Consider the following 53,380-nt stretch of genomic DNA (forward strand, 5'->3'; position numbering starts at 1 on the left):
GATCTACACCTGGCAGAACAACCAGATGTCGTCCGTAACAGGACCGATGAAGTCGATGTCGTACATCATGCCGATTATCTTCTTCTTTGTACTGAATAAATTCTCAGCAGGTTTAACCTTCTATTATACCGTTTCAACCCTCATCACCTTTGCGCAACAGGCTATCATCAAGCGCTTTGTTGATGAAGATAAAATCAAGGCTCTTCTTGAAGAGAACAGGAAAAAGAATGCTTCCGGCACAGGAGGTAAAAAATCTAAATTCATGGCCAAGCTTGAAGATGCGATGAAGGCAAGTGAAGAGGCCCGCAGACGTGCCGAAGAAGAAAGAAAAAAGCGTAAAAAATAAGAAATAAGTAGAAATACTTAGTTCGGAGCTCCCTAAGCGGCGTTATTCACAAGCGTTTGACACAACGTTCAGAAATTGTGCAACGATTGTGGATAACACGTTCCACGGAGTGTTCCACGCTCTTTCATATTGCTATATATTTGTAGCCCTCACTATACCTGAGAGGCTTTATTTTTTAATACGATGGGAAAAATTATCGCGATTGCGAATCAAAAGGGTGGCGTAGGTAAAACTACATCAGCAATCAATCTCGCTGCAAGCTTTGCTGTTTTAGAAAAAAAGACGCTGCTTGTTGACGCCGATCCCCAGGCTAACTCTACTTCCGGTTTAGGTCTTAATCCAAAAGACGTAACACAGGGAATATATGAGTGCATGGTAGACGGTGTAAACCCGCTGGATGCTGTTGTAAAGAATGAACTGAAGTATCTTGAAGTTCTTCCCTCCCACATTGACCTTGTTGGTGCCGAAGTTGAAATGGTTAGTATTGAACGAAGAGAAGAGAAGATGCGTGATGCACTCGGCAGCATCAAAGACCAATACGATTACATTATCATCGATTGCTCTCCGTCTCTCGGTCTGATCACCATCAACGCCCTTACTGCGGCGGATTCCGTGATCATCCCCGTTCAATGTGAATATTTCGCTTTGGAAGGTCTTGGTAAATTATTGAACACCATTAAGATCATTCAGACAAGATTAAATCCCAGGTTAGAAATAGAAGGGATTCTCTTAACGTTATATGACTCACGTACGAGTCTTGGAAACCAGGTGGTAGAAGAAGTAAGAACGCATTTTCAGAAAATGACCTTCAACACCATCATTCCAAGAAATGTGAAACTAAGTGAGTCTCCCAGCTTTGGTTTGCCTGCCATTGTGCATGACGCTGAAAGCAGAGGAGCCATTAGTTACCTGAATCTTGCACACGAAATTTTGGATAAAAACAACAACGGAGTATCGAAATGAGTAAGAAAAAAGCTTTAGGAAGAGGTCTCAGCGCTCTGCTTAAGGACAATGAGACGGAAGATAAGTTGGAAGTGGATATTCCAGAAAACAATACCATACCGGTAGCAGCTGCTACACCTGCGGGTCCTACCAGTGGTATAAACGAAATACCTGTTGACCAGATTGAGGTTAACCCTTTTCAGCCACGCTCCCATTTCGACCAGGATGCGTTGCTTGAACTTGCTGAGTCGATCAAGGTTCACGGCATCATACAGCCTATTACAGTAAGGCGACTATCAGAGAACCAATACCAGCTGATCTCCGGCGAAAGACGCTTCCAGGCATCGAAACTGGCTGATCTGAAAATGATACCGGCTTATGTTCGCTCTGCTGACGATCAGCAGATGCTGGAGATGGCCCTTATCGAAAACATTCAGCGCGAAAACCTGAATGCAATAGAAATTGCGCTGAGCTACCAACGCCTGATCTCAGAGTGTAACCTGAAGCAGGAAGAACTTGGCGAACGTGTTGGTAAAAACAGGGCAACGGTAACCAACTACCTCCGCCTGCTGAAGCTTCCTCCTGATATCCAGATCTCGGTGCGTGATAACCAGCTTTCTATGGGTCATGCCCGCGCGATCATTAACGTTGACACACCTGAACAACAGCTGTATATCTTCAAGCGCACCCTTGCAGAAGATCTTTCAGTACGCAAGGTTGAAGAGCTGGTAAGAGAACTCAGTGGAAAGAAAAACGGACCAGGCGGTGAATCTGAGAACGGCAGCAGCTCCCCTGCGCCTGTGTCGAAGGAAATCGTCCAGTTGCAATCCAACTTGTCATCTCATTTTGGCACAAAGGTTGTCATTAAGAGTGACGGCAAAAAAGGTGAGATTAAGATACCTTTTCTATCCGTAGAAGATCTCAACCGTATTTTGGATATTTTGAAGATATAATATAACACGTGCAAATCCGGATTTCAGTACTCACCGCTATCCTTCTGCTATGCTCAGCCTATGGTTATGCACAACGCAAAACAGAGTCAGACAGTCTGATCATTGAAAGCGGTGATACCGTAGCGATTAAATCCTACGCAGCACGTTATAATCCGCGTAAAGCGCTTCTTTATGCCTCAGTAGTACCTGGATTGGGCCAGATCTATAACAAGAAATACTGGAAACTACCGCTGGTATACGGAGGCGCTTTCCTGATCGGGAGACAGATCAATCTTTTCAACAACATCTATAGCGAGTACAAGGTATACCTGTATGAGAACCTCCAGGTGTCATCCAGTGATGGCACGGTTCATCTGGGCAGCGGAAGAACGACGGCCCAGCTCAGAAGAATTGTCGACCGCTCGCGCCGTGAGCGCGACTTCTGGATTATTATGGTAGGTGCTCTTTATATCCTACAAATTGTAGATTCACACGTAGATGCCCACCTGAAGGAATTTGACCTTAACCCTAATTTGCGCGTAAGCCTGCAGCCAACCATGGAACAAAATGCAATTTTAGGAAGACAAACTGGCCTTGCGTTGACAATGAAATTTTAATTCTCACAGCCAGGTTGTAGATTGCCTGGTAATTTAGTTTAACTACCTCCTATTCCATGAACATTGCACTTGTTGGGTACGGCAAAATGGGTAAAACCATTGAACGCATCGCCCTTGACCGTGGTCATAGCATTGCAGCCCGAATTGACGTTAACAATCAATCTGATTTAGAAAACATAAAGGCAGACGCCGCCATTGAATTCTCGCATCCCGACGCCGCTTTCAATAATGTAAAACGTTGTATAGAACTCGGTATTCCCGTAGTATGTGGTACCACAGGATGGCTTGAGCGTAAACCAGAAATTGAATCACTTACAAAGGAAAAGAATGGTGCTTTCTTCTATGCTTCTAACTATAGCCTGGGCGTGAACATCTTCTTCAAAATCAACGAGCATCTCGCCTCCATGCTTAAGAGCTTTAAACAATATGAAGTTGCGTTGGATGAAATCCACCATACGGAGAAGAAGGATGCTCCCAGTGGCACGGCCATCACGCTTGCGGAAGGCATTTTAAAGCACCTGGATCACAAGAAGAACTGGGTAAATAAAGATACCAGTAACATGCAGGAAATACCGATAAAATCGTTTAGAATAGACCAGGTACCTGGTACGCACGTTGTGAAGTATACATCAGCCATAGATGACATTGAGATCAAACATACAGCCCATACACGAGAAGGATTTGCTTTAGGTGCTGTAATGGTAGCAGAGTGGATCAAGGATAAAAAAGGTGTCTTAAATATGGATGACTTCCTGAAATTCTAAGCGCGACTTTGCGACTCATAAACAAACGATGCCCCGTATAGTGGCCTGCAAGCAAGGAACGCGCAAACAATGAGTCTGGGAAAAAATACCTTTATTTGCAGGTTTTAATAAGCGAAACAACAGATTAAAGAACAGATAAAACAATGAATTGGCAGTTTTGGAAGAAAAACAACACGAATAATGATGATCAGCACGAAAAACCAAAATCAAAGGTTCGCGAATGGTGGGACGCCATCCTGTTCGCCGTCATTGCTGCTACTTTAATCCGCTGGCTTATTATGGAAGCGTATACGATCCCTACGCCTTCCATGGAAAACTCCCTTCTTGTAGGTGACTTTCTGTTTGTAAGCAAATTTCATTACGGCACAAGAACAACAACAACACCGCTTCAGGTACCCCTAACCCACCAGAAGATCTGGTTTACGAATATTCCTTCTTACAGCACGGCCATTAAACTACCACAATACAGGCTTCCTGGTTTAACACACGTTAAGAACGGAGATGTAGTGGTATTTAACGTTCCGCCAAGAGAATTAAATGATGCTGATTACCCTGTAGATCTGAAGACCAACTACATCAAACGTTGTGTAGGGATTGCCGGAGATGTGATCGAGATCAAAAACGAGCAAGTGTATATTAACGGTAAAGAACTTCCTAATCCTGCTGACAGGCAATATGGTTACCTCTTTATGTCTAACGGACAGATTAGTGAAAGGAATTTCAAAAAGCTGGGCCTTGGCCCTGAAGATTACGGTATGGAATACCAGACCAGCGATGGTAAAGTGGCTTATCGTGTCCACTTAACGAAAGAGGCCTTTGAGAAAATAAATGCCGAGAAACCCAATTACATTATCTCCATTACCAAAGAAGAACGGAACGAAAAGGAAACGTTCCCTTACTCAGGATACAACCAGTTATTTGGGTTAAAGACAAATCCAAAGATGTCGTGGTCACAGGATAACTTTGGTCCCCTGTGGATTCCTAAAAAAGGTGCTACCATAGCGATTAATGATTCTACCTTAACACTCTATGGTAATACCATTGTGAAATACGACCATAATGATGAAGTACGTGTTGAGGAAGGTAAATTATATATTGACGGAAAGCAGGTTAATGAATATACCTTTAAACAGAACTACTACTTCATGATGGGTGACAACAGGCATAACTCCCTTGATTCACGCTACTGGGGATTTGTACCTGAAGATCACATTGTAGGAAAGGCGTTCTTCATCTGGCTTTCCATTGATCGCAATGCAGATTTCATCAACAAGATTCGCTGGAACAGATTCTTTAAACTGATTGAATAGGTTGGGGATACTGGATGCTGGATACTAGATTCTGAATACTGGTCTCTGGTGTCCAGCATCTAATATCACCAATTGATTTCTTCCAATCCTTTGCTTTTCAGGTATGCATTAGCTTTGCTGAAATGTTTGCAACCGAAGAAACCACGGTCGGCAGAAAATGGTGAAGGATGTGCTGACATCAAGACAAGGTGTTTATTCCTGTCTATAATCTCTCCCTTCTTTTGTGCATAGGCACCCCATAATAAGAACACTACATTTTGTTTTTCCTCCGAGATCTTTTTTACAACGGAATCGGTAAATGTCTCCCACCCTTTATTCTGGTGTGATCCTGGGGTACCTGCTCGTACCGTGAGCGTCGCATTGAGAAGCAATACACCCTGGCGTGCCCATCTTTCTAGGTCTCCAGATGGCGGTATCGGCTTGCCCAGATCGTCCTTGATCTCTTTAAAGATGTTCATCAATGAAGGAGGCATTCTTATACCATCCCTTACCGAAAAACAAAGTCCATTAGCCTGATGTGGTCCGTGGTAAGGATCCTGCCCGAGTATCACCACTTTTACATTATCAAAAGTACAGCAGTCAAACGCTTTGAAGATCTCTTTACCCGGCGGATATATTGTTTGGGTAGTATATTCCGTTTTTACAAAATCAATAAGTTTGGTGAAATAGGGTTGATCAAATTCTCCTGAAAGCTTTGCCTTCCATGAGGCCTCTATTTTAACATCCATTCTTAATGAGTTTTAGATGGCAGCGAAACAAAGACTAAAAGACAAAGATTCAAAGCGGGGATTAGGAATAATTTTTATTTATAATTACCTTGACTACCAATGAATTGAAAGGTTTTTATCAGAAAGAGGCAGGAATTCTAAAATTTTAATATTTTTGGATGTATGGTAACGGAAATTACGCAGGGAATAAAAGTCAGTGTAGAAACTGAATATCAGCCGGCTTACTCCAGTCCGACACAATACCATTACGTATTTACTTATCGCATTACGATTGAAAACCAGAGTGAATACACAATCCAATTAATGCGCAGGCATTGGAATATATATGATGCGGGTTTTTTAATGCGTGAAGTTGAAGGTGAAGGTGTTGTAGGACAGCAACCTGTTATTGAACCAGGTCAAACACATCAGTATGTATCAGGCTGCAACTTAAAATCAGGAATTGGTAAGATGGTAGGCACTTACCTGATGGAACGTATTGTTGATGGAACCCAAATGCAGGTAAACATACCCGAGTTTACCATGATTGCACCTATTCGCCAAAACTAGTTGCCCATTAACGCTCATCAAATCAAATCCTACTTATCGTACTGGCTGGATGCTGTAGACGAGCACGCTCTTCATTCTCCATTCTTTTTTGATTTTTATACCGGCGTTGTTAAGGGCTATCCAGTACCGCTAACAGTAGCGGAATCACTCCGAAAAAAACTTCTGGCCGACACACGATCTGTTTCATTTACCGATATAGGTGCCAAACGCGGAAACAACATACATACTACCCTTGGGGCTATAGCCAAAACAAGCTTAACGCCTGTGCGCTATGCGACCCTCTATAAGCGGATACTTGAAAAATTTCAATGTAAGACCATAATAGAACTGGGCACTAGCCTTGGCATCAACACCCTGTATTTGTCGTCTGCTCCTGGTGCCACCGTATTTACCTTTGAAGGCATTGACGCCATTGCAGAAACTGCAGCCCTGACATTTGAATTTGCTGAAGTATCCAACGTCAAGTTGATTAAAGGAAATATCCATACAACACTTCCTGCTTTTCTCCAATCGCACCGCAAAGTTGACTTCGTTTTAATGGATGCCAACCATACTTATGAGGCAACGATGCTTTACTTTAAAATGCTTCTTCCCAAGCTCCATGAAAAGAGCGTGGTTGTCATTGACGACATCTACTATTCGAAAGAAATGACGGAAGCGTGGAAGGCATTGAAGCACCACGACCTGGTTTATGCTTCCGCAGATTTGTTTAAATGCGGCATCCTGTTTTTTGATCCGTCACTGAACAAACAACACGTTATCTTACAGTTTTAGCTATTGTAATCCAAAAACATAGCCCTATTTTTGCATGATGGAAAAGACTATGACTGACAGCACAGAAACTACACCTACATACGAACCTGCCCCCCGCAAGAACAATAAAACCACCATAATCATAGCTTTGATGGCCATCATTATCATTATACAGGCCATAAAGATCTACCTCGACTCCCAGGAAAAGCATGAGGTACTTACACAGCTTACCTCAACAGAACAGGAGCTTGCTTCAACCATGCAGCGGCTTACTGAAATCCGGGCCGAGCTGGATCAGAAAATAGCGGAAGTTCAGAAGCTGGGAGGTGATTTTTCTGACCTGCAAGCAGCAAAAAATGAGATTGAAAATGAACTCAGGAGGTCTAAACGCGCTACCGGAAAAGAAATAAAAGCATTAAAAGACCGTGTTGAAGGCTATGAGCTGCTGCTTAAAAATAAGGACGAAGAGATTGAGAAGCTTAAAACTGTAAACAAGGAGCTTCTCACTGAAAATACCACCCTAAAAACACAGAAGAATGTTCTTGGTGACTCCATTAACCGCTTGAGCCAAACCAAGCAGGAATTAGCCAGCAAAGTGGCCATTGCATCACAGCTTAAAGCTGAAAATGTGAAGATTGTTGCTGTTAATGACAAGGGAAAAGAAAGGGAATCACCTTTCAAGAATCGCCAGCTGAGCCAGCTTAAAGTTGACTTTAACATTGCTGAAAACAGTGTTGCCCCTATCGAAGGCAAGAAAATCATGATCCGGATTATTGACGAAAACGGCCAGGTTCTTTTTGACGTAGCACGCGGTTCGGGCACCTTCATCTATAATGGAAAAGAAGAGTTCTATACTGCTTCCCAGGAGATTTTGTTTGACAACACAAGACAAAGGTTAACCTTCCTTTATGACAAGGGATCGGAATATCCTGAAGGAAAGTACGAGCTGGAAATCTATACAGACGGCTATATGATGGGAAAAGGCCAGTTTACTGTAAAGTAGGCTTCCTGTTAAAAAGGGCTTTTTTAAGAAAATTGATCAGTTTTAATGGAAAACAGGAGGTCGCGGAGGCTTCCTGTTTCTATTTACGCTTGAGTGTATTTTCAAAATTCATCTGCATTTCATACTTTTGCAGGCTCAAATTAAAACACAATGAAAAATTACGAGACGGTATTCATTTTAAATCCCGTTTTGTCTGAGGACCAGGCAAAGGATACTGTTGAAAAATTCGTGAAAGTGTTGAAGAATAGGAATGCTCAAATCCTTAACCAGGAATTCTGGGGATTGAAGAAGCTTGCTTATCCTATCAACAAAAAGTCAACTGGCTTTTACAATCTTGTCGAATTTACAGCAGATTCTTCAGTGATCAACACTCTTGAAACAGAGTACAGACGAGACGAATCAGTAATGCGTTTTTTAACAACTGTATTGGACAAGCATGCAGTTACTTACAATGAACGCAGACGCAAAGGCGAATTTAGAAACAAAGACAAGAAAACATCTGTTAGAAAAACTGCGGAGGAGTTAGCCGAATGACATTAATGAACGAACCTATCAAGCGTGCTGAGGTTAAACCTAAGTACTGCCGTTTTAAGAAGAATGGTATCAAGTATATCGATTACAAGGATCCTGACTTCTTATTAAAATTCATCAATGAGCAAGGTAAGATATTGCCACGCAGACTTACAGGAACAAGCTTGAAGTTTCAAAAGAAAGTAGCTCAAGCTGTTAAGCGTGCCAGACACTTGTCATTGCTTCCTTACGTTGGTGACTCATTAAAGTAATCTTTAACCCTTTAAAGAAAAACGAACATGGAAGTAATTTTAAAACAGGACGTACAAGGCCTTGGCTATAAAAACGATATTGTGAAAGTAAGACCTGGATATGGTAACAACTACCTTATTCCTAACGGGTTTGCTTTAATCGCGAATGAGTCAAACAAAAGACTGGTGAATGAAAACATCCGCCAGGCTGCTCACAAAGCTGCTAAAATCAAGCAAGATGCTGAAGCGTTAGCTGCTAAAGTTGGCGAATTGACTGTAGAGATCAAGACCAAAGCGGGTGAAAGCGGAAAAATATTCGGTGCTGTTACAGCAGTACAGATATCTGATGCCTTAAAAGCAAAAGGTTTTGATATCGATCGTAAGAAAGTAGTTCTAAAGGAAAGTCCAAAACAAATTGGTACTTACACTGCAACGCTTGATCTTCACAAAGAAGTGAAACACGAGATCAGCGTGAAAGTAGTAGCTGAATAATATTCTTATCAGTGATATTACAAAAAGCCACAGCAATGTGGCTTTTTCTATTTTATCCAGTAGCCTCTCTCCTAGCCTTTATTGTTGAAAGCCAGCTCACTCTCCCATTCGTTGTGTAACAGGATCATCGATTATTTAACCTGAATAAAGATTATTCAGTGCGCTCATATTACCTCGCATTCATTCACAAAATAAAACCTCTCATTCATAAAAATAAGGAGGTTTGAAACCGCTCATCGTAATTATCTACAATTTCAGGCATTGGTATTTATCTATATTTACACGTGAAGAATTAATCGAGATATCAATATTCATTCTCCAATTCTTAACACCAGCGAAGTATTTTTAATGGCTTTCTAATTATTGGAGATGACCTGTTAGAAATCTAAGAATAGAATTTATTTAGTCCCAGCATCAGACATATGGTTGACCCTCTCCATATTCTGGTGCTTTTTATTTGTATCCATTTCTTACCTCTTTTTAAAAACCATTTACGCATGCTTTAGATAAACGCCAGGGTCGTTTAATGTAAATAATGCGATTACAACGACAGCAAGGACGTTTCACAGTCTGCACACATGAATAATCCAGGTAATCCTGCCGCTGTTGGCATAAGGTTTTATTGATGTTAGTAGGATGATTCAGTAACTATTAAAAAGCAGATCTATGAGCTATCTCCAAATCAAAGAAAAAGATGTAAAGACCTTTAAAGCTTTCATTTCAGGACGTGAAATTGAGGTAGGTGTATCTGTATCTCCGGCTTCAAATATCTTCAGAACCGGTGATGAAGTTGAAATTCTTTACGGCGACGACTTCTATAAAGCAAGGATCAATCAAAAGAAGGTAATTAATCCTCCGGGTAAAAATCAGCCTCTTGTTACGTTAAGTGTATTGAAGAGGTAATTAATAATTGAACCTCTCCAACACACCTTGATATTTATTATTACAATTCTCTTAACCAGATATTTCTAAAGCTAATAGCCTTGCTGGGATCGCCATGATCCTGTAATGAGATAGGCGCCTTGCCATGTGGTGCCTTGTATGCAGGCATGCCAATATACGCTGTATGTCCTCTGATCTCATAATTGTTTTGTACCAATATACCATTGTGAAATACTGTGACCCGTGCAGGTGAATGTAATGTGCCATTTTCATTAAAGCGCGGTGCCGTGTATGTGATGTCATATACATTCCACTCACCAGGCTTACGCATGGCATTCACCAATGGTGGATTCTGTTTGTAGATACTTCCAGCCTGACCATTTACATATGTAGGATTGTTGTAGTTATCCAGGATCTGTACTTCGTACCAATAGTCTGGAATCTTGAGGTCATCACTCAAATCCTGGAGGAATAGTCCGCTGTTTCCCCTTCCCTGGCTTTGTCCCTGGATGTCTTCCGGTATTCTCCATTCAATGTGTAACTGATAGTCGCCAAACTTCTGACGTGTTGTAATATCACCGGTACCTTTAACTACAGTAAACAGGCCGTCTTCAACTTTCCATTTTGCTTCGCTTCCATCGCGGCTCTTCCATTTCGAAAGATCTTTACCGTCGAAAAGAACAATGGCATCAGAAGGCGGAGGAACCATCACATAAGGCCCTGGTTCAACTTTCTTTGGTACAGGCTCCCAGTACTCTGTCATCTGAGGTTTCATGCGTGAAGCAAAGGGTGAAGGCTCACTGCCTTTCAAGCGCTTCAATGTGCCACTGTATTCCTTTCCCTCGTTTGTAAGAGAGAGTGTCATGTTATCACCGTTTAAGGTGCCTTTATAGGATGTTACTTTTCCGTCGTTGTTGACAGAGAACGTAAATGTGCTGCCACTGATCTTGCCATCTGTAAACAGCTTGTCGTTGTACGGTGTTGTTACAACGCCTGAGAACTTCTTACCATCGGCCTTCAATTCGAGGTAAATGTCCATGTTGTTGTTCAGCTTGCCACTCCATCTTCCGTCGATATCAGCAGCAGAAGCAGTAAATGCCGCCATTAAAAAAAGTAATGCTAATAGTTTATTCATCATAATATTGGATAGTAGTCGGCGGACAAAGTAGTGAATACCCCTTGTGTTGTCAAGCTTCTTTTAGAACTTACGGTTAAGCAGGACTCAACGGTTATTTTCTTATGTAAGGAGATGTGGTGCGTTACTTTTTATCAAATAATTGCGGCAACACCTCGGTTAGCGTAATCTTATACTCGTCAAATGAACTCAGGTCGTTATGTGTGCCTTGCGGAAATAAGATCATTCGCTTGGGCCCTTTAAATCGCTGATACAATTTTTCGGTATGGGAATACGGGATAAGGGTATCTTTACTGCCATGCAGAAAGATGACGGGTGACTTTATTTTATCGAGCTTGGCGATGGTATTGAAGCGGAACTTCAGATAGAGCGAAGGAAAGAAAAAGGGAAGCTTCTCATTGGCCAACGCTGCAATAGAAGTATAGGGTGATTCAAGAACAACACCTTTAACCTCTACCCTGGTGGCAAGCTCTACGGCTACACCTGTACCTATTGAACGACCATAGATTATGATGTGCTCAGACTTATATCCTTTTTCAATCAGGTACTCATAGGCTGCTTCTGCATCATGATAAAATCCCTTTTCAGAAATAGTGCCTGTGCTTTTACCATATCCCCTGTAGTCAATGATAAGAACGCTAAAGCCAAGGCCCGTAAAGTCTTCAGCTACATATTGCCATCCACTGAGGTCGCCAGCGTTACCATGGAAGTACAGGATTACATCCTCTCCTGTTCCCCTGAAAAAGAGCGCATTTATCTTTTCATGATCAGAGGTTGTTAACATTAAGTCTTCGCTGTTGTAAGCACTTGCAAAACGATAATTAGAAGAGAGCTTTCCGGGAAGAAAAATCAGTTTAGCCTGAAAGAGATAAAGCAAGAGAACAACAACCAGGTAAAGACCAATAATAATGAGTGCTGTTACTTTCAGAAATGCCATGGTCGGGATAGTTGGTCTGTTTGCTAAAGTACGCGTTGAATGGTGGAAATAAAAGAAGCTTATGTTACTTATGTCATTCTGAATTTCATTTTCATAGTACTTCTTAATCTTCTTTGCTGGCCGCACGCGTGTCCCTTTGCTGGCGCACGCGTGTCGCGTGTGCCTTTTACATATTTGTGTTAATCACATATATTACATTATAAACACTATAGTGTATCAATAAGTAGGAAGTATAAGTTTTACAACAAGAATGGATTGTATTTCGTGAGCTTTGCAGTAGTTTATTGGATTGATGTTTTTGTACGCGAAGAGTATTATGAAGTCATTATCCAAAGCCTGGATTATTGCCGAAAGAATAAAGGTTTAGAAATTTATTGTTGGTGTATTATGCCAAGTCATATCCATTTAGTGATACGAGCTAAAGAAAGTAATCCTGAGGTAGTTTTAGGAAGGTTTAAGGAGTTTACATCAAAGCAACTATGTATTAAGATCGAAGAAAATATTCAGGAGAGCAGAAGAGAATGGTTGTTATGATGTTTGAAAGAGCGGGAATAAAAAGTAGTAATGTTAAGAATAGACAGGTTTGGCAGCATCATAACAAACCAATAGAGTTATGGAGTCCGGAGGTGATAGACCAGAAGGTAGATTACATTCACAATAATCGGGTAGTGTCAGGATTCGTAAAAGAGCCCGAGCATTGGAAATATAGCAGTGCCATAGACTATAGTGGTGGTAGAGGGTTGCTGGAAATAGATTTTATTTAATACGACACGCGTTTAATAAGGCACACGAAGGTCAAGTGTGGCATATTAAGTATGCAAAGCCACAAGTGTAAGGGTAAGGCACACGCGGCACGCGTGCGCCAGCGTGAGGGCGTTGAATGGTGGAAATAAAAGAAGCTTATGTTACTTAGATCATATTGATTTCTTAGTCTTTCTATTGAAGATTGCCGGGAAGGGGATTCCTCGAATCTATTTTATCGCATAGTATAGAGGTTGTATTCTCGGAATGACGAGTTTAGAACAGAAGTAGTATGAGGTTTGTTTAATAAGGTATATGTAATAGTTCGTTACCTCGGAGTTGGAGGCTATTATACTGTATCATTTCGCTCTTTTTACCCCAATCTTAGGATGACGACTGGTACTTAAAACTACGTGAATAATATAGTGTCTTCCTCTATTGTGTAATGTACGCAAATTGGGAAGCTCTTAATTTGGGTCATTCGTACTTCTTTATATCTAACTTGATATTGAGCCGGACCTTTTTCAATAAAATCAAAACTCCTCTCAAGCTCAGTTAAAAAGATATCTCCTAATCCAACTCTTTGTTGATTATACCAACTATAAATTTCTTCTATGTCCTTTTCCGCTAATGGTTTAACAATTAAACAATAACTCATGTCTTTTGCGTGACTCTGTTTTTTACTTCGTTCCAGGTTGATCCTTCCTGGGGAGATGCTTTATGCGCTGCCAATCGCTCGTCTAATAGTTGTTTATGTTCATCTGTTAAAAAATAATTCTCCTGGCCGGTATCGGCTTTTACCATAGCGTAAATCATGTTAAAATTCTTTCATCAGCTTTGTCAATATACCGATGTAGCTCCTCTCTGATCTGTGCTGCTCCCATGGTTAATTATTTTTGACTCTTTAAAGATAACAATTTTATAGTTTTCTTCTGTTTCATTTCGTTAGTGTCAAGGCTTGTAAAGGAATGGCTTAAAGGAAATGTAGCGGTATTACCGCGGGAGGTACGAATGTTGAAATAGACTTATTAGAATACATGACTGCCAAGTATATTCAGTTTAATGGCTCTTTCTTTCTTCCCATATTTTGGGATTTCTACTGGTATGGAGGATAGCAAAGACCTCTACGAGATTTGGTTGACAGAGAAGTGAACCATGAAGGGAAATCTCTTAATAAGCATACACCGAATATCCGCATAACGAATAACGTGACTCAACGGGTTACTTTTTAAAGAATTGATTTGTGTTATTACCTGTTTCTGAAAACGAGTACCCAAGCCTTGCAGTTGCTTATTATACCAATCGGTAGCGTCCTGAATATCCGGTAATGCATCAGGTGCAATTTTAATTTTGTATTTAGGCATTAATCAATCAAGGCTTGAGCTTTTTAGAAGCTTTATCCCAATCGAGCATGCTGTCTGGATTTTGCTTTGATTTTTGCACGCGATCCAAAACTAGTTTTTGATGCTCCTGGGGTATATCCATATTCTCGCTCCAGATGGCTTCATTCAGTTTTAATTTTTCGTCAGGAGATAGTTGCTTTACCACATCAATCAATTGTTGAAGACTAAGATTTATATTTAAATGCAGGCTTTTCATAGTAGTACTTATTAGCAACGCTTTTTCTATTCCAGTCAAGTTCAAGACAAATATCGAATGACGCGATTCAAATAATAATTAAAAAGCTTCATTTAAACAAAAATAAGCATCTGAATAGTAAAAAACTCAACTTTTCATGCCCTTCGAAAGCCGTTTTATGATGTATTAAATCTAATGCCGTCTATAACTGGGATATAAACCTCGACTGGCACATGTCTAAGACTTGAACAAGAAATAATTGAGGCTTTGATTTCTAAATAAGGCTCACGCAGCACGCGTGAGCCAGCGTGGGCCTGACCACTTACCGGTGCTTGCGTGAGGGATGGCAGTGAAAAGCCCACAGCGAAGGGTTGGCTTGTGACTGGGGCGAGGACTTGTAACGGACAGCCCGACCGGAGCTGTATTGGCCTTGTGTGATGGCGGCGAAGGGCACGCCCAAAGTAGAATCGTTGTCTTTACGGCTCGTGTTTTAAGCTGTTTTCCACTCGTTTTGCACTCGTGCTGCACTCTTTACGTTCTTAAAATTTTGCTGGGGGTGGGATGGTTTTGACAGTATTTGTCAAACGTGGGGTCTACTTTTCCTGAAAAAACAGTAACCCTATGGCACAAGTCAGAGAAAATGATCTTACAGAAGGTTTGAGCGGAAGGTTTGGCTCAAAATTCATCTTTAAACAATTGCGCGGAAAAACGATTGTTGCGCGAAGGTCGAAGCCTACTACCAAAGAGAGTGCTTTGCAACGAGACAATCGCGAGCGGTTTAGAAAGGCTACGGCGTATGCAAAAGCGATGATGCTTATTGCGGAGAGGAAGGCATATTACTGGGAGATGGCTAGGGAGTTGAAGCTTCCGAACGGGTATACGGCTGCGATTGCTGATTATATGCGCAGACCGGTTATTGAGGAAGCCGAGGTTGCTGTAAGTGATTCTACCTTGGAATTGAATGTTAAGGCTACAAAGAAGGACTTTAGCTTGAGGGTGATGAAAGTAGTTGGGTTAGGCCGTGATGGTGTGGCTGTAGAGGAAGCGGAAACTGTTAAGGACTTTGAATGGTGGCATTATGGGTTTACATCGAGGAAGGAGTTGATTAGTAAGATTAAGGTGGTTGTACAGGATGAGGTGGGCAATGTTGCGACCAGGGAGATGGTGATGTGAGTGTTTAGAGGGGATTCTTTGCTCCGCTATCAATGACGGGTTTATTATGCAATTCGGTGGATCTGAAAAACAAAGCCACTCCTTATGTGAAGAAGTGGCTTGAGTAAAGACGTATTTAATATTATATCAGAACTTATGTCTGACGAAGGCTTCCATGGCTTCGTATTCGGCAAGGCCTAACTGGTTATAGGCTGCTGCTGTTGCATGGTTTCTGTCTTCGGCGCGCATCCAGAACTCACGTTTATCACTTCCGGGGAACATGGCGCTGTCTTTCTGTGACTGGTGTTTGAAGATTGCTCTGCGCTTTCTCATGAGCTCATCAGGGCTAAGCGGTACGGCCATTTCTATCTGGTCGATATCCCACTCCTGCCATGCACCACGGTATAGCCACAGCCAGCAATCTTTCATGTAGTCCTTGTTCTTCAAGCGGTTTACTGCCTCGAAGATTGCAGCCAAACAAACACGGTGTGTACCATGCGGATCTGACAAATCGCCGGCAGCGTAGATCTGGTGTGGTTTAATTCTCTCGATAAGATCCATAACGATCTTAATATCATCTTCTCCCAGTGGCTTTTTCTTTACGGCGCCGGTCTCGTAGAAAGGCATATCGAGGAAGTGCATTTGCTCATCGGGAAGGCCAACGTAACGGCCACCTGCTTTTGCTTCTCCCCTTCTGATCAGCCCTTTTATTGACAACACTTCGGGACTATCTATCTGACCAGGTCCTTTCTGTTTGATTGAGCTTACGATCTTCTGATAGAATTCTTCTCCATCTGCTTTTGACAGACCGAATTGTTCATTGAAATCGCGAACGAAATCTGCAAAGCGAACAGCATCATCATCGAACACAGCAATGTTACCAGAAGTCTGGTAGGCAACATGCACTTCGTGACCCTGATCTACAAGACGGATGAAGGTACCTCCCATGGAGATTACATCGTCGTCAGGGTGTGGTGAGAAGATGATAACCCGCTTAGGGAACGGATTAGCACGTTCGGGTCTGTTTGTATCATCTGCATTTGGTTTACCTCCCGGCCATCCGGTGATGGTATGTTGCAGATCGTTGAATACTTTAATATTTACCTTGTAAGCAGAACCATATTCTGTGATGATGTCACCCATACCATGTTCCATGTAATCGTGGTTGGTGAGCTTAAGCACAGGCTTCTTAACTTTCTGGCAAAGCCAAACTACTGCCTTGCGAATAAGACGATCGTTCCAATCGATAGTATCTAATATCCATGGCGTTTTCTTGCGTACTAATTCTGAAGACGATGCTTCATCAAGTACTACGAGGCAATCGGCATGCTTTTGAAGGAAGGATGAAGGGATATGATCAGTAATTGGTCCTTCAACTGCCTTCTTGATTACAGAAGCTTTACCTTCACCCCAGGCCATCATAAACACTTTGCGTGCTTTCATGATAGAGCCAACACCCATGGTAATGGCTTTTCTCGGAACGTTTTCTTCACCAAAGAAATCGCTGGCAGCATCGATGCGTGTAACCTGATCGAGTGTTACCAAACGTGTAAGTGATTTTTCACTTGAACCAGGTTCGTTGAAACCGATGTGACCTGTTCTACCTATACCGAGGATCTGGATGTCTATCCCTCCCAGTTGGTCAATTTTATTTTCATACTCGCGGCAGAAGTCAGCTACCTTATCCTTTGAAAGGGTACCATCGGGTATGTGAATGTTCTGCTTAGGAATATCGATATGATTAAAGAGGTGCTCGTTCATGAAGCGTACATAGCTCTGCAACGAATCAGGCTGCATGGGATAGTACTCATCAAGGTTAAAAGTATATACATTGCGGAAGCTTAGACCTTCTGACTTGTGCATGTTGACCAGCTCGGCGTATACGCGCGTTGGTGTTGAGCCGGTTGCAAGTCCTAAAACGCAATGCTTGTTAGATGCTTGGCGGCTTTTAATCAAATCGGCTACCTGGCGTGCTACAAACTTTGAAGCTTCTTCGGAAGTCTTAAAAACGTTTACTGGAATTTTTTCAAAGGCAGAAAGGTCGTTATTCATATACTTTGTATGTGTTAGTCATGTAAAGTATCAGAAAAAGTGCGAAATTTTCAAGTGTTTGCGGTAACATAATTATGAAAACATTCCGAACTATTGTTAGTACCCCTGCTTCAAAATGGCAGTTTGGCCTTAAAAACCCTGTTTTTACGGCCGGCTCCTGTTTTGCCGATGCCATCGGCAGCCGGCTATACAGTAATAAGTTTGAGGCTATGGTGAACCCGTTTGGTATTATTTATAACCCCTTGTCTATTCACAGAGCCATTCTCTATGGCTTGTCTAACACATTGCCCGGAGAGGACACCTTTCTGGAAAATGACGGTATTCACCTCAGTTATGATTTTCATTCAGAAGTAGCTGCGTATGATAAGAAGGAGCTTATGTCCACGATTACGTCGATGGTATCGTCGGCTCACGGGTTCTTGAAGAATACTTCGCGACTGCTGATCACATACGGTACAGCGTGGGTGTATGAAAGAACAGATACCCATGAAATTGTAGCAAATTGTCATAAAGTACCGGCCGCATTTTTTAAGAAGCGATTGTTATCCGAACAGGAAATTGTGGCGTCTTTTAAAATGTTATTTGATACATTAAAAGCTGTGATTCCTGATGCAAAACTTATTATAACAGTGAGCCCGGTGAGGCATGTAAAAGATACGCTTCCGCTGAATAGTGTGAGCAAAGCTGTTTTACGAACTGCTTGTTACGCCATTACCACCCAATTTACTGACGTTGAGTATTTTCCTGCGTTTGAAATTATGATGGATGACCTTCGTGACTACAGGTTCTATAAATCGGATATGCTACACCCTACGCAGGAAGCTGAGGACTACATCTGGGATCAATTTATTGAAAGTTATATCGATGAAGATACAAGGAAGTTTATAAAAGAATGGAAATCGATCTCAGCTGCTATGAGCCACCGGCCTTTTCATCCTACATCTGCTTCCCATCAAAAGTTTCTTAACGATACGTTGAAAAGGCTGGAGTTATTGAAGGACAAAGCCGATGTAAGCGAAGAGATCAGAATTATAAAAGAGCAAATAACAACACCGTGACCACCCGTACGTCTCTGGTACGATTTCTTAAGCGTATACAAACATGATTGAAACACATAAAGCAAACCGGCTAATTCATTCAACATCTCCTTACCTGCTTCAGCATGCGTACAATCCCGTGGATTGGTTTGAATGGGGAGAAGAAGCTTTGACGAAGGCAAGGAATGAGAATAAGCCTATACTGGTAAGTATTGGTTATTCATCTTGCCACTGGTGTCATGTAATGGAGCGTGAAGTGTTTGAAAAGGAGAACATCGCCCAGGTGATGAATGAACACCTTGTATGTATTAAAGTAGACCGCGAAGAAAGACCCGATATTGATACTATATACATGGAGGCCGTACAAGCCATGGGGATAAATGGTGGCTGGCCGCTCAATGTTTTTCTTACCCCTGATCAGAAGCCGTTTTATGGCGGGACGTATTTTCCTCCTGATCAGTGGGTACAGGTAATTGGTGGCGTACACAAAGCCTTTACAGAAAGACGTGGTGAAGTAGATGACTCGGCTAATGAATTAGCGAAACTTCTTGCTGATCAGGATACATCACATTATAAGAAAGCATATGAATTTACGGAGCTTGCGACAGACCTCGATAAGATGTTTGCCAAGCTAGCTTCTGCTTTTGATAAAAACTGGGGAGGGCTTGACAAGGCACCTAAGTTCGTGATGCCTTCAGTATGGCTTTGGTTGCTGCGGTATTACCATATTACCAAAAATGAGGAAGCTCTGAATCAGTTAACGATAACATTGCGTCGGATAGCCTGGGGTGGTATCTATGATCAGATTGGTGGAGGCTTTGCGCGGTATTCAGTCGATAGTTATTGGTTTATTCCTCACTTCGAAAAAATGCTTTATGACAATGCGCAGCTGATGAGCTTGTATTCAGAAGCGTATGCATTAACAAAAGAGGAATTGTTCAAAACTGTTGTAGTTGAAACTTTTGAATGGCTACAAGCGGAGATGACCCATCCGCAAGGGGGATTCTATTCTGCGCTTGACGCCGACAGTGAAGGTGAAGAAGGGAAGTTTTACATCTGGAAGAAAGATGAGATCACCGAGATACTCAAAGAAGACGCAGCGTTGTTCTTTGACTTTTACAACGTGAAAGATGAAGGAAACTGGGAGCACGGAAACAATGTATTTATACAAACGCAATCAGAAGAAGCGTTTATAAAAAAACATAATCTCACTGAGGTTACATGGCGTGAGAAGTTACGCGGGTTTAAGGATCAGCTTCTGGCTGTTCGGGATAAGCGAATCCGTCCCGGGTTGGATGATAAGATCATTACTTCATGGAATGCTATGATGGTATGCGGACTTCTTGATGCCTACAAGTACATTGGTGATGAACGTTTTCTTAACGCGGCGCTCAAAAACATGAAGTTTATAGAAAGCGAGTTAACAGAGGGCAGTGTTGTTTATCGCTCATACAAAGGAAAACGCTCTGCCACTACGGCGTTTCTCGATGACTACGCTTACCTGATACAGGCATGCACGAAGCTCTACCAGGCAACGTTTGATGAATACTGGCTGCGAAGGGCTGAACTATTCGCAACATTTACTGTAGACAAATTCCTGGATGAGGACGATGGCTTCTTCTACTACACCAATAAAGATAATGAAGCCCTGATTGCAAGAAGAAAAGAGTTATTTGACAATGTTATACCGGCTTCTAATTCTGTGATGGCGCAGAACCTATATCACCTCGGTTCGCTGCTCGACAAAGAACACTGGCAACAACAAGCCGAAGCTATGACTACGCCTTTATGCCATATCATCATATCAGAACCGAATTATATGTCGAACTGGGGCATAGCTTATATGGAAATGAAAAAGGGATTGGCTGAAGTTGTATTGGTGGGAGAGAATAACATGACCTTGAAAAAAGAAATATTCCAAACTTATCAGCCTTTTGTGCTAACACTGGGAACTAAAACACAAAGTGCGCTCCCTTTGGTAGCAGGAAAGACTGCTGTTGACAATAAATCAACTATTTATGTTTGTTTCAAGAAAACATGTCAACGCCCTGTTTTTAGCAGTAAAGAAGCGCTTGAGCAAATTAACGACCTTACGTAACAAGGCGCTGTAGTATGGATTCACAATAATTTCACTTTTCGGTTGATATATTCTTATTTTTACCGGGTTATATTTTAATATCGGGAGTGGAAATCTTCGATCAGGACCAGTCCAGGAGTACGTTGTTTGCAGAGCTTCTGCTACCTGTACCTATTCCTAAGTATTTTACGTATCGCATACCTCATGCTTTGAACGAACATCTTCAAATTGGACAACGTGCTATTGTCCAGTTTGGCGATCGCAAAATTCTTACCGGGTTGATCGTCAACATCCATGAGCAATCACCGAAAGAGTACGAAGCAAAATATATCCTTGAAATACTGGATACGTATCCGTCCATTACTCCCATACAATTCAAACTTTTTATCTGGATTGCCGAATACTATGCCTGCACTTTGGGGGAGGTAATGAATGCAGCACTGCCTGTGGGCCTGCGACTATCCAGCGAGTCGATGGTGCAGCTCAACCCTTCTTTTAATCTTGAGGAGAGCACACTTTCCTTTTCTGAGAAAGAAATCATTTTGCTTAAACGGCTTGAGCAGGATACACTCTCCTACTCCGACATCGCCAAGCTTCTGGATGTAAGAAGTATTTACAGCATTCTTAAATCACTTTCGTCAAAAGAAGCCATTCTGCTTTTTGAAGAGGTGAAAGAAAAATACAAACCAAAAACAGAAAGAAGAATACGCCTTACCAAAGACTATGTTTCTCATGAAGCGCTGGAAGAAGTATTTAAAACGCTTGAGAGTAAGCCGAAGCAGGAAGATGTTTTATTAAAATACCTGCAACATGTACCTGTTCTTAAGGATAAGGCTACCAATGCTAAAGGAATTTCTAAAAAGCAACTTCTTGATGAAGCTGCCTCGGAGTCGTCACTTAATACCCTCATTAAACATAATATACTCGAGGAATTTGAAGTCATAGTACCACGCTTTGGTTTTGATGAAGACGCAGAGACATTACCTATTCTTTTAAGCGAAGATCAGGAACGAGCACAAGCTGAAATTTTCAAAAGCTTTGATGAACATGCTGTAACCCTGCTACACGGCATTACAGGAAGCGGCAAGACGGAAATCTACATTAACCTCATCCGCAAAGCCCTCGACAGTGGTGGACAGGTTTTGTATTTACTTCCGGAGATTGCGTTGACGACCCAAATTGTTCAACGGCTGAAAAAGATCTTTGGATCTTCCATGGGCATTTATCACTCTAAATTTTCGGATAACGAAAGGGTCGAAGTCTGGAATGGTGTATTAACAGGAAAAGTAAAGTTTATCGTAGGCGTTAGGTCATCTGTGTTCCTTCCCTTCGACAACCTCAGCCTGATTATTGTTGACGAGGAACATGATCCCTCCTATAAACAGCACGAACCTGCTCCCCGTTATAATGCACGTGATACGGCTATAATGATGGCCCAGCTCCATCATGCCAAAGTTCTGCTGGGTTCTGCAACCCCTTCCGTTGAAAGTTATTACCAGGCTTTGCAAAACAGGTATGGGTTGGTAAGTCTAACAAAACGTTTTGGTGAAGCGAAGTTACCGGAGATCATTCTCGCAGACATGCGATCCGAACGAAGGAACAAAACCATCAAAGGAGAATTCTCATCGCTGCTGCTCCGCCATATTCATGAAGCGCTTGATAAAAAAGAGCAGGTGATCATCTTCCAGAACAGAAGAGGTTATTCACCTATGATCAACTGTGAAGACTGTGGCTGGGTACCCAAATGTGTTAACTGTGCAGTAAGCCTCACCTATCACCAATTCAAAAATGCTTTAGTCTGCCACTACTGCGGATACAAGGAATCATTACCCCGTCAATGCCCGACTTGTACATCCTCACGAATAAAGACGGTGGGATATGGTACAGAAAAACTAGAAGAAGAACTGAATCTTTATTTCCCCGAAACGATCATTCAACGGATGGATCTTGAAACCACACGATCTAAAACGGGTTACGAGACTATTATTGACCAATTCGAAAAAGGGGAAACCAATATTCTCGTTGGTACGCAGATGGTAACAAAGGGCCTTGACTTCGATCATGTAAGTCTGGTTGGTGTGTTTAATGCAGACCGTATGATGCACTTCCCCGATTTTCGTTCGCATGAAAGGGCATATCAATTAATCACACAAGTTAGCGGTCGTGCGGGGCGTAGAGAGAAAGCGGGAAAAGTAGTAGTACAGACATCAAGTCCTGACCACCCGATACTATTGTTTATACTGAACAACCGGTATGACGAGTTTTACAAAAAAGAAATACAGGACCGCCACCAGCATGCCTACCCTCCTTTTACGCGGTTGATTGATATCACCATCAAGCACACCGATAAGAAGACCTGCAGGGATGCAGCCCACGAGTTAGCCGAGTTGCTTCAGGCTCAACTGACAGGCGTAAAGCTACTTGGGCCAGGCGAACCGATGATCTCGAAAATAAGAAATCAGTTCCTGATGAGTATTTTACTTAAGATACCTCGCGGGCGAGGAGAACTCACGCAGCTTAAGCACACCATCTTTGAGTGTATAGAACAGGTGTTAAAAGACAAAGCGTTTAAGAGTATTCGGTTTGTAATTGATGTGGATCCGGTGTAAGTCACCTCTTTCTAATCCTTTAGCCATAAATTCAGTCTTAGAAGGCGGCTTTAATGTTATATGATCGCGCGCAATAACAGTTGCATTACCAATATCACTTACTCTAACTCCTCTGCTGCTTTAAAATAGACATCCAGTTTATCTATATAAGGATCGAGGCCTTTAGCCTGGTTCAGCATACGAAGGGCATCTTTCTTGTTTTCTGTCTTTATATAATAAATGCCTTTGTTACGGTAAGCCCATCCATTATAAGGATCAAGGGTAATGCTTTCATTAATGTCGGTAAGTGCTTTATCAAGTTCACCTCTCATTAAATAAACATATCCCCTGTTATTCATAAAGTATGGATCATTCTTTCGTATCGCTAATGCTTTGTTTACCCAACTAAGCGCCAGGTCGTAATTGGCTTGCTCTGCTTCAATCAGGGCTAGCGTATTATACCCGTTTGGCTCGCCGGGATTTTCTTTAAGAACTGCATTAAGTAGCAGTCTGGCAGAGTCGTAATTCTTTTCATAAAAATACAACGTGCCGAGGTTAATGATCAGCTCGGCATTGCCCGGCTGGATTTCCAGCGCCTCCTTAAAAGCCACTTTCGCGTTATTGTAATCCCGAAGCTTTGTATAGGTTAGTCCCCGCAGGAAATGAAGTATAAGCGTATCCGGCTTTCTTTTTGCAACCCAATCCAGATCTTTCAAAACATTGAAAAGTTCGTTGGTTTCGTAAAAAGTATTGGCTCTGTTTATATAGGCTCTGATGTAGTCTGGATGACATTCTAACGCTTTCCCGTAGTAGTCTAATGCGACGGTATAGTTTTTCTGATTATAGTATACAGTACCCAGGTTATTCAAAGCGTCAGCAAAACAGGAGTCAAGCTCGAGGGCTCCCTCATAGTAATCAATAGCCTGTTCATAGTTATGCTTTGCAACCATGTCGTTGCCCTGCGCGAGAAACCGTTCTAATCTTGTTTCCTTACTTTCGGAACAGCCTAATGTTACCAACAACAAAATGAAAACAAAGCCTTGCAGCAGTGAGCTATTCGAGCTGATACGTTTTTCGAAATCTGTCATCTCTCCTCATTTTGAAATACGGGCGAAGCTAAAAAAAGAAGTTGGAAAGAAAGTTAATGAGCGCTTCTATCTGCACTTTCTAACTTCTACAATCTAATTAAATTAGTACAGAGAAACACTTAGAATGTTATTGTCATTATGGCAGTGATTTTTATCTTAAGCTTTCTATTAAGTTAGAATCACGTCGTCAACTATCATTAAACCGGCGCTTATCTTATGAAAAAGGCTTTTATACTATTCATTATTTACTTTACATCAATCAACATAACGTACTCATGGGCAGTGTTCCACGGATCGTACTTAAAGAATTTATTTAAAGCATGTAAGAGAGACTCTACAATTGTCGAAATCAATAATTTCTTAGATAAATGGCACTTAGCGGCAGGCAAGGCCGATGCGAATGTCTTTTTTAATGCTATGGCAGACAACTCTGTTTACATCGGTACAGATGCTTCAGAAAGATGGACAAAAACGGAATTTGTAGGTTTTGCTAAACCTTATTTCGACAAGGGTAAAGCTTGGGATTTTAAACCTTACGAGAGAGATATTCATGTAACAAATGACGGCAATTATGCATAGTTTTCAGAACTTTTAACAACCTGGATGGGAACATGCCGAGGATCTGGAATCTTAAGAAAGGGACCACAAGGTTGGAAAATCGAGCAATACCATCTTTCCGTAACAGTGCCCAATGATATCATGCAGCGTTTCATTCAATTAAATGAAGATTTTAACAAGTCCAAGAGGTGGATTACTTTATATAACAATGTAGGATTTACACCCGCTTCGATTGGAAATCAGTATAGATACTGACCATCTTTGAATTATAAATTCAGTACTTCTTCTATGGGCCGCGTGCAAAAGTTAAGCTATAGGGAGGTAACTAATACAAGGATGAAGGGAGGAAGACTCAGACAAGTCGTTGTGTTTGTACTGTCTATCGTTATAGGCATCTTACTCTCCGTTTCAGTAAACGCCCAACATGTCTACCATAAACAAAAAGCACGGTTTTATAAATCAAAATTCAAAAAACAAATCAACCATTATACCCGCGCCTGCTCTATTCTTGAGCAAAAGCGGACAAATAAATCAAATAATACCGTTCGCTCCTCCTCTACCAATAACCAAGGTAAACATCTTGTTGATGAAACCATTATTCCCAAAGCAAAACCGACAACAGTAGCGAAGGTAAAGGACAGGCCATCCGAAAAGACTCTTAACAAGCTCCATGACCAGGAAGACAAGGTTTTAAAAGAGAATAAGCTTCCTGCTCCTACTTCAAAAGAGCACGAAATTATACGTGAGATGGTAGCACAAAAGCTTAAGGAAAAGAAAGATAATGAGCCAATTGAACTCGCTCCTTTATATTTTAACTTTGATCAGGATGAGTTCTCTGTAGTAGATATGAATCCCTTTCTTATTGCAGTGGAGTATGCATTACAGGGTCGAACCATTCTTATTGAAGGGCATACCGACAGCAATGGAGGAAGTGATTATAATGTGAAACTTTCCATTAAAAGAGTACAGAAGATACGGGATCTCATGCATGACATGGGAGTGCCTGATGAACGTATTTCAGTAGTTGGTTATGGAGAAGAAATAGCACAACATGCCAACAATACCAGCCAGGGGCGGCAATTGAACCGCAGGGTAGATTTCAAAGCATTCTAAGATTCTTATGTATTAGTTTTCCAAGGCCTTCTAACCCCACGGAAGGTCTTTTTTTATTTTAGTAGTACGAGTTTGATTCTTAAACAAACTGCTTAACTCGCCTTCCATTACTATATGATAATTAAGTGTGTATTAACTTCTTTTAACGATCAACAAGAAATACAACGACAAGCTTCAGCACATATAAGCTTCAACATTTTATCATCAGGTAAAGCAACTTCGTTTGAGTAATCATCATTGCCTGATTAGCTTTACCTGATGGATTACAACCCAAAAATATTTCTTGATCATATTGCGCAAACCTCTCCGTTCCCTTTCCTTATTTCTATCGATAAGGCGGAGGGCATTTACCTTTACGCACCTGATGGCAAACGGTATACCGATCTCATTTCAGGTATTGGTGTAAGTTCAATTGGCCACCGGCATCCCAAAGTTGTAGATGCTATCAAGAGGCAACTCGACAAACACCTTCATGTAATGGTGTACGGTGAATATATTCAATCCACCCCAAACCTTTTGGCAAAGCGGTTGGCGGAACTGCTCCCCGAAAATCTTAACTGCTCCTATTTCGTAAACTCTGGTACCGAAGCCAATGAAGGAGCACTCAAGCTTGCAAAACGCTATACCGGACGTACTGAGATTATATCTTTTCGCAAGTCGTATCATGGAAGTACCCATGGTTCGTTAAGTGTTTCCGGTAATGAAGTGAAGAAGGCGGCGTTCCGACCTTTGTTACCCGATGTGCGGTTTATTGAATTTGGTAACACCACTGACATTAATCAGATAACCGAACGAACTGCTTGCGTCATAATGGAAACTATACAAGGGGATGCTGGTGTACGGATTCCTACACGAGAATATATGCAGGCAATCAGAAAAAGATGTTACGATACGGGCACGATTCTTATTCTTGACGAGATACAATGCGGCATGGGCCGAACGGGAAAACTTTTTGCTTTTGAGCATTATGGAATTGTACCTGATGTACTAACAGTTGCAAAAGCATTTGGAGGTGGATTACCGATTGGGGCATTCATAGCAGACAAGAAGATGATGGATACATTTACACATGATCCGATGCTGGGACATATAACCACCTTTGGAGGTAATCCGGTGTGTTGTGCTTCGGCTCTTGCAACCCTTGAAGTAATTGAAGAAGAACAATTGCTTGAGGGTGTTGAAAAGAAAGGCCTTCTCTTCGAACAGTATCTTAAGCATCCTTCAATAAAAGAAGTAAGAAGGATAGGATTAATGTTTGCCATTGACTTTGACTCTGCAGATCGCGTATCTGCAATTGTAAACGAAGCCAAGCAAAGAGGAGTAATTTGCTATTGGTTCCTCTCCCACCCTTACAGTTTCCGGATAGCTCCGCCGCTAACCATTACAGAACAACAAATAAAAGAATCATGTGATGTGATTCTGCAAGCTATACGAAAAACCGAACCATGATTCAAAAATCATTTGATAAGCTGGATTACATTTATAAGCTGGCTGTAGTCACAGCTCTTTTTATTACTCTTATTGTACTTTGCAGGGATATTATCATTCCCCTTGCTTTCGCAGGATTGCTCGCTGTAGTCATGCTTCCGCTCGTAAAGCGAATTGAAAAAAAGACAGGAACAACCTGGGCGGTTATTATTGTACTTGTCGGCGGGATAATCGTTTTCAGTTTTCTAGGATGGCTGCTGGTTAATCAAATTATTGGTCTTGTAAATGACCTCCCTAACCTTGAATCAAAAACAGACCAGTTTTTAGAAACAACACAACAAACCGTACAAGAAAGGTTAGGGATAGATACAAAAGAACAAAACAACATGGTTCAGGATTTCCTGAAAAGTGTAAGTACCTACCTTGGTACCGTTTTGCTTACAACATCAAACACACTATCAACGCTTATTCAAATTCCTATCTATATTTTTCTTTTCCTAATTTATAGAGAGAAATTTAAGCTCTTCTTTTTAAGCATAATACCAAACGATGATGACGAGCTCACCTGGAAGAAAGACATTGAGAATGTAATACAAGGTTATATTTCAGGTTTGATGCTTGTAACATTAATAATAGCGGCACTTAACACTATCGGGCTTTTAATATTGGGAATTGATCACGCAATCTTCTTTGGAATACTATCAGGTGTATTAACCATTATCCCCTATGTAGGAATTTTCATTGGAGCCTTATTTCCGGTGCTTATGGCGCTGATCACAAAAGACAGCGCTTTGTATGCTCTTGGAGTTATTATCGTTTTTACTGTTGTTCAATTTCTTGAAGGTAATTTCATCACCCCGAGAATTACGGGTTCTAAAGTTAGCATCAATGCATTGGCCGCAATCATCGCTTTGCTGATTGGAGGAAAAATACTTGGAATCGCCGGGATGATTCTAGCTGTACCCTCTATCGGCATACTTAAAATAATACTTTCCTATTCAGCACATCTTAAGCCTTTCGTCATATTACTAGGGGACGATAACGGCAAGGAGAATGGAAAAGATGCAACCGATAAATCTCCTCATGTAAAGGACCTGAAGAAAGAGATTAAAGAAAAAGATCCTGGAGCTGATGTATCAAAGGTATAGCTTGATGCTAGATTCTGGATACCAGAAGTTAGATGCCAGAATCTAGAGTCAGTATCTAGAATCCAGCATTTGAGCATCCAGCTAAATCTTCTCTACAATAATGTTGTGATTGGTATAAATGCAAATGTCTGCAGCAATGGATAAACTTTCTCTTACAATTTCTTCTGCTGTAAGATGAGGTGCATGCTTCTTTAATGCCAACGCTGCTGACTGCGCATACATGGATCCTGACCCAATAGCTGCAACCTGATGATCAGGTTCTAAGACATCGCCTGTACCCGAAATCACCAAAAGCTCATCATTATTTACAGTAATGAGCATGGCTTCGAGTTTCCGCAGAAACCTGTCTGTACGCCAATCTTTAGCAAGCTCAATGGCAGCACGTTTCATATTGCCCCCGTAGCTATTAAGCTTTTCTTCAAAACGTTCTATCAGGGTAAAAGCATCAGCAGTTGACCCCGCAAAACCAGCAAGTATCTTTCCGTCATGAAGCTTTCTTATTTTTCTCACATTACTCTTAGCAACGTAGTTTCCCATCGTTGCCTGTCCATCTCCACCGATGGCTACTTGCCCATTATGCAAAACGGCTATAATGGTTGTAGCATGTATTTTTTCCATGATAAGTCCTCTACTGTTTAATAAAAATAAAGCCGGACAAGTCCGGCATTTATACATGTTCTTAGATTAATATTCTAACCGGATCTTCAAGAAGACCTTTTAATGTCTTGAGGAATGCAGATCCTACAGCACCATCGACTGCTCTGTGGTCGCATGATAAAGTTACTTTCATAACATTACCTGGAACAATCTGGCCATTCTTAACGATTGGCGCTTCTTTAATTCCTCCAACAGCAAGAATACAGGCATCAGGCGGATTAATTATCGCTGTGAATTCCTCAATACCAAACATACCTAAATTGGAAATGGTGAAGGTACTTCCCTCCCAATCAGACGGCTGTAGTTTTTTATCGTGAGCCTTTTGTGCTAAATCTTTCACTTCTGTAGCAATGTGTGATAATGATTTATTATCAGCAAAGCGAACTACAGGAACAAGCAATCCATCTTTCACTGCAACTGCAACACCAACATGGATATGATGGTTCTTTCTCATTTTATCACCTAGCCATGAAACGTTAACATCAGGGTGCTGACGTAGCGCTGTAGCAACAGCTTTAATAACCATGTCATTGAAAGAAATCTTAACAGGACTGATTTCATTGATGCTCTTTCTTGCTTCAACCGCCTTATCCATGTTTATTTCCATGGTAAGATAGAAGTGCGGTGCAGAGAATTTGCTTTCGGCAAGACGCTTAGCAATTGTTTTACGCATCTGCGACACAGGAACTTCTTCAAAGCTTTCCTGCCCTACCACTTTAGGTAATGCTACCGGAGCAGCTCCCTTGCTCGGCTTATCAGCAGGCGCTTGTTGTTGAGGCGCCCCTTTAAAGCTTTCTACATCTTTTTTAGTTATACGACCGTAGTCTCCACTTCCCTGAATTTTGCTTAAGTCCAGGCCTTTATCTTTGGCCAGTTTTTTTGCAAGCGGTGACGCTTTAATGCGGCCATTTGTTGAATGTTCTGCGTGTGCTGACTCCTGGTTTTGCGTAGGTTGAGCAACCGCTTCGGCTTTTGGAGCTGACGCAGTAGTTCCTCCACCCGATGCTTTGGCTTCGTGTGCTTTTAAAAGTGTTTGATAGTCTGCTCCTTTCTCACCTATCACCGCGAGTACTCCATTAACAGCTACTGCTTTTCCGGCTTCTGCTCCTATATATAATAGAGTTCCAGTGTTGTAAGACTCATATTCCATGGTAGCCTTATCCGTTTCGACCTCTGCTAGTAGTTCACCTGACTTCACTGAGTCACCAACCTTTTTATGCCATGCAGCAATTACCCCTTCCGTCATCGTATCGCTCATTTTAGGCATGAGCACAACCTCGGCCTTAATACCAGAAGTATCAATTGCAGGAGTAGCTGCCGCTGCAGGTTGAGGAGCAGGAGCTGACTTCGGGGTCTCAGCTTTCCCACCAGATGAAGCTGCAGAACCTGCACCTTCTAGCAATGCCTTATAATCTTCACCCTTATTTCCAACAACGGCGAGAATATCATTAACCTTTACAGCTTGTCCCTCCTGAGCGCCAAGGAAAAGTACAGTACCCGTATTAAATGACTCATAATCCATCGTGGCTTTATCTGTTTCGATCTCAGCCATTAACTCTCCCGCTTTTACCGTATCTCCAACTTTCTTGTGCCATTTTGCGATAACTCCCTCTGTCATGGTATCGCTCATTTTAGGCATTCGTACGATTTCTGCCATTGTTTTTGTAGACGTTTAGATTACTATTCTTTGAAAACCCATTTCTATATCAAAACAGGCCATTTTTTTAAGCTTCCAAAAATAGGGGTTAAAAGACGATTTTCAAGCAATTTTTTAGGTATCGATCGCAGGTTAATATTTTTACGCTTTTAAAGCGGTTTTCTGGTCTTCCTATAGGATTTGAAAGAGACCTCTCCAGGTAATCTGCCTGATCAGGATAAATCAGTAGTATTTCACGTATCCTAAAGAACAAACAATAATAAATTTTAGAATCGAAGAACGTAGAGAAATATCTGCCACTTTACCTCATTGGATAGCAAGATTAACGACGTAATAGTTCCCTCAACTTCGTTTCTTCCAGATCCAACAATGACAGGTATTTCCTGATCAATTCTTCATCGTAGCCATCTTCCCTGTTAAGTTCATAAAGTGCCTTTCGTTGTTGGTCTAGTAAAGCAAGATATATGTGTTGATAACGCTCAATAAAATTTCTGCTTGTATTATTAAATACTTCTACGTCCTGTTGAAATACATTTAAGTCAGTTCGCAATTTAGCTGTAAGATTCTTCACATGCTGATTTGATTCCTGGTCATCACTGAATTCCTTTTCCAAAAACCGGATTGAGCGTTCAGTCATAGCCTTTTTTATAATTAACTCCTGCTCCAGCTCCTGTAGAACAGCATCGTTATCTTTAATTTTCATCTTTTTGATCAGCCATGGTAAGGTAAGCCCTTGGAATACGAGTGTCACGAGAATCACAATAAAGGTGATTATCAAAATCAGGTTTCTGTAAGGAAAAGGTTGTCCGGGTTGAATAACAACAGGAATTGAAAGTGCAGCAGCTAGAGAAACTACACCCCGCATTCCTGACCAGCCAAATACTATCGGTATTCTCCATCCGGGATTTCGATCTGCAACTGTAATAAACCGCGCGGCAAAACGTGTAAAAATTGAAGCTCCTAAGGTACAGCATAACCTAGTAACAATTAAAACAAGTGAAATAGCAAGTCCATACCATATCGCTGCACCAAGACTAACTTCCTCTACTTCACTTGTTATGTATGGAAGTTGAAGGCCTATTAGCATAAACACGATACCATTAAGCAGAAACCCCAGCGTCGACCAAACATTAGCCCCCTGAACCCTTCCCTGGTAAGTGAGTAGTTTATGTCGTTGATTGGATAGGAATAGTCCGCCTGATACTACCGCCAACACACCTGAGAAATGAAACTGTTCTGCGAAGTAGTACATGCAATAAGGGGCAAGCAGATTTAAGATAATTTCTATGGCTGGGGTAGTAGGCAACCAACGATATATTGCATAAAAGATGAACCCTACTAATACACCAATCAATGTTCCCATCACGACCACGATGAGAAAGCTGCTCACTGCTTGGGATAATTGAAATTGTCCCGTAACTATTGCTGCGAGCGCAAAGCGAAATACAATAAGTGAAGAGGCATCGTTTAAAAGGCTTTCACCTTCTGCTATACTTACTAATATTTTGGGCGCTTTTACCTGGCGCATAATGGTTGTCGCAGAAATAGCATCAGGTGGTGATACAATACCGCCTAAAAGGAATCCGAGCCCTAGAGTAAAACCAGGAATTAACGCATACGATGCAAAGGCTACGATGCATGATGTAATAATTACAATTGGAAAAGCAAAGCTTGTAATAACACGCCTCCATTTCCAGAAGTCCTTCCAAGTTGTTTGCCAGGCTGCCTCATACAACAAGGGCGGAAGAAAAATAAAGAATATGAGATCAGGGTCTATGGTAATATGTGGGAAGATATTTGCAAAACTTACAGCTAAACCTCCTACTACAAGTACGATCGGATATGCCAGCTTCAATTTATTCGCCAGCATTACAAGCGCTATAATAATGAGTACGAGTGAGATGTATTCGACAAAAAGTCCTTGCATATAATATGGTTACACGATAAAATTAAAAAATCTATCTATTCTGGCAATGCATCTTCATCCCTGTGAAAAGGGGTACTTCTCGTTACTTTAACGAGAAGTACCGGAGGCACTAAGATTACTTGCAAAGCTTTCATACTATGAAGTTGAAAGTGATTAAAAAAAGGATTTGATTCCTTTTGTCACTTAAGGTGGTGTTGTTATTTGATAACGTACTTTTTTGGTTCCTCGAATAATTAGTACAAATTGCAAAACCGCCTTGTCAAATCATACATCTTGAATCAATGAATAACAATAGTCTAACTACGAAACCCCATTACAAAATTCTCGATGGTCTTCGTGGTGTTGCGGCCCTCATGGTTGTTCTCTTTCATATTTTTGAAGCTCATGCCACAAGTCATTTAGATCAACTCATTAATCACGGGTATCTTGCTGTTGACTTCTTCTTTCTCCTCTCAGGCTTCGTTATCGGTTACGCTTATGACGATCGTTGGAATAACATAACAACCTTGGAATTTTTCAAAAGACGTCTGATCAGACTTCAACCTATGGTGGTAATGGGAATGCTTGTTGGCGCGATCTGCTTCTACTTTCAGGGTTCTGTATTGTGGCCCGGGATCAGTGAAGTACCGCTTTGGAGTATGCTTCTTATCATGTTTATTGGCTTTACATTACTTCCCGTACCGCCCTCAATGGATATCAGGGGTTGGGCCGAAATGCATCCACTTAATGGCCCGGCCTGGTCTCTCTTTTTCGAATACTTTGCAAATATTCTTTATGCCATAGGGGTTCGAAAATTCTCAAAACCAGCGCTTTCAGTTCTTGTATTCATTTCTGCGGTAGCACTTATTCATTTAGCCGTAACAAGTCCTGCAGGTGATGTTATCGGTGGATGGTCTATTGATCCTACGCAGCTTTATATCGGTCTCACTCGCCTTATGTATCCATTCTTTGCTGGGCTGTTACTTTCAAGAACAGTGAAACTTACTTTTATTAATAATGCCTTTTTGTGGTGTAGTCTCCTTGTCATCATTGTTCTATCGTTTCCACGTATTGGAGGGAGTGAACACCTTTGGATGAATGGCCTTTACGATTCCTTGAGCATAATCTTGATCTTCCCGCTCCTAATTTATCTTGGAGCAAGTGGCGACGTTAAAGGTAAATATGCTGATAAACTTTGTAAGTTTCTGGGTGATGTCTCATATCCCATCTATATCACACATTATCCAATTGTGTATATATATACAGGATGGGTTTACGATGGCAGATTAAAAATTAAAGAAACTTACCCCATTGCTATACTTGCTTTTATCTCATGCATAGCTCTTGCCTATGCTGCACTAAAACTCTATGATGAACCCACTAGAAAATGGTTAGGTAAGAAAGTATTGCTAAAACCAACAGCATCCGCTTAGGTTTATACGATACTCCTCTGGCAACATACTAGAAATTCAAAGTGCCAATTAAAAACTCGAGCTTAGTAACTGACGGGCTTATCCCATAGCTGTAGCGAACGCCGATATCAAGCTGCGGCAAAAATCTTAAAACGTTTATGTCAACACTGGCTTCAATGCCAATGGAGTTGTAGCGTAAGCTCTGGTTAAATGACTTGTTATCTCCAAAACCATAGTCCATAAATAAATTTGTTCTGAGACGTTGAATGTTAACCACAGGCCCTAAAGCAACATCAGGATACCAAACAGGCATTGTATAGTTAACAGAGAAAGCATAAAAATCCTGAAACCTTGACGCTGAATATCCTCTGGGGAAAGGAATTCTATTTCTGAAAATATAGTTATCTCTTTCATTTACTATCCTTGTTTTCTGGTAAGCCCAATATCCCCAAAGCGAATGATGCTTAAAAAGACCTGGAAGATAAAGAATACCAGTAAACGAAAACTGCTGACCATCATAATCACCACCATAGGGAGTATTGTAGTACCAGAAATTAAATGCCTGTCCCCATTTGCTATTAATATCCCTAGGGGACTGCTTTAATAGCCGGCTTGCACTTACATTAAAGGTGTTGTATAGTAAGTTGCCCTGATCTACATAATCTCTAAAAAAGTAGGATCTTCCTTCTCCGGTAGGAATAATTCTGGAGTCGATTGTATCGATATTATTTTTAAAATCACTCACATTTGTAAGTCCAACGGAATTACCAAACGACAGTTGAGTAGAATATCTGGAAGAGGTAAGCACCAATGGAATACGCACACCTGCCTGCAAGTTCTTTTCACGCCATTCGAATTTAACGTCTCTTGTAGTCACAGAAACCGGAGTTTGTAATGTATCATAGAAGCTTGCTGATCCTTCATTTACTGAACGATTTGCAATAGATGCAGATACGTCAATGATAGGAAAGATTCCTTGGTATGTCACTGCTGCGCGCCAGGCAGAAACTCGTTCATAGATATCAAAGTTATATCCTACATCAACACGTGTTGTACTCAACAGATCCTGAGATGTAATACCAATATTTGCTTCCGTTAATGCGTTATTTACATAAAAGCCCCACGTGTAGGGATTTATCAAGCCTCTTAGTTTAGAATACTTTGTGACAGGATGCGTAATGCGAGGGACACTATCGAGGAGCGTTTCTCTCCCCTCCTGCTCTACCAGTAATTGTTCATAGATCTGTGGTGTACTTTCAGCTGAGAATCTTTTCCAGTTTGTTGTGTCATATGGAATGCTAACAACATCAAGACCGTTGCGCGTCTGGTCGTTGTAATAAATAGTTCTTCCATCCGGCGTGATGCTTGCATTAAATGCACCGTACTTACTTTCCGTTACCTGGTAACGTGCTTTTGTATGCAGGTCCATAGCATAAATATTATCAACACCATTTACAGGTGAATTGAAAAAAAGATGATTCTTATACAATACAGGATACCCAAAATTCTCTTGTCCGTATGGTAATATTATCTGCTCGCTGCCATCTGCCTCGTTCATAATAACAAGTGCCTTTCCCTCACTAGAAGTCTTCAGAATAACTATTTTATTACTATCATCTGACCATCTCGGCATGGAGTAGAAATGATTCTCTTCGTTGGGGAATGTTTTTAAAATTTTTCCTTCCGGAAAGGAGAGAATAACGAGTTGTGTTTTATAATCCGTATCCGTTCTCACGGCAACAATTTTTGTTTCGTCCGGAGAAATAGCCGCGCTGCCATACCGTTCTTTTTTTCCGCCTATTATGTAGCGCTTACGGGTTTTTAATGAATAAGCTTTTATCAATGAATAGTTCTTTACAAGCCAGCGCGGATCGTATCCGTATTCATTCCAAACAATGGTAGATCCATGCGCCGACAGCATTCCTGAATCGTTAATGAAACCTGGCGTAAAAATCTTTGTCTTATTCTTATCAATAGTTACAAACTGAGCAATATCTCCTATGCCACTTCTCATGGCTATCACTCTTCCATCAGCAAGCACTTGGGGATACTGATAATCTGTATAAGCTGGTCCTTTACGTTCTGTAACATTCGTAAACGCGGTAAGCGTTTTTTTATCAAGCTGTTCTTTCCATTCTTGTTTCAAATCTTTAACCATCTCCCGATATAGTCCTGTTACATACAAATTACTTTCCTTTTTGATGGCATTGGAAAAGGCAAACGGGATAAAGGGAACATTCCATGCGTGAGAAGTTACCTTTCCCCATATTTCCGGATCATTGGTTCTCTTTCTCAGGTAGCCTACCATGTGATATCCTAAAACATAATGATCAGGAATAAAATGTTTATACGATCGCAGGTATTGTTTATGATAGTTGAATTCTCGCCCTTCTAAAATATTGGTCTTGAATGCCAACGCAAAATTCGGAATCTTACCGCGCCCACTATGCGTAAACGCTGTTTCTGTTGCAACTGCATCTCCTTCCCAAAACCATGATGGAGCTGCAGCTTGTGATAATCCGGCTAGTGTTGTAGCGCCAAACAAGTAATACGCTAACCTGTTAAAACCTCTGTTTGCATGCGCATATTGCACCACATGCCTGTACTCATGCGCCGCAAGCGTGTTCAACCAATCGTTAGTACCAATAAAATTATAATCCTGGCTGGGCATGGTATAAAACTCTGACCTTCTGGGAAGAATAGAAACGAACCCATTGCTTGTCGATGATTGATTTTGAAGAATCACTGAGAGTTTTCCAGGTAATGACCCTAACGATCGGGCTTCAGCTTCATGAATATGCTCAAGGGTATTAGCCATGCGCTGCCCTTGCTCATCAAACCCTTTTGGAAAAAGAATGCGGAAGTTCTTTGTATTGATCTGGGACCACTTTATGGAAGGGGGATTGGTCTCGAGTACGTCTTGTGCTTTAACATAATAGGCTAACAGGCTGACAAAAACAAGGAGCTGAACTTTCATGGCTTTCGTTCTCCATGAAATATTCAACTCCCTTTTATAAAAAGCAAGCTTTTCAGTAAACTATTCCACTTTTATGGTATTACTTTGAATAGCACTTACCTGGAAGAAGCCCAAAGCTCCATTGGAGAGGTTTGTTCTGGGTGAAGATGGCACCGGACCGAACATTCCACCATCTCCGTTTAAGATGTTACTTAAGTCACTATAGAATACATACCCGCGGCGGCTTAAACTGTATAATTCAACCTTTGCTTCATCCCCTATTCCGTATATCGTTGGCCCCGCAACACCATCGATATTTTCAGCCAATATTTCATCATCACTGATATAGATGTCATTGTTATCATACAATGTAAGAACACCGTTCCTATAGAACTTAATCAGATAAAAATTCACTTCATCCTTCGGCTCCTTGATGTACATCAATACTTCATATATCTTTCCTTCTACTTCCGGGTCGTCGACCTCATCCTCATCAATTTCGTAGCTTAATGAATCTATTTTAGAAACCTGGGCAAGCATGTCCTCCGCTTCAAAAATTTCACCTTCAATGTCTACTCGTAATTTGTAAGTTCTTCCTATTTCTCCTGTAAACGCTTCTTCAGGAATGTATATCCCAACCGAATCACGGTGGTTACGCGGATTATGAATAAAGTTAACCGTTTTGCCGAGGTCATCACTCACTGTTACCACTGCATTTGAAATTCTTGGCGATGGGCCTGTGCTATAGAACGAGTTTGTCTTCGACAATTTCACACTTTGCCTGTTGGGCTGATCAGTAACAAGCCCTTCTATGACTACTTTCTCTACAGTTTGTTTAGGGTCAAGCTTAAAGGGTTCATCACACGAAGCAAGTGCAATCGCCAGGGACAATATGAATATATTTAAAAATCTGGTTTTCATAAATGTTGTATTATCAATTAAAAGCAATTGAATTTGATATTATAAGTAACCGACGGAAGAATTGGGAAAAGATAGATCAGGCGCGCTTCTTTTTCAGTACCATCTCCTACCACATTTCCATCATCATCTTCTTTTGTCCTGGTGTACACGGTGAACGGATTTTGCCTGTTGTATGCGTTGTAAACGGAGAACACCCATTGTCCCTTCCATTTCCTCGACAAGTTCTTTCTTGGATTAAGCGTTACGGAAAGATCAAGTCTATGGAAGTCTGGCAGCCTATAACGGTTTCTATCTGTGATATGATCGGGATTGTATGTACCAAACTCATATTTTCCCTCTGGCAATGTTATTGGGCGACCAGTACTATAGGTAAAGGCAGCTCCAAAAGTCCATTTCTCATTTAGGTCATAAGATGCCTGTATATTCACAACATTCCGCCTGTCATGGTTGGCAGGAAACTCCTTGCCTTGATTAACTCCAGGTATTTCACGCATCGTTTTAGACCATGTATAGGTAGCCATACCGATAAGCTTTCCCTGCTTTTTATTCAGCATTAGTTCAGCTCCGTAGGACCATGAGTCTCCCTGCCTGAATTCCGTAGACAAATCGTCATTAAAAAACAACTGTGCGTTATCAGCAAAGTCAGTCACATTTTTGAAATCCTTGTAATAACCTTCAATAGAGAATTCATACATGTTATTATTAAAGTTTCTGAAGTACCCACCAGCAATTTGGTCTGCAAGCTGTGGTTTCAGATAGTAACTGCTGGGATTCCATGTATTAAATGGCACAGGCACTGTTCCGGATGCAAGCAAATGTGTGTTCTGAACCATTCGGTTATATGATACTTTTATTGATTGCTTTTCATCAAGCGCATAACGTATACCTAAGCGTGGCTCGAGGTTAACATAAGTCTTTATTGTTTGCCATGCATCATAATGCAATGTATCGGTTCTATCCTGCTGTACATTATCCTTCGGATCTCTGTATAAATAGACATCTGCTGTACCTACGTTCTGAAAAACAGAGAGGCGAAGACCATAATCAAGCATAAATTTGTCACTTACCTTCTGTTGGTTGCTCACGTAAATTCCGTGGTCAAGTGCATACATTTTTTCCAATTTCAGCTCCGAGAAAAAGGAGCTGCCTGATGTAGGTTGAATATGCCCTGGCGAGAAGCTTCTTCCTGTTAAATGATAACCGAATGAAAGCTCGTTCTTTGTATTTAAAGCATACGAAAGATCATTTTTAAGGCTTAGCTCCTGTAGGTTAGAAGTCCACTCAAAGCCCGAAATAGCATCATCAAGACCAAGCTTGTAATCAAAGTTAGAAGCGATAAGGGAGGTGTTCATGAACAATCTGTCATTGAACAAATGATTCCAACGGAATGTACCGGTCATATTTCCCCAGTTAAAACCAAAATCGCCGCCGAACTTGAATACATCCCTACCGTTGTAAAATGAAAGGAAGAATCTGTTGTTGTTATTATACTTCAGGTTGACTTTTGCATTTATATCATAGAAATAGACAATGTTGTCTTCACCTGCCGCTCTTAAGAACAAGTCTGCGTAAGACCTGCGGCCCGATACAATAAAAGAGCTCTTATCCTTTACAATGGGTCCTTCTATAGCCACACGACTTGCAAGGGTGCCTATACCACCATTTACTTCATAACACTTGTTATTACCATCTTTTGTGCGAACATCAACAATAGAAGAAAGTCTTCCACCATAACGCGCGGGTATACCACCACGGTAGATTTCTGAATCCTTGATAACATCGGCATTAAAAACAGAGAACAGACCAAACAAGTGTGATGGGTCGTATACCGGTGCTTCATCAATAAGAATGAGGTTCTGGTCGCCACTTCCACCACGAACGAAAAAAGCAGATGTTCCTTCTCCTGCTGTAATCACACCGGGCATCATCTGTATGTTCTTAATAATATCTACCTCCCCAAACAGTGCCGGAAGTTTTTTCACCTGTGTCATGTTCACGGTGTTTTTACTCATTTGAACAGACGCCACGTTTTCATCAAGCGGCTTCGCCTCAATAACAACCTCATCCATCTGCTCTGCTTCTGTTGAAAGCTCTATATTTCTGGATGTGTTGCCATTTAATTCGAGCTTAACGTTCTCGATCTTATAGCCGACAAAACTGTATTGGATATCGTAAGTTCCTTTAGGAACTGTTATGGCATAGAAACCATAATCGTTAGTTACAGTACCTGCCTTTAGGGAAGGAATAAAAACTGTAACACCGATAAGCTCCTCTCCATTACCAGCATCACGCACGTAGCCATTTAATGTGACCTTCTCCTGCGATTGGGCTGTAAAGAATTGAAATAAAAAAGTTAGAACAAGCAAGTATCTTAACATGGGTGGTTATATTTTTTTCTGTTAGACAATCCGAAAAGTATTTACCCCTATTGCATCCTTTCACTTTTTGAAAAAAAGGTAAATACCTTTTCAAATTGCGACATTATCAACACGAATAAACCGATAAATAGTTACCTTAGAAGTCGGATTTACTATAGAATAATTACAGGGAATGCTCAGAAAACTAAAAGAATTGTATCAACAATATAAACCATATGTACGCGTTGATCTGATCATGTATGCCGTGCTGATTTTGTTGATCTTCATCTACTTTATCATCAGCACAATCGTTTGATCTACATCACCAACTCAAATACTACAATAGAATTTCCTTTACATTATCCTTCATTCTTTCCGCCAGGGTATCAGTTGGCAGGTCGTTGAGGTCAGTACCAAAAGGATCTTCAATCTCTTCTGCTATCAGCTCAACACTCATTAATACAAAAGTAATAAGCACAACAATGGGTATAGTATAGTAACCAGAAGTACTAATGAAACCAAAGGGCAGTATAATAATGTATATAACGATAAATTTCTTTACATACATCATATATGAATAAGGTATGGGCGTATTTTTAATGCGCTCACAAGCCCCCATCAGGTCGATAAAATCTTTAAGCTCCTTATCAAGGTTAATTAGCTGGTAACCGGTAAAAACACCATCCTTATATAACTGATTTACTCTCTCATAAAGCAGTGCCGAGATTTTGTTAGGCTTATGTTTATATTTCTTTAAGTCTTCATTAAATTTCTCGTCCAAATGCTCTAACTGATTCAGCTGAACACCTTGCCTTAAGTGTTCCTTCATCGCGAACACAAAGTTTGGAATCATTGCTGCAAACCAGGCCCGGTCTTCATGATTTTCCTTCAGCAAATAAGAATTGAGTTTTAAGGCAAAATTTCTGGTGCTGTTAACCAAGCCTCCCCAGAGTCTCCTTCCCTCCCACCATCTGTCGTATGCGGTATTGGTCCTAAAAACAAGAAACAAACCCAGTACAATACCCAATATTGAAGAGACAGACACAGATGGCTGAAACTTATTCAGATGCAGTTCAAACACATCTATATACAAGTAGCAGCATAACGTCGTGTACAAAAGCATGACAATTGAAACCGGAGTCAGGGTTTTCATCACTTGCCTGCTGTAGGTATGCAGAATTAATGAGAGCCATTGCTTCGGGTCATACTTTACCATACTAAAAAAGTTAAGGCCGCAAATTAAACGTAAGAAAGACTGATTTGCAAAAAGACATGCCTTTGAAGCAGCAAGTACATGCCTTTGAAGCGCAAGTTATTTTCGACTTTTGTATAATACATAAAATATTGAAAGAAGCAAATCGTTTAAAATGCCTGAAAGAAAGACTAATTCAGAAGAAGAGTATTATTTTTATGCAAACTTTTTTCATGAAAACATTTTCTGTTGTTCACATTTTACTTCTCGTTATATTCCTATTGGTTTATCAATGTGCAAAAGCACAGGATTTTGTTGTTACTGCAAAGGGTGATACCATTGCAGGTAAGGTAAGACCGCTTACTTACGGACCTGACAAAAAAGTGCAAATTACCACCCAGGATAAGAAGAAAAACACTTATTCTATCTTTCAGATACGGGGTTTTAAATTTAATAATGAGGTATACCATCCTGTTAAATTGCCTGCCGGATATACTTTTATGAAACTTATAACACCGGGATATCTTTCTTTATATGCTTTTCAGCAGGAAAACCAGGTTAATTATGACGGATTATGCCTTGTAAAAAGAGACGGCACTACCCTTGAAGTTCCAAACCTAACGTTTAAGAAATTAATGACGCGTTTCCTGCACGATTGCGAAACAGTGTCTAAAAAAATAGACGATGGTGTTTATGGTAAGAAACAGCTTGATCAGATCATTGCTGAATATAACCAATGCATTGATCAGCGCACCAGTGAGAGCACTGCATCGGTTACCCGCCAGCAAACACAGGTTAAACAGGTAAACGCATGGGATAACCTTGAAGAAAAACTAAAAGAAAAAACAGATTTAAAGGATAAGGAAACCGCTCTTGAAATGATTGCTGAGATAAAAAATAAGATCAGACGGAGTGAAAAGGTTCCTAACTTTTTAATTGAAGGTCTAAAAAGTTCTCTGGCAAATGCAGGCTTGAATGAAGAACTTGAAAAGGCATTGGGTGAATTGAATAAGTAACGATAGGCACAATCATTAAAGAAATTTTAAGATAAGCTCTTCTTTAGATATAAAGGAAGAGCTTTTTTTTTATATTCTTTAAACAAAAGCAGGTGTTACACGTAATGGGACTTATACTTATTACAGTACTTTATTCTTAATGATTAGTAAAATACTTGTTGTCGGTGGTACAGGCATGCTTGGCAAACCTGTAGTACAGGAACTTGCACAGGCAGGATTTCAAATTACGACCCTTGTACGCAACAAAAAACAAGCACTAAAAATATTGCCGCCGAATGTAACGCTTTCAGAAGGTGATTTGCAAAATTTACAATCTCTTGAAAAAGCCTTTACTAATCATGATGCTGTTTACATTAACCTTAACATTAAGAGAAATGAAAGGCCAGGTGATTTTCATACCGAAGCCGAAGGTTTGAAGAACATACTAACTGCAGCAAAAAAGACACATGTAAAAAGAATAGCCTTTATTAGTTCTCTCGTTATAAACTACCAGGGAAGAAATAATTTCAACTGGTGGGTATTTGATATTAAAAAACAAGCTGTAGATCTTATCAGAAGCTCCGGAATTCCTTATACTATATTTTATCCTTCTACTTTTATGGAAAGCGTGCATCATAACTACAGGCAGGGAAACAACATGATGCTTGCTGGCAACTCTCTCCATAAAATGTACATAATTGCAGCGAACGATTATGGTAAACAGGTTGCACGTTCTTTTAGCATTCTGAAAGACGAGAATAAGGAGTATACGATTCAAGGACCGGAAGGCTATACGGCAGATGAAGCTGTTGAGGAATATGTAAAGCATTATCAAGGAGCCAAATTAAAAATCAGAAAAGCACCAATAACGCTTTTAAAATTCTTGGGAATATTTAGTACTTCGATGAACTATGGTGCGCATATCCTCGAAGCACTGAATAACTATCCTGAACAATTCAGCGCACAGGAAACCTGGGAAGAATTAGGAAAGCCTTCAACGCTTCTGAAAGATTTTGTCAAAAAACTTCCCTAAACCTTAGAATTGAATTTCCTGCCAGAGCAAATCTGGCTTCAGATAAATATATCCCTTCTCAACTTTTAAGGGCGATTCAAAATTATTTGTATAAATAGCACCGGTACCCAATCCCTGAGGAATGCGGATATCATAGTTAGCTGTGAATTGACAAATGGCATTAAGCCCGATATTGGATTCTAAGGCTGACGTTATCCACCATCCGATGTTCAAACTTTCAGCTATCGAAATCCATTCTGCGGTGCCGGAAAGTCCGCCGTGCAAAGTAGGTTTAAGGATAATATATTGAGGCTTCAGCTTCTGCAACAACTTTGTTTTTTCTGCTGTTGTAGTTTTACCAATTAACTCCTCATCAAATGCAATCGGGATCGGTGATGTCATGCAAAGCTCCTCCATCTCCGCCATTCCTGGTTTAATGGGTTGCTCTATGGAATGAATGTCAAATTTTGATAAGCGATCTAACTTGTCATGAACATCTTCTGTCTTAAACGCCCCATTTGCATCCAGTCGAATAGTTATCACATCCTTAGCATATTTTTTTCTGACTGAACTGATGATGTCACATTCTTTATCGAAATCGAGTCCACCCACCTTAAGTTTGATACATGTAAAACCTTTCTCTATTTTTTCGCTGACCTGGTCCATCATAAAATTCATGTCACCCATCCATATCAACCCATTTATAGGTAGTCCTTTTCCCGCTATAAAATCATTATTGTAGATTATTCTTTTGCCGCCATTATTCAGATCAAGAAGCGCAGTTTCAAAAGCAAAAAGAATGGAAGGATTCGCCGGGGGTACTATCTTCGACAACGTGGGGAGGTCGACGCTTTCAAGCCGCGGAAGTTTGCTAATAACAGACTTTATTACCTCTTCTAAATCGGGTTTATGATCGATACTTAGGCCTGGTAGTGGACCACATTCTCCAATTCCTTTCACAGAAGGATTTTTATCATCCCATATATTTATAAACCAGGATGTTTTGTCGTCCATTGCACCACGTGACGTACGGGCTTTAAAATTGAACTGGAATGTTTTTTTAAAATATTTGGCTTGTAGCGGCATTTGAAAAACAGAAAGGCACTAATGTAATCACAATCCATTATTACCTAAATCAATAATTACATGAATAATCTCTGGAAGTATTTAGCTTTGTGCCGCTATGGATATTTTGAACTTAAGAGATTTTGAATATGATCTTCCTCAGGAAAGAATAGCCCTCTACCCTCTTGCACAAAGAGACGAGGCAAAACTTCTTATAAGCAAAGGAAAAAATATTGCACACACGGTATTTAAAACTTTGCCTGAACACCTTCCTGCCAACGCATTTCTTTTTTTCAACAATACCAAAGTTATTCCTGCAAGGCTTCAGTTCGAAAAAGATACAGGAGCGCAAATAGAAATTTTCCTCTTGAACCCTGTTGAGCCATCAACGTTGTTGATGGAAACAATGAAGGCACAGCGCACTTGTACGTGGAACTGTACGATCGGAAACTTAAAGCGATGGAACGAAGGGCTCGTTCTTGTAAAGGAAATTTCTGACATAAAGCTTGAGGCTACGCTTATCAATCGGGTTGAAGGCACGGTAAGGTTTGTGTGGAATGGCAATCAAAGCTTTGCCGAGGTTATTGAATCGATAGGAAAAACACCGCTACCTCCTTATTTAAGACGGCCTGCGGAAGAAGCAGATCGAGATCGTTACCAAACCATCTACTCCCATTACGAAGGCGCAGTGGCGGCGCCAACAGCGGGCCTTCATTTTACAACAAGGGTATTTGACGACCTCAAAAAAAGGAACATCCCTCACGATTTCCTCACGCTGCATGTAAGTGCAGGTACATTTCAACCCATCAAAACGGAGAATGTCCATGAGCATGTGATGCATAAGGAGCAAATCATCGTGCATAGACACAACGTTGAAAGTCTTTTAACAAAAGACATATTTGTTATACCTGTAGGAACAACTTCAATGCGAACCTTGGAAAGCTTGTATTGGTATGGCGTAAAACTTCTTTTGGATAAAGATACAGCATTCAACATTTCACAACAGTATCCTTACTCGATTAAAAACCCTCCATCACAAAGGGAAGCACTTCAGGCAATCCTTTCCCTGATGGAGGAAAAACAAACCGATTACCTTGTTGGCGAAACTTCTATCTTTATAAAACCAGGATATTCTTTTAAGATCTGCAGCGGACTCATTACAAATTTTCATCAGCCCGGCTCCACCCTTATTTTGCTGATAGCTACTTTACTTGGAGAGCACTGGAAACAGGTTTACCAGGAAGCTCTTGACAAAGGCTACCGGTTTCTCAGCTATGGAGACAGTTCATTGCTCATCCCTTAATTATCTTCTTTGCTAATAGGGCGATAAAAGGTAATTGCACCCTAATACCACCAAAAGAGCCGTATATTGCACAACCCTTTGGATTTACATGAATTCTTGCCTTAAGTGTTATTTTTGAGGCAACCTACCTGTTTTTGACAAATAGTGTCAAAAGCGATTTAAGTCCAATAAAAAGCATGCACCCAGCTCAATTTATCTGGGAATTAGAGAATTCAATTAATTACCACTTGGTACAATGACAGGCAGAGAGCGTTCGGAATCTACGATGCGAGCACCTTGCCAGCACCGTGCGTGCGGTATGTCTGCGAGAAACTACCCCTATTTCTCGCAGACACGGTGCTCGCATGGCGCTGGCATGGTGCTGGCAGGATTCATTCCCAAGCTATTTATAAGCCATGTATGGGAGGTGCAGACGGGGTACGATCTCTTGAAAGTTCCGCAGATGGTTCTACTTATTCAGATTGTTTGGCTTAAAGGTTAATAGCCTATGGAGGAATTCACAACAGTCAGATAATCAAGGTCCTTTAGGGTACAAAACTGGGCATAAAAAAACCACCCCAATACAAGTTGAGGTGGTTTTAACAACTACGGCTTATTATCTTGATGAAATGGTAATCGCGTTCAGATCGACAATTCTAACTTCTACCCTTCTGCCTTCTTCTTTAGAAGAGCTTTGATCTTTACTTGCTCCATACCCTTTCGCTACTATTCTTCTGCGTACCACGCCACGGTGGTTGATGTAATCCAGTACAGCAATTGCCCTTTTATTAGAGAGTTCTCTGTTGAGATCTTCTGAACCTTCTGCTGAAGCAAAACCAGATATTTCTACTCCAAGATCTGGGTATTTTTTCAATACTTCAAGAATATTATCAAGTTCTGTATTGTACTGTGTCTTTAAATCACTCTTACCTGCATCAAAATAAATCTTTGCAGCCTTGGCTAACAAAGACTTATCAACTTCTGTAGCTTTTTTGGCAGGTTGATTTCTTTGCTTCTTCGCCTCTTCAGCCACGATCATGGTAGGCAACGAAAAGATTGTTTTTCCTCCAACATTCTTCTGTTCAAACTTGCTCTCGTCGCTCTCATCGTAGTAATATGTGCGGGCAGCAACTTCAATTTTAGAATTCTTTGGATCATCAAAATTAACAGCTTCAACTGGGTCTTTATGCTCTATGAGCCCAACCAGGTACTCAATACCATCTTTATCTTTGGCTGCCATCAGGTCAAGCATCATATCGTAAACATCAACATTACCGGTTTGCACCAACTTAGCTTCATGTGTTTTTCTTAAATCTGCTTTAACATCCTGATCTGTATCATAGAATGCATTCTTCACCTGTACTTCCTGACCTACTACCACATCAAATTGCTTGATCGTCTTCAGACTGATCATCTGGTAAAGCTCATAGAAGTAATCCTGGTTAGGAACATTAATGTTCAGGGTATATGGTAAAAAGCCTTCTGATTCTATAACCATGTCGTAGTTCTTCGCAGGAGGAAGAATTACAAGATAATTTCCGGTCTCAGGATCAGGATTGTAAACGAAGTCAAGTTTTTTATTGGTTTGATTATCTATCAGATAAATTTTGGTAGGCATTGGCTTGCCTGTTTCAGCATTCAATATCTTTCCTTTTATCATTGTTAAAGGAATATTCGCAGCTTCTGCAGGCATGTTCAGGAAGTAAATATCTTGCCCTCCAGCACCACCTTTTCTGTCTGATGAAAAATAACCTCTGGTTCCATCAGCGATAAGCGTAAAGTAATTATCGTTAGCGGTTGTATTTACAGGATAGCCCATGTTTTCAGGGGCAGTCCATTTGTTGTGAACGAACTTCGTAACGAAGATGTCACGGCCGCCCATTGAGTTATGTCCGTCGGATGTAAAGAAAAGTGTCTTTTGATCAGGATGGATAAATGGAGCATCTTCATTTGCTTTTGAATTCACAGCAGGCCCCAGGTTAACAGGGCTAGACCATGTACCATTGTTCTGAAGTGTTGTTTTATAAATATCCAACCCGCCAAATCCACCTGCTTTGTCACTTGCAAAGTAGATTGTTTTACCATCGGGCGTTATGCTGGCGGTAGATTCAAGATATTTTGGTGTATTAATAACAGGAGCTATTATACCAGGTTTAGACCAACTTTCACCTGAGCGTGTAATTTGAAACAAGCTACCAGGGTCTGTTACTGCTCCCATATATATAAGCATCTTTTGTCCATCAGGCGAAATACCCGCAGTACCCACGTTGTATTCAGACGCCACAGGCACCAACTTAGGTTCACTCCATGTGCCAGAGTTATTATAGGAGATATATATTTCTTCAATAAATTTATCGCCCGAACGTGTTTTACCTGTATTCGGTCTCAAGGCAGTAAAGGCCATAATACTTTCGTCGGCTGATACTACAGGATTGTACTCAGTATATTGTGTGTTGATAATAGAACCGAAATTACTTACAGGTATGTTTCTTGGCACGGACATCAGAGCGATTGCCGTATTGCATGTGTTTAGTGCCTGATCGGCCTTGGCAACGGCAGCCTTGTCAGCTTTTACCAATCCTTTATATGTATTAAACGCATTCAGTGCCTTTTGCAGGCTTTCGTCCTTTAAGTAAAGATATCCCAAATCAAAATAAACAGATGGCGGAAAATCTTTACCATTAGCCAGGGCATATTCAAAAAGAGGAATTGCTTTAATTTCCTGATTTGTTTCTCCTGTTTTCTGGTAACAAACGCCTGCTTTGTAATGCACTGAAGGATTTTTCTCCCCAGCATTAATCGCCTCTATAAACAGCGGAAGAGCCTGGTCGTATGCCTTGATCCCAAAAAAGCGCTCAGCTTCGGCTAATGATTTTTTATTTGCCTGACTTAAAGCCATTTGTGCTAAGGCTAACAGTACGAAACTGAAAAAAACAGCCTTTCTATTCATAAATAACTCGGGTTTAAGATATCAAACGTACAAAGTTTTTAAGGCCCTTAAAGCTTTATTTCCGCCGGAATCTTACAAGGCATAGCAAAATCCCTTAAAAATCCAGAATTTAAATAGCCGTTAATACTCAAAAAATTCCCGTTTTAAAGCGGTTCACTAATAGAAAGCAAGTGTTGAAGGCAACCAGCCATAGGATTTTACGTACAGAATAACGAAATTTAAGTTTATTAGCCGACTTATATGAAGGAAAGACTGTTAAGGTTCATGAATATAGAACCTGACGAAGCAGGACGTGTGTCCCTACTGTTTCTGATGGGTTTCTTCATGGGGGTGTTTATTGCGACCCTTAGTGTGGCTTCGCAATCCCTTTACCTTCTGCATTTCAGCGAAACTGACGATCTTCCTTACGCCCTTTTAAAGGGTGGTCTTTATGGCCTGGGGGCAACTTCGCTCTATAACTTCTTTCAGAATCGCATTCCCTTTCCCGTTCTGGCCACCATTAGCCTGGCTCTTGTTACCGGATTGACTGCTTTTATTGAATTCGGAGAAACCGCTTTTTCTGATCCCAATAAAATGTATGAATTCGGTTTCACGATGATCATTCCATTCTCGTTTCTTGTATACCTGGTATTCTGGGGATCCTTTGGACGTCTATTTAACCATCGTCAATCAAAACGCCTGGTGGGCACGGTTGATATCGGTGCCATGATTGCTACGTTCATTGCATTCTTCACTATACCTGTTCTGCTCACGAACTTTCCTGACTTTGTTCAAACAGAAACACTTTTTACGGTTGCCCTGGCAAGCATCAGCATTTTTCTGTTTCTCTTTGTATACCTCAGTTTACGCCATGTGAATAAGGTACTTACCTTCTCGCAAGAACGTAAAATGTATAAGAAGCTTGAGCTATATGACTTCGTAAAGAACCGCTATATTATGTATATGTCATTGTTCATCATTTTCTCAATGATAGCAGTGAACTTTGTAGACTATTCTTTCCTTAACGTGACCACCCTTTACATGGACACGGAGAGACTTGCCAACTTCATCAGTTTGTTTGAGGGTACGGTTGTAATCTTTAGCTTTCTTGTAGACGTATTTGCAACTGATCGAATTAATCATGAATATGGAATGAGGGTATCGTTGTTGATCAACCCACTTCTTATCGGAGCATTTACTGTTATAGCCCTGGTAGTCGGATTAATTTTTGGATATTCCCCTACTGACTCTTCTTTTGTGGTGTATTTCATGGTTATTGCCATGAGTAAGTTGTTTATCCGTTCATTGAAAGAAGCGATTGACAACCCTACTTTTAAATTGTACCTGCTGCCTATTCAGGCACAAATAAGGATTGATGTACAAACGAAAATTGAAGGCATTGTAACTGCCTTTGCCAACGTAGTAGCTGCAGCCCTTATCATTCTTATTACACAGCTACACCTTTACGATCTAATTTATGTGACAGCATTTACCATTCCTGCTTTTATTATCTGGTATATCGCTACCAATCGTATGCACCGGAAGTACAAGCAAACATTACAAAACACCTTACTTCAAAATAAAGAAACTACACAAACTCAGATTACCAAAAAAGAATATACAATTAACAGCCTGCTGGAAAAAGAAGTAAGCAGTACAGCTGAGGAAAAGGTAATCTATGGCCTGAAGCTTATGGAAAAGCTGGAGCCTGCTCTTTTTGAAAACGCAATCATAGGACTGGCCGACAGCCAAAACAAAAAGGTCAAAATGTTTGCCGAAGAAAAAATACAGGCTCTTGGTATTGAAAAAGATCCTTCAAAAACCGATATCCGGTCGTTGGCATTGCAGGCAAGAACTGAAATAGAAGACAGTGACCTGCTTTCCATTTCCTCTGACAAACTGATGAAGCTGAGTAAGTCGATCAGGCAAAGTGACCGGATTCTCGCTGCAAAGTTGCTTAGGAAATTAACAAGCCCGAAAACCATTTTCATTCTGCTTGAGTTACTTCGCGATGTAGATCCTAAGGTGCGCTTCGAATCATTACTCACTGCGCGCAAGGTAAAACGTCCTGAGACATGGCCTGTGCTCATTGAGATGCTTGTGTCTCCGGCCTATGGTCATCATGCTGCGGCAGCGCTTAAAGAAAACGGAGAATCAGTGTTGCCTACTTTAGAAGCTGCCTTTCATAAATCAGGGCAAAGTGATCTTGTCATGTTGCGCATTGTACAAATCATGGGAAGAATCGGCGGCCCTCAGGCACTCGAACTGCTATGGAGAAAAGCAGACTACCCTGATAAGCGTATAGTCAAGCAAATACTCTATTCCTTACGATACGTAAATTACCGGGCTAAAGACAGGGAAGCGCGTGATGTGATGAACCTTCTCGAAACCGAGATGAGCAAAACAATATGGAATCTTGCTGCCCTGCATGAACTTCCCGAGACCAAAGAATTCTTCTTCCTGAGGGAGGCTTTAAAAGAAGAGGTAGCAGAAAACTACGATCACATCTCTATCCTGCTTTCTATTCTTTACGACCCACAATCGGTTCAACTGGTTCGCGAGAACCTTGAGTCTGGCGATCCAGATAATATTGCCTTTGCGCTTGAGCTGCTTGATCTCTTCGTTGGCCAGGAATTAAAACCAAAACTCATTCCGTTATTAGACGAAAGTCCAACACAGGAAAAGTTGAAGTTACTTCAATTGTATTACCCGCGTGAAAGCTATACACCGATACAGGTGATCAATTATATCCTCAACAGGGATTATAACCTTAACAACCGATGGACTAAGGCTTGCGCCATTCATGCCACTGCTTATATCCAGGACTTTCGTGTAAGTCGTGGTTTGGCAGCGCAGGTATTCAACAGCGATAAGCTACTGCAAGAAACTGCAGCATGGGTTGTGTATAATAAAGAAAGAAAGTCTTACCAGGCAATTAGGGAAAGATTACCCAACCGGGATAAGAAGTTTCTTGATACTTCTATTGAAAGCAATGAGCTTCTCGACGGGCTTGATGATGGGTTCTTTCTGGGAATTGAAATGGTTATGTTCATTAAACAATTGGATGTATTTAAGAACATTTATGGCTCTATTCTCAGCGATCTTGTTGATAAGATAGTGCCTATTGATTTAAAGCCATCAGAACAGTTAAAGTTCAACTCCAACGAGAGTAATGCTTCTATATTCATTATCGCACACGGAGAAGCGAGACTAAAGAGTGAAAACACCGTAATTAACATACTGCCTAAAGGTAGCGTATACGGCGACTTATTTCAGGATGGCCCCGCAGTTGCTGCGTCTGCCCTTGAAGCCTTGGAACATACCGTAATCTTCAAAATAGATCTTGTCGATTTCTATTTTGTGATGGCTAATCACCACGAACTTGTTCAGGGACTGATTAAAAACATAACAGAGCGTAAAAAAGCATATTCACCAATTAACTCATAAAACCCCTATGAAGTTTGACGTTGATGTATTGATTCTATTTGCAGGAAATGACAACAATGCAAATAAAAATGAACTGGGTTGGGTATCTCAATTCAAAAAATTCCTTGAGCTCATGTTGAATCAGGTTCTTGGAGAAAAATCTACTATTCTGCTTCAAGCAGATAATGATGCTCCTTCAATTGAATTGAGTAAAGTAGGCGTACTTGTACCCATTCTTTCAAAAGAGTTCGTTCAGGCAGAAGAATGCCAGCAACGCTTACATGGCTTTTTAAAAACAAGCCAGGCAACAGACAGAATACGGAACAGGATATTCAAAGTTTTTAAAACACCCCTTACAGTTCAGGATCAGCCGTCAGTAATCAGCGACCTGATTGGTTATGACATGTATCAGCTTGATCCGGATTCAGGGGAGATCAGGGAGTATTCAGATTATTTCAGTACAGAAGCAGAGCGTCAATATTGGATGAAGATGGTAGATCTTGCTTACGACATTTATGACGCACTTGTTTCCCTCAAGAGTGGCGGCGACATGACTGAAATAAAAAGCATCTTAAAACGAAAAACCATCTATCTGGCTGAAACAGGTCACGATCTTTCGGTACAACGCAACATCATAAAACGTGAATTACAACGACATGGGTATGTTGTACTTCCTAATCAAACACTTCCTGGAAATGTAGCGGAGCTGGAGAAGCTTGTGAGACGCGATCTTGAAGAAAGCCATCTATCCATTCATCTTATCGGAAGTTCGTACGGAGAAATACCAGAAGATTCTGACAGATCAGTAGTAGATATTCAAAACAAGTTAGCAGCGGAAAAGAGCACCTCATCAAAAGAGGCAAATAAAGAATTTACACGTCTTATCTGGATATCCCCTACCC

At 40.8% G+C, this 53,380-nt stretch carries 47 protein-coding genes and 1 pseudogene; 31 read left to right on the forward strand and 17 right to left on the reverse strand.

From position 1 onward, the window contains the following. From KK060_RS15980 to lepB, 6 genes are all read left to right on the forward strand, one after another. The coding region (locus KK060_RS15980) for a YidC/Oxa1 family membrane protein insertase (RefSeq protein WP_254154773.1) at positions 1–346 on the forward strand (346 nt) is incomplete at its 5' end. Positions 347–529: 183 nt separating this feature from the next. Then, positions 530–1,309: a ParA family protein gene (locus KK060_RS15985; protein WP_254154774.1), complete on the forward strand. Its 780-nt coding sequence runs from the start codon at positions 530–532 to the stop codon at positions 1,307–1,309. After that, positions 1,306–2,241, forward strand: a complete 936-nt coding sequence (locus tag KK060_RS15990; protein ID WP_254154775.1) for a ParB/RepB/Spo0J family partition protein — start codon at positions 1,306–1,308, stop codon at positions 2,239–2,241. Before KK060_RS15985 ends, KK060_RS15990 begins: the two co-directional genes overlap by 4 nt. Before the next feature lie 8 nt (positions 2,242–2,249). After that, complete coding sequence (locus tag KK060_RS15995; RefSeq protein WP_254154776.1) at positions 2,250–2,837, forward strand: DUF5683 domain-containing protein; 588 nt, start codon at positions 2,250–2,252, stop codon at positions 2,835–2,837. Positions 2,838–2,893: 56 nt separating this feature from the next. After that, positions 2,894–3,601 (forward strand): 4-hydroxy-tetrahydrodipicolinate reductase, encoded by a 708-nt coding sequence (gene dapB, locus KK060_RS16000; RefSeq protein ID WP_254154777.1) that lies wholly within the window; start codon positions 2,894–2,896, stop codon positions 3,599–3,601. 143 nt (positions 3,602–3,744) lie between these two features. After that, positions 3,745–4,911, forward strand: a complete 1,167-nt coding sequence (gene lepB / locus KK060_RS16005; protein ID WP_254154778.1) for a signal peptidase I — start codon at positions 3,745–3,747, stop codon at positions 4,909–4,911. Between the two features lie 65 nt (positions 4,912–4,976). On the opposite strand, the gene ung is transcribed toward lepB, so the two are convergent. Then, on the reverse strand, positions 4,977–5,639 hold the full coding sequence (gene ung / locus KK060_RS16010; RefSeq protein ID WP_254154779.1) for a uracil-DNA glycosylase: 663 nt from the start codon (positions 5,637–5,639) through the stop codon (positions 4,977–4,979). 162 nt (positions 5,640–5,801) lie between these two features. Here ung and apaG point away from each other — a divergent pair, with 162 nt between their 5' ends. The 7 genes from apaG (at position 5,802) to KK060_RS16045 (ending at position 10,100) form a co-directional block, all read left to right on the forward strand. Further along, positions 5,802–6,188 carry a Co2+/Mg2+ efflux facilitator ApaG/CorD gene (gene apaG / locus KK060_RS16015; protein WP_254154780.1) on the forward strand — a complete coding sequence of 129 codons (387 nt, stop codon included), beginning with the start codon at positions 5,802–5,804 and terminating at the stop codon, positions 6,186–6,188. Beyond that, on the forward strand, positions 6,189–6,962 hold the full coding sequence (locus tag KK060_RS16020) for an O-methyltransferase (RefSeq protein ID WP_254154781.1): 774 nt from the start codon (positions 6,189–6,191) through the stop codon (positions 6,960–6,962). 34 nt (positions 6,963–6,996) lie between these two features. Then, on the forward strand, positions 6,997–7,944 hold the full coding sequence (locus KK060_RS16025; protein WP_254154782.1) for a DUF8428 domain-containing protein: 948 nt from the start codon (positions 6,997–6,999) through the stop codon (positions 7,942–7,944). Positions 7,945–8,094: 150 nt separating this feature from the next. After that, on the forward strand, positions 8,095–8,478 hold the full coding sequence (gene rpsF / locus KK060_RS16030; RefSeq protein WP_254154783.1) for a 30S ribosomal protein S6: 384 nt from the start codon (positions 8,095–8,097) through the stop codon (positions 8,476–8,478). Beyond that, complete coding sequence (gene rpsR / locus KK060_RS16035) at positions 8,475–8,726, forward strand: 30S ribosomal protein S18 (protein WP_254154784.1); 252 nt, start codon at positions 8,475–8,477, stop codon at positions 8,724–8,726. Before rpsF ends, rpsR begins: the two co-directional genes overlap by 4 nt. Positions 8,727–8,753: 27 nt before the next feature. After that, entirely contained in the window at positions 8,754–9,197 is a 444-nt protein-coding gene (gene rplI / locus KK060_RS16040; protein WP_254154785.1) for a 50S ribosomal protein L9, read from the forward strand. A 666-nt stretch (positions 9,198–9,863) separates the two neighbouring features. Continuing rightward, positions 9,864–10,100 (forward strand): hypothetical protein, encoded by a 237-nt coding sequence (locus KK060_RS16045; RefSeq protein WP_254154786.1) that lies wholly within the window; start codon positions 9,864–9,866, stop codon positions 10,098–10,100. Positions 10,101–10,140: 40 nt separating this feature from the next. On the opposite strand, the gene KK060_RS16050 is transcribed toward KK060_RS16045, so the two are convergent. Beyond that, on the reverse strand, positions 10,141–11,217 hold the full coding sequence (locus KK060_RS16050; protein WP_254154787.1) for a 3-keto-disaccharide hydrolase: 1,077 nt from the start codon (positions 11,215–11,217) through the stop codon (positions 10,141–10,143). 121 nt (positions 11,218–11,338) lie between these two features. Beyond that, positions 11,339–12,151 carry an alpha/beta hydrolase gene (locus KK060_RS16055; protein ID WP_254154788.1) on the reverse strand — a complete coding sequence of 271 codons (813 nt, stop codon included), beginning with the start codon at positions 12,149–12,151 and terminating at the stop codon, positions 11,339–11,341. A 264-nt stretch (positions 12,152–12,415) separates the two neighbouring features. On the opposite strand from KK060_RS16055, the gene KK060_RS16060 reads away from it, so the two are divergent. Next, complete coding sequence (locus KK060_RS16060) at positions 12,416–12,685, forward strand: transposase (protein WP_254154790.1); 270 nt, start codon at positions 12,416–12,418, stop codon at positions 12,683–12,685. Further along, complete coding sequence (locus tag KK060_RS16065) at positions 12,682–12,915, forward strand: hypothetical protein (RefSeq protein WP_254154791.1); 234 nt, start codon at positions 12,682–12,684, stop codon at positions 12,913–12,915. Before KK060_RS16060 ends, KK060_RS16065 begins: the two co-directional genes overlap by 4 nt. 386 nt (positions 12,916–13,301) lie before the next feature. On the opposite strand, the gene KK060_RS25220 is transcribed toward KK060_RS16065, so the two are convergent. The 3 genes from KK060_RS25220 to KK060_RS16075 all read right to left on the reverse strand — a co-directional run bounded on the left by KK060_RS25220 (position 13,302) and on the right by KK060_RS16075 (position 14,491). Next, on the reverse strand, positions 13,302–13,550 hold the full coding sequence (locus tag KK060_RS25220) for a type II toxin-antitoxin system RelE/ParE family toxin (protein WP_367397498.1): 249 nt from the start codon (positions 13,548–13,550) through the stop codon (positions 13,302–13,304). After that, on the reverse strand, positions 13,547–13,696 hold the full coding sequence (locus KK060_RS16070; protein WP_254154792.1) for an addiction module protein: 150 nt from the start codon (positions 13,694–13,696) through the stop codon (positions 13,547–13,549). The genes KK060_RS25220 and KK060_RS16070 overlap by 4 nt, the downstream gene beginning before the upstream one ends. A gap of 567 nt (positions 13,697–14,263) precedes the next feature. Next, the gene (locus KK060_RS16075) at positions 14,264–14,491 is read right to left on the reverse strand and encodes an addiction module protein (RefSeq protein WP_254154793.1); all 228 of its coding nucleotides are present in this window, start codon (positions 14,489–14,491) and stop codon (positions 14,264–14,266) included. Between the two features lie 600 nt (positions 14,492–15,091). On the opposite strand from KK060_RS16075, the gene KK060_RS16080 reads away from it, so the two are divergent. Beyond that, positions 15,092–15,643 carry a hypothetical protein gene (locus KK060_RS16080; protein WP_254154794.1) on the forward strand — a complete coding sequence of 184 codons (552 nt, stop codon included), beginning with the start codon at positions 15,092–15,094 and terminating at the stop codon, positions 15,641–15,643. 126 nt (positions 15,644–15,769) lie between these two features. Here KK060_RS16080 and nagB read toward each other — a convergent pair whose 3' ends face one another. Then, on the reverse strand, positions 15,770–17,674 hold the full coding sequence (gene nagB, locus KK060_RS16085; protein WP_254154795.1) for a glucosamine-6-phosphate deaminase: 1,905 nt from the start codon (positions 17,672–17,674) through the stop codon (positions 15,770–15,772). A 74-nt stretch (positions 17,675–17,748) separates the two neighbouring features. On the opposite strand from nagB, the gene KK060_RS16090 reads away from it, so the two are divergent. From KK060_RS16090 to priA, 3 genes are all read left to right on the forward strand, one after another. Beyond that, a complete protein-coding gene (locus KK060_RS16090) occupies positions 17,749–18,732 on the forward strand; it encodes a GSCFA domain-containing protein (RefSeq protein ID WP_254154796.1) in 984 nt (327 codons plus the stop codon). A gap of 43 nt (positions 18,733–18,775) precedes the next feature. After that, positions 18,776–20,809: a thioredoxin domain-containing protein gene (locus tag KK060_RS16095; protein ID WP_254154797.1), complete on the forward strand. Its 2,034-nt coding sequence runs from the start codon at positions 18,776–18,778 to the stop codon at positions 20,807–20,809. Positions 20,810–20,895: 86 nt separating this feature from the next. Next, positions 20,896–23,397, forward strand: a complete 2,502-nt coding sequence (gene priA, locus KK060_RS16100) for a replication restart helicase PriA (RefSeq protein ID WP_254154798.1) — start codon at positions 20,896–20,898, stop codon at positions 23,395–23,397. A 98-nt stretch (positions 23,398–23,495) separates the two neighbouring features. Here priA and KK060_RS16105 read toward each other — a convergent pair whose 3' ends face one another. Then, the gene (locus KK060_RS16105) at positions 23,496–24,464 is read right to left on the reverse strand and encodes a tetratricopeptide repeat protein (protein ID WP_254154799.1); all 969 of its coding nucleotides are present in this window, start codon (positions 24,462–24,464) and stop codon (positions 23,496–23,498) included. A 216-nt stretch (positions 24,465–24,680) separates the two neighbouring features. On the opposite strand from KK060_RS16105, the pseudogene KK060_RS16110 reads away from it, so the two are divergent. From KK060_RS16110 to KK060_RS16125, 4 genes and pseudogenes are all read left to right on the forward strand, one after another. Continuing rightward, positions 24,681–25,277: pseudogene (locus KK060_RS16110) on the forward strand (nuclear transport factor 2 family protein). A gap of 33 nt (positions 25,278–25,310) precedes the next feature. Further along, the gene (locus tag KK060_RS16115) at positions 25,311–26,135 is read left to right on the forward strand and encodes an OmpA family protein (protein WP_254154800.1); all 825 of its coding nucleotides are present in this window, start codon (positions 25,311–25,313) and stop codon (positions 26,133–26,135) included. Between the two features lie 258 nt (positions 26,136–26,393). Next, on the forward strand, positions 26,394–27,584 hold the full coding sequence (locus tag KK060_RS16120) for an aspartate aminotransferase family protein (protein ID WP_254154801.1): 1,191 nt from the start codon (positions 26,394–26,396) through the stop codon (positions 27,582–27,584). Continuing rightward, positions 27,581–28,711, forward strand: coding sequence for an AI-2E family transporter (locus KK060_RS16125; protein WP_254154802.1), 1,131 nt, complete (start codon positions 27,581–27,583; stop codon positions 28,709–28,711). Before KK060_RS16120 ends, KK060_RS16125 begins: the two co-directional genes overlap by 4 nt. 81 nt (positions 28,712–28,792) lie before the next feature. Here KK060_RS16125 and hslV read toward each other — a convergent pair whose 3' ends face one another. The 3 genes from hslV to KK060_RS16140 all read right to left on the reverse strand — a co-directional run bounded on the left by hslV (position 28,793) and on the right by KK060_RS16140 (position 32,952). After that, positions 28,793–29,329 (reverse strand): ATP-dependent protease subunit HslV, encoded by a 537-nt coding sequence (gene hslV / locus KK060_RS16130; protein ID WP_254154803.1) that lies wholly within the window; start codon positions 29,327–29,329, stop codon positions 28,793–28,795. A 61-nt stretch (positions 29,330–29,390) separates the two neighbouring features. Further along, positions 29,391–31,025 carry a pyruvate dehydrogenase complex dihydrolipoamide acetyltransferase gene (locus KK060_RS16135; protein ID WP_254154804.1) on the reverse strand — a complete coding sequence of 545 codons (1,635 nt, stop codon included), beginning with the start codon at positions 31,023–31,025 and terminating at the stop codon, positions 29,391–29,393. Positions 31,026–31,347: 322 nt separating this feature from the next. After that, on the reverse strand, positions 31,348–32,952 hold the full coding sequence (locus KK060_RS16140; RefSeq protein WP_254154805.1) for a Na+/H+ antiporter: 1,605 nt from the start codon (positions 32,950–32,952) through the stop codon (positions 31,348–31,350). A gap of 281 nt (positions 32,953–33,233) precedes the next feature. On the opposite strand from KK060_RS16140, the gene KK060_RS16145 reads away from it, so the two are divergent. Beyond that, positions 33,234–34,364, forward strand: coding sequence for an acyltransferase family protein (locus KK060_RS16145; RefSeq protein WP_254154806.1), 1,131 nt, complete (start codon positions 33,234–33,236; stop codon positions 34,362–34,364). A 28-nt stretch (positions 34,365–34,392) separates the two neighbouring features. Here KK060_RS16145 and KK060_RS16150 read toward each other — a convergent pair whose 3' ends face one another. From KK060_RS16150 to KK060_RS16160, 3 genes are read right to left on the reverse strand one after another with little or no spacing between them, the layout of a single operon-like run. Next, on the reverse strand, positions 34,393–37,320 hold the full coding sequence (locus KK060_RS16150; RefSeq protein WP_254154807.1) for a TolB family protein: 2,928 nt from the start codon (positions 37,318–37,320) through the stop codon (positions 34,393–34,395). A 60-nt stretch (positions 37,321–37,380) separates the two neighbouring features. Next, on the reverse strand, positions 37,381–38,220 hold the full coding sequence (locus KK060_RS16155) for a DUF4249 domain-containing protein (RefSeq protein ID WP_254154808.1): 840 nt from the start codon (positions 38,218–38,220) through the stop codon (positions 37,381–37,383). A 17-nt stretch (positions 38,221–38,237) separates the two neighbouring features. Next, a complete protein-coding gene (locus tag KK060_RS16160) occupies positions 38,238–40,598 on the reverse strand; it encodes a TonB-dependent receptor (RefSeq protein WP_254154809.1) in 2,361 nt (786 codons plus the stop codon). Between the two features lie 172 nt (positions 40,599–40,770). Here KK060_RS16160 and KK060_RS25075 point away from each other — a divergent pair, with 172 nt between their 5' ends. Further along, positions 40,771–40,893 (forward strand): hypothetical protein, encoded by a 123-nt coding sequence (locus KK060_RS25075; RefSeq protein ID WP_302180103.1) that lies wholly within the window; start codon positions 40,771–40,773, stop codon positions 40,891–40,893. A gap of 21 nt (positions 40,894–40,914) precedes the next feature. Here KK060_RS25075 and KK060_RS16165 read toward each other — a convergent pair whose 3' ends face one another. After that, the gene (locus KK060_RS16165) at positions 40,915–41,793 is read right to left on the reverse strand and encodes a bestrophin family protein (protein WP_254154810.1); all 879 of its coding nucleotides are present in this window, start codon (positions 41,791–41,793) and stop codon (positions 40,915–40,917) included. Between the two features lie 209 nt (positions 41,794–42,002). On the opposite strand from KK060_RS16165, the gene KK060_RS16170 reads away from it, so the two are divergent. Continuing rightward, positions 42,003–42,785 carry a hypothetical protein gene (locus KK060_RS16170; protein WP_254154811.1) on the forward strand — a complete coding sequence of 261 codons (783 nt, stop codon included), beginning with the start codon at positions 42,003–42,005 and terminating at the stop codon, positions 42,783–42,785. A gap of 139 nt (positions 42,786–42,924) precedes the next feature. Continuing rightward, complete coding sequence (locus tag KK060_RS16175) at positions 42,925–43,797, forward strand: SDR family oxidoreductase (protein ID WP_254154812.1); 873 nt, start codon at positions 42,925–42,927, stop codon at positions 43,795–43,797. Between the two features lie 3 nt (positions 43,798–43,800). On the opposite strand, the gene KK060_RS16180 is transcribed toward KK060_RS16175, so the two are convergent. Next, entirely contained in the window at positions 43,801–44,862 is a 1,062-nt protein-coding gene (locus KK060_RS16180) for an o-succinylbenzoate synthase (protein WP_254154813.1), read from the reverse strand. Between the two features lie 97 nt (positions 44,863–44,959). Here KK060_RS16180 and KK060_RS16185 point away from each other — a divergent pair, with 97 nt between their 5' ends. After that, positions 44,960–46,144, forward strand: a complete 1,185-nt coding sequence (locus tag KK060_RS16185) for an S-adenosylmethionine:tRNA ribosyltransferase-isomerase (protein ID WP_254154814.1) — start codon at positions 44,960–44,962, stop codon at positions 46,142–46,144. Positions 46,145–46,379: 235 nt separating this feature from the next. Further along, complete coding sequence (locus KK060_RS16190; RefSeq protein WP_254154815.1) at positions 46,380–46,625, forward strand: hypothetical protein; 246 nt, start codon at positions 46,380–46,382, stop codon at positions 46,623–46,625. Between the two features lie 114 nt (positions 46,626–46,739). Here the strand turns inward: KK060_RS16190 and KK060_RS16195 are convergent, their stop codons facing one another. Continuing rightward, positions 46,740–49,073 (reverse strand): OmpA family protein, encoded by a 2,334-nt coding sequence (locus KK060_RS16195; RefSeq protein ID WP_254154816.1) that lies wholly within the window; start codon positions 49,071–49,073, stop codon positions 46,740–46,742. A 240-nt stretch (positions 49,074–49,313) separates the two neighbouring features. Between KK060_RS16195 and KK060_RS16200 the strand changes: the two genes are divergently transcribed. Both KK060_RS16200 and KK060_RS16205 read left to right on the forward strand, forming a co-directional pair. Continuing rightward, positions 49,314–52,499 (forward strand): hypothetical protein, encoded by a 3,186-nt coding sequence (locus KK060_RS16200; protein WP_254154817.1) that lies wholly within the window; start codon positions 49,314–49,316, stop codon positions 52,497–52,499. A gap of 7 nt (positions 52,500–52,506) precedes the next feature. After that, positions 52,507–53,380, forward strand: an 874-nt coding sequence (locus KK060_RS16205; RefSeq protein WP_254154818.1) for a DUF4062 domain-containing protein, incomplete at its 3' end; no start/stop codon positions are given.

The sequence above is a fragment of the Chryseosolibacter indicum genome, assembly GCF_018598585.1.
Classification (GTDB): Bacteria; Bacteroidota; Bacteroidia; order Cytophagales; family Cyclobacteriaceae; genus Chryseosolibacter; species Chryseosolibacter indicus.

Coding starts and splice junctions, on each gene's coding strand:
- KK060_RS25075 (WP_302180103.1), top strand. CDS start 40,771: ATGCTCAGAAAACTAAAAGAATTGTATCAACAATATAAACCATATGTA.
- hslV (WP_254154803.1), bottom strand. CDS start 29,329: ATGGAAAAAATACATGCTACAACCATTATAGCCGTTTTGCATAATGGG.
- KK060_RS16195 (WP_254154816.1), bottom strand. CDS start 49,073: ATGAATAGAAAGGCTGTTTTTTTCAGTTTCGTACTGTTAGCCTTAGCA.
- KK060_RS16120 (WP_254154801.1), top strand. CDS start 26,394: ATGGATTACAACCCAAAAATATTTCTTGATCATATTGCGCAAACCTCT.
- rplI (WP_254154785.1), top strand. CDS start 8,754: ATGGAAGTAATTTTAAAACAGGACGTACAAGGCCTTGGCTATAAAAAC.
- KK060_RS16050 (WP_254154787.1), bottom strand. CDS start 11,217: ATGATGAATAAACTATTAGCATTACTTTTTTTAATGGCGGCATTTACT.
- apaG (WP_254154780.1), top strand. CDS start 5,802: ATGGTAACGGAAATTACGCAGGGAATAAAAGTCAGTGTAGAAACTGAA.
- ung (WP_254154779.1), bottom strand. CDS start 5,639: ATGGATGTTAAAATAGAGGCCTCATGGAAGGCAAAGCTTTCAGGAGAA.
- KK060_RS16140 (WP_254154805.1), bottom strand. CDS start 32,952: ATGCAAGGACTTTTTGTCGAATACATCTCACTCGTACTCATTATTATA.
- KK060_RS16200 (WP_254154817.1), top strand. CDS start 49,314: ATGAAGGAAAGACTGTTAAGGTTCATGAATATAGAACCTGACGAAGCA.
- KK060_RS16045 (WP_254154786.1), top strand. CDS start 9,864: ATGAGCTATCTCCAAATCAAAGAAAAAGATGTAAAGACCTTTAAAGCT.
- KK060_RS16090 (WP_254154796.1), top strand. CDS start 17,749: ATGAAAACATTCCGAACTATTGTTAGTACCCCTGCTTCAAAATGGCAG.
- KK060_RS16135 (WP_254154804.1), bottom strand. CDS start 31,025: ATGGCAGAAATCGTACGAATGCCTAAAATGAGCGATACCATGACAGAG.
- KK060_RS15990 (WP_254154775.1), top strand. CDS start 1,306: ATGAGTAAGAAAAAAGCTTTAGGAAGAGGTCTCAGCGCTCTGCTTAAG.
- lepB (WP_254154778.1), top strand. CDS start 3,745: ATGAATTGGCAGTTTTGGAAGAAAAACAACACGAATAATGATGATCAG.
- KK060_RS16165 (WP_254154810.1), bottom strand. CDS start 41,793: ATGGTAAAGTATGACCCGAAGCAATGGCTCTCATTAATTCTGCATACC.
- KK060_RS16160 (WP_254154809.1), bottom strand. CDS start 40,598: ATGTTAAGATACTTGCTTGTTCTAACTTTTTTATTTCAATTCTTTACA.
- KK060_RS25220 (WP_367397498.1), bottom strand. CDS start 13,550: ATGAGTTATTGTTTAATTGTTAAACCATTAGCGGAAAAGGACATAGAA.
- KK060_RS16125 (WP_254154802.1), top strand. CDS start 27,581: ATGATTCAAAAATCATTTGATAAGCTGGATTACATTTATAAGCTGGCT.
- nagB (WP_254154795.1), bottom strand. CDS start 17,674: ATGAATAACGACCTTTCTGCCTTTGAAAAAATTCCAGTAAACGTTTTT.
- KK060_RS16055 (WP_254154788.1), bottom strand. CDS start 12,151: ATGGCATTTCTGAAAGTAACAGCACTCATTATTATTGGTCTTTACCTG.
- KK060_RS16075 (WP_254154793.1), bottom strand. CDS start 14,491: ATGAAAAGCCTGCATTTAAATATAAATCTTAGTCTTCAACAATTGATT.
- KK060_RS16185 (WP_254154814.1), top strand. CDS start 44,960: ATGGATATTTTGAACTTAAGAGATTTTGAATATGATCTTCCTCAGGAA.
- KK060_RS16190 (WP_254154815.1), top strand. CDS start 46,380: ATGACAGGCAGAGAGCGTTCGGAATCTACGATGCGAGCACCTTGCCAG.
- KK060_RS16080 (WP_254154794.1), top strand. CDS start 15,092: ATGGCACAAGTCAGAGAAAATGATCTTACAGAAGGTTTGAGCGGAAGG.
- KK060_RS16175 (WP_254154812.1), top strand. CDS start 42,925: ATGATTAGTAAAATACTTGTTGTCGGTGGTACAGGCATGCTTGGCAAA.
- KK060_RS16170 (WP_254154811.1), top strand. CDS start 42,003: ATGAAAACATTTTCTGTTGTTCACATTTTACTTCTCGTTATATTCCTA.
- rpsR (WP_254154784.1), top strand. CDS start 8,475: ATGACATTAATGAACGAACCTATCAAGCGTGCTGAGGTTAAACCTAAG.
- KK060_RS16105 (WP_254154799.1), bottom strand. CDS start 24,464: ATGACAGATTTCGAAAAACGTATCAGCTCGAATAGCTCACTGCTGCAA.
- KK060_RS16065 (WP_254154791.1), top strand. CDS start 12,682: ATGATGTTTGAAAGAGCGGGAATAAAAAGTAGTAATGTTAAGAATAGA.
- KK060_RS16115 (WP_254154800.1), top strand. CDS start 25,311: ATGGGCCGCGTGCAAAAGTTAAGCTATAGGGAGGTAACTAATACAAGG.
- KK060_RS15985 (WP_254154774.1), top strand. CDS start 530: ATGGGAAAAATTATCGCGATTGCGAATCAAAAGGGTGGCGTAGGTAAA.
- dapB (WP_254154777.1), top strand. CDS start 2,894: ATGAACATTGCACTTGTTGGGTACGGCAAAATGGGTAAAACCATTGAA.
- KK060_RS16025 (WP_254154782.1), top strand. CDS start 6,997: ATGATGGAAAAGACTATGACTGACAGCACAGAAACTACACCTACATAC.
- KK060_RS16150 (WP_254154807.1), bottom strand. CDS start 37,320: ATGAAAGTTCAGCTCCTTGTTTTTGTCAGCCTGTTAGCCTATTATGTT.
- KK060_RS16180 (WP_254154813.1), bottom strand. CDS start 44,862: ATGCCGCTACAAGCCAAATATTTTAAAAAAACATTCCAGTTCAATTTT.
- rpsF (WP_254154783.1), top strand. CDS start 8,095: ATGAAAAATTACGAGACGGTATTCATTTTAAATCCCGTTTTGTCTGAG.
- KK060_RS16145 (WP_254154806.1), top strand. CDS start 33,234: ATGAATAACAATAGTCTAACTACGAAACCCCATTACAAAATTCTCGAT.
- KK060_RS16155 (WP_254154808.1), bottom strand. CDS start 38,220: ATGAAAACCAGATTTTTAAATATATTCATATTGTCCCTGGCGATTGCA.
- KK060_RS16070 (WP_254154792.1), bottom strand. CDS start 13,696: ATGGTAAAAGCCGATACCGGCCAGGAGAATTATTTTTTAACAGATGAA.
- KK060_RS16095 (WP_254154797.1), top strand. CDS start 18,776: ATGATTGAAACACATAAAGCAAACCGGCTAATTCATTCAACATCTCCT.